The organism is Halomonas sp. LMYGS-3 (assembly GCF_059509875.1).
Genome location: NZ_JCAKFQ010000017.1, coordinates 1 through 55,081, shown reverse-complemented (window position 1 = coordinate 55,081; position 55,081 = coordinate 1). Strand labels below are relative to the sequence as shown.

The window sequence follows — 55,081 nt, the reverse complement described above, 5'->3', positions numbered from 1 at the left end:
GTCGCATCACCGTCGCCATATCCAGTAGCGCCCACCCATCGGGCCGGGGCGCTCGTTGATGATCGGCTGTTCATCGGCGGGAAGCTGGATGATCGGATGGGGCAGGCGCGGGTGCTCCCCGATTTCCAGCAGCCGGCGGATGCGCTCGCTGGTCGGCGGGTGGGTGCGTAGCCAGTCGAGCCAGGCGGGGTTGTTGCGGCCGTATATCGCCGTCAGCCAACTGCCGTGGTAGCGCTCCAGGATGTCCAGGGCCGAGGCGAGGCCGTGAGGGTCGCCGGTGAGGGCGGCAGCTTCCAGGTCGGCGGTGTATTCGCGGTTGCGCGAGAGCGCGAGCTGGAGCAGGGTGCTGAGGGTCGGGGCCAGTGCCACCAGCAGCAGCGGCAGCCAGGGGAAGGCCAGCTCCCCCGCCATGACCAGCGGCAGCATCAGCAGCAGGCTGACCTGCACCACGGTCGTGATCCAGAGGGTGAGGCGGGTCATGGCGGCCGCCAGCGACATCACCCGGGTGTCGTCGTGTTGCAGATGGCTCACCTCGTGGGCGAGCACGCCGGCCAGCTGGCGCAGGTCGAGCGTCCTGAGCAGGCCGTCGGTGATGGCGATGCCGCCGTCGCGGCGGGTGCCGACGGCGAAGGCGTTGAGGTCGCGCGTCGGGGAGTAGTAGAGCTGGGGCGCCATCTCCAGTCCGGCGCGTAGATAGAGGACATCGAGGACTCGGTAGAGTTGCGGGGCATGATGACGGCGCAGCAGGCCGGCGTTGGCGCTGGCCAGGATCATCCGCGCCGGCATCCAGCTGCTGAGATATACGGCCACCATCACCGCCACGAAGCCCATGATCACGCCGGCGGTACCGGCGAGGAAGTAGCCCGGCACGGACATGACCAGTGCCAGGCTGGCCATGATCAGCAGGGTCTGCAGGCCATTCTTGAGGCGGCTGCGCCAGAGCTGTTGCGGTCTGAGTGGCATGATGATCTCTCTTTGCCGGCCACGATGATGGGTGTCGAGTCGTTCCCGATTGCCCCACGATATCCATATTTCTGGGCGGCGGCATCGCTTCCGGTGTCCGATCCAGGCGTCGCCTTGCCGTGTCGTGGGCTCGGCGGCGACATCCTTCGACGGGGCACCGTCCTGACCGAGGGGGCCAACCACGAGAACCGGGCCATCGCCCTGGCGTGGTGGGAACGGCATCGCCACCTCTGGGAGCCCTGACCCGCTGCCTGGGGCGGGAGAGTAGGCCGGTACCGCCGGCCTCGGCTACGCTCAAGTCGTTCCCCTCGACTCACCGGAGAAGGAGTGCCCCCATGAGCACCCTCATCAACGATCGCGACCTGGCCTCCTCCAGGGACTGCCCGGTCATCGATGGCAAGCGCCAGGTGCAGCATGTCGCGCCGCGTACCGCCGACGTCGGCGGCATTCCTGTCAATCGGCTGCTGCCCTCGCGGCAGCGCCGTCTGGTGGGCGCCTGGTGCTTCCTCGACCATGCCGGCCCCGCGGTCTTCAAGGGCGATACCTCGGGGCTGCGCGTAGGTCCCCACCCTCATATCGGCCTGCAGACCTTCACCTGGATGATCGAGGGGGAGGTGCTGCATCGTGACAGCCTCGGCCATGAGCAGGTGATCCGTCCCGGTCAGGTCAACCTGATGACGGCGGGGCGGGGCATCAGTCATACCGAGGAGTCGGTGCCCGGCGAGACCCAACTGCATGCGGCCCAGCTGTGGATCGCCCTGCCGGCGGCCGACCGCCACACCGATCCACGCTTCGACCACTACCCGACACTGCCCCGTTGGCAGGAAAAGGGGGTCGAGCTGACCCTGCTCACCGGCGAGTTCGCCGGCCGGCGGGCCCCGACGCTCGCCTTCTCGCCGCTGGTGGGCCTGGAACTGACCGGCCGGGAGGCATCCACCCTGCAACTGCCGCTGGATGAGGCGTTCGAGTATGGCCTGTTGCCCCTCGAGGGCGAACTCGAGATCGAGGGCGACCGCTTCGCGCCCAACGAGCTGGCCTACCTGGGACGTGGCCGCACCGGCGTCGAGCTGGCACTGCCCGCGGGGGGGCGGATCATCCTGATCGGTGGCGAACCGCTGGACGAGGAGATCCTGATCTGGTGGAACTTCGTCGGCCACAGCAAGGCGGAGATCGCCGAGGCGCAGCGCGACTGGGAGGCGGGCCGCGAGCGCTTCGGCAAGATTCCACGGTTCGCTGGCGAGCGGCTCATGCCGCCGCCGCTGCCCTGGAAGGTCTAGACCGTGAGCGCTACCGGATCCCAATATGACTGGCCTCGCCTCAAGGTCTACTACGACGCCGTCTGTCCCATCTGCCGACGGGATCGGGCGCGCTACGAGCGTTGGGCCGGTGACGCGGCACGCTCGGTGGAGTGGGTCGACGTCACCGCCAACGAGGCTACCCTGCGGGCCGCCGGGGTCGACCCCAGCGAGGCGCTGCTGTCGCTCCACGTGGAAGACCATCGGGGACGGGTCGTGCAGGGCATCGATGCCTACATCCTGCTGATGCGACGGGTGCCCCGACTCCGGCCCTTGGCCTGGGTGATCGGCTTGCCGGGCCTCAAGCAGGTACTGGCGTGGGCCTACCGACGCTGGGTGCGATGGCGGCTCGCCCGGGAAGGGCGGCTCCCGTGACCGGGGCCGCCCTTCCCGGGGCGGCCCTATAGCTTGCTGACGATCAGGGCGGCGTTCACCCCGCCGAAGCCGAAGCCGTTGCACAGGACGTGCCGGGTGACCTGGTCGCGCGCGGTCCCGGGCACGAAGTCCAGGTCCTGCATGTCGTCGTCGGCGTTTTCCAGGTTCAGGGTCGGGGGGAGGCGATCATGCATCACCGCCAGGCCCGAGAAGAGGCTCTCGATCCCGCCGGCGGCACCCAGCAGATGGCCGGTGGCCGACTTGGTGGAGGAGATCGGGATACCCGCGAGCCTGTCTCCGAACACGCTCCGGAGCGAGGCGACCTCGGCGCGATCGCCCACCGGCGTCGAGGTGGCATGGGCATTGATGTAGCCGATCTCCTCGGGCGACAGCTGCGCCATGCGCAGGGCGGCGCGGATGGCCGCGGCGGCGCCGGCACCGTCTTCCGGTCCGGCGGTGATGTGGTAGGCGTCGGCGCTGGTGCCGTACCCGCTGAGGATCGCGAGCGGCGTTGCACCACGCGCCTCGGCGTGGGCCAGGGTCTCGATCACCAGCAGACCCGCGCCCTCGCCGATCACGAAGCCGTTGCGTGCCCGATCGAAGGGCCGCGAGGCGCGGGTGGGCTCATCCCGTTCGGTGGAGAGTGCCTTCAGCGCATGGAAGCCGGCCAGCGAGAGCGGGTCGACACAAGCCTCGGCGCCGCCCACCAGGGCGACATCGGCCTCGCCGCTGCGCAACAGGCGCATGCCGTCGCCGATGGCCTGGAGGCCCGCCGCGCACGCCGTGACCGGGCAGCCCAGCGGCCCCCGGAAGCCGTACCGGATGGAGAGGTTGCCCGCCGCCATGTTGGCCAGGAAGGCCGGCACGGTGAAGGGGGAGAGGCGCCGGTAGCCGCGCTGCACCAGGGTGTCCTGCGCCTGGGTGATGGTGGGAAGGCCGCCGATTCCCGTGCCCACGATGGTCGCAGTGGCCTGCTGTCCGGCCTCGTCCTCGGGGAACCAGCCGGCCTGGGTCAGCGCCTGCTGGGCGGCGGCCAGGGCGTAGAGGCTGAACAGCTCCAGCTTGCGGCGCTCCTTGCTGTCGGCGACCCGGTCGAGGTCGAAGCCGGCCTCGGTGTCGTCGCCGATCGTGGGGACCAGCCCCGCGATCTTGATCGGCAGGTCGCCGGTGTCGAAGCGCGTGATCGGGCCGATGCCCGAATGCCCCTCGAGCAGGCGGTGCCATGCTGTCTTGACGCCGCATCCGAGGGGACTGATCATGCCCATGCCCGTGATGACGATCGGTGATTCCATGGTGTCTCCTGAAGGTCAAGGGTCGCGGCCAACCTAGCATCGGGCGGCATATGAACACCCTGGAGGAAAGTCGCGCGGCGCGGCTGGTCAAGGGGGCCCCTGTCAGTGAAGCACCTGACCGCCCTGGTGGCCAATTACTGGAACCTCCAGGAGCTGGAACGCAAGCACGAGCCGAGGCCGGAAGCGGTGCTGTTCAATGAGACAGACAATGACAACGCCGAGATAAGGGCCCTGTTCGAGGCCTCGTCACCGGGCGTTCAGGATGCGCCCCCTCGTCACCCGCGGATCTCGGCGATGACCTCGCCGGTCTCCTCGCTGAGCCCCGTCTCCTCGAAGCCGAGGCTGGCGTAGAAGTCCCGGGCGATCTGGTTGGTGGGCACATAGCAGATCGCGATCCGTTCGAAGGGGCCCTGTGCCCTGATCTCGTCCAGCACGCACTGCATGGCCCTGTGCCCGATGCCTCTTCCCTGATGGTGTCGGTCGACCATGAGACGGAAGATGTTGTAGGCAGGCGGCCGGTCGTCGTGGTCGAAGGATTCGTACATGAGAAAGCCGACCACTTCCCCATCGCAATAGATGGCGCGAGGCCGATAGGTCGGATGGAAGCTCGATTCGGCAATGGAGTACAGATTGTCGGCGACATAGTCACGCTGCGATGTCGCCACCTCCAGCGCGATGACGGCCTCGAAGTTCTCGCGGGTGACGTCCTTCAGTGCTATGTCCATCGTATGCTCCTCCCGTTGGGGGCATCACCCGCCGCATGGGCGGAGGCGTCGCGGCCGCTCAGCAGGGGCCCGGGGCACCGGACTTCCCCGGGATCGCGATCGTGCGGGTCACCTCACCCAACCGAGGGCTATGGACCTCCACCCGCACCTCGCCTTCGCCCTCGATCACCCAGCGCGCCCGCGCCTGGTGGCTGTTGCCGCGCGAGCGCTGGAACCAGGGCATATGGGCGGTGTCGCCCAGCCCGCGCCCCCAGCCGTCCAGGTGCCCCAGCACCTGGCGGGCCAGGCCGGGGTCATGCAGCCGGCAACCCGAGGCGCTGGCCCTGGCCTCCACGCCGCCATTCCAGGGCCGTTCGCGGGCGGCCTGTACCCCGTGACTGGGCAGGTAGCCGTGGTTGGCGACCGTCACCTCGAGCTCCCGGTAGCCGTCGCCCAGCGGCGTGCAGCGCACGGCCGCGATCGCCAGCCGCGGCATGAGGGAGGCGACCTGCAGCCAGTAGACGGTGAGACTGTCGCAGATCGCTGGCAGGATCTCCGGCGGTGGGTTCCAGATGCCGATGCAGGCATCCAGCCCGCCCACCTCCACCGGGCCGAGCTGGGAATGCTCCAGGGGCTGCCAGGCGTGGAACAGGCGTTGCCGGTTGTTGATGCGGTCCCACTCGGCCAGCCGCTCCATCTCGTCGCGGTCGAAGGCCGTGTAGTGGTCGATGAAGCGCTCGGGCCGGGGGCGGCCGAGCCGGTGGAAGAGGTCCCAGAGCTCGCAGACCTGTGCCACGCAGCCCCGTTGATGGTAGGCGAAGTCGGTGAGGTCGCCGTGCAGCGGGGTGTCCGGCTCGTAGGTGAACTCCTCGAAGCCGCTGACGGTGGGGTAGCCGACCAGCGACTGCCCCCAGGCGGCCAGTTGCCGGTAGAGCGCGAGGTCGTGCTGGTCCATGCAATTGTCATGGGCATCGGCGAGCGGTCGGATGAACACGCCGCCGAAGGTGTGCAGGTTCAGCCAGGCGTAGAGGTTCGGGTGGGCGAGGGCGAAATCGATGACGGCACGGGGCTCGGGTTCGGCGCCGGGGTAGTGGCCGGCACCGAGTTGGTCGGGTTCCGGCCGCCAGCCCCACGGGAAGTCGCGGTTGAAGTCCGGCGTATCGCGCAGCGCGTCGGGCTCGGGAATCGTCACGCCATCCCAGGGCTCGATCACGCCCTCGGGATAGAGTCGCCAGTAGGGGGGCGGATCCTCCACCCGGCGCGGCAGCATCAGGCCGGGGTGGTCGGGCGACTCGACGAAGTCGCCGGCCTCGTCGTGGCGGCGCAGGTAGCGGCAGCGGCCGTCGCCGTCCAGGTCGCGGGCGCGCCAGTGGGGGGCCACGGGATTGCCGGGCAGTCGCCTCGGGGCGGAGCGCACGAAGCCACCCTGCCGGAGCACCTGCTCGGCGCCGTCCGGCGAGATCCGCGGGCAGACGTAGAACAGCACCTCGCGGAGGAACTGGCGCTGGTGTTCGGGCCAACCGCCGGGCAGGCGCTCGGGCGCGAGGTGCAGCGCCAGGGCTGCCTCGGCCACGGCCAGGGCGACACTGGACCCGGCCAGTTCGGTCCCGTGCATGTTGCCATCCACCCAGACGCCGGGGCGCCAGCGCTCCGGCTCCGGGCCGATGGTCAGCACCCAGATGTCGCGTCCCTCAGGCGTGGTGCCGATGCTCTCCAGGTGGACCAGTTGCGGGTAGCTCTGCGCCCACTCCTCGAGCTGTCGCGTCAACGCCTCGTGGGACAGGTAGCGATGACGAAACGGGCCATCGAGTGCGTCCTGCGCCATGCCGGGGTCTCCACTTGCCTTGCTCCGCTGTCAGTATGGTTCACCCTGCGGAAGGTCGCGGGCCTTAGCCTCCGAGCCTGTCCAGCGTCGCGATCAGCCGGCCGCAGATGGCATCCAGCTTCTGCTGCTGGCCGTCGTTGGCCAGGCTGCCGTCGTCATCGAAGGCTTCCTTGGCCTTGGCCACGGCGAGCTGGTCCGGCAGCACCGTCACGCCGATATTGCTCAGCAACTGGCGGATCAGCGCCAGGCTGCGGATGCCACCGAGCCCGCCGGGGGAGGCGGAGACCACCGCGGCGATCCGGCCCTGGAACAGTTTGAGCCCGCTGTCGCCTTCATGGGGGCGGGTGAGCCAGTCGATGGTGTTCTTGAGCAGCGGGGTGATGAAGCCGTTGTACTCCGGCGAGGCGATCAGCAGCCCCTGGTGCTCGGCCAGCAGCCGGCGCAGCGCCAGGGCGTTCTCGGGCAGGCCGCTCTCGGCCTCCAGGTCGCCGTCGTAGAGCGGCATCGGGTAATCGCGCAGGTCGATGAAGGTGGGCTCGCCGCCCAGCGCCTCGATGCGGTCGGCGGCCAAGCGGGCCAGCTGCTTGTTGAAGGAGTCTTCCCGGGCGCTGCCGGCAAAGACCAGGATGGGAGGCGTGCGGTCGGTCATGTCTTCGGGCTCCATGGCAAGCTTGTCTCCTGTTCACGCTCGTCCCTAGCCAGGGTGGCCGTAATGGGGCTCGGGCGCCAGGTATCGCCCCCGCTCGATGACGACGGGCGGCGAGGCCTGGTGCCGGTGGCGCGAGGCGTATCGGGCGGCGTATTCTGAAGGAAACTGACACGACAGGAAATCGGAGCATGGATACCTACATGCGGGCCGCCCTGGAGGAGGCCCGCCAGGGGCTCGTCGAGGGCGGTATTCCCATCGGCTCGGTGCTGGTACACCAGGGCGTGATCATCGGCCGGGGACGCAACCGGCGGGTACAGCTGGGCAGCGCGGTGCTGCACGGCGAGATGGATGCGCTCGACAATGCCGGGCGCCAGCCGGCGTCGATCTATCGCGAGAGCACCCTCTACACCACGCTCTCGCCCTGTCCGATGTGCAGCGGGGCGATACTGCTCTACGGCATCCCCAGGGTGGTGATCGGCGAGAACCGCACCTTCCTTGGCGAGGAGGCGTTGCTGCGTGCCCGCGGCGTCGAGGTGGAAGTGCTCCAGGCACCCGAGTGCATCGCGTTGATGGCGGGCTTCATCCAGGAGTCGCCGGCGCTATGGAACGAGGATATCGGCGAATAACCCCGGTCCGGGCGGATCGCCTCCCCTGGCCGGTGTGGCTGCTGCTCGGGGCGTGGCTGGCCTGGCTGCTGCCGGCCCCGGTCATGGCCCAGGATGACTGGCTGCGCGATAGCTGGCGGGAGGTGATTGCCGGCTCCCCCTTCGATGAGCCCCTGCAGGTCGAGTCGGAAGCGCGCAGTTACTCGGTGAGCGGTAGCGTCCACGCCCGGGTCCATCAGCCCTTCGAGCGTCTCGCCGACGAGCTCTCCTCGCCCGCCGCCTGGTGCGAGATCCTCTTCCTGCATCTCAACGTCAAGGGGTGCCTTCTCGGGCCGGGGGGGAGCGCCGCGGGCACTGACCTGGCGCTCTTCGTGGGGCGCCAGGACCAGGTCGACCCGGCGGATGCCGAGCGCCTCGACCTGCGGTGGCGGGTCGTGACGCGCCAGCCGCGCTACCTGGATGTGGCGCTGGAGGGAGACGACGGACCCTACGGGACGCGCGCCTTTCACCTGCAGCTGCGGGCGGTGCCCGATGACGAGAACCACAGCCTGGTCCAGCTGCGCTATTCGTTGGTCTTCGGCATGCGGGCGCGGCTCGCCCTGCGTGGCTACTTCGCCTTCGGTGGGCGGGATCGGGTGGGGTTCACGCTGGAAGAAGGGGGCGCAGATGGTCAGCCTAGCCATGTGGGCGGCACCCGGGGCATGATCGAGCGTAACGTCATGCGCTTCTACCTGGCGCTGGAAGCACATCTCGATACCCGTGCGTTGCCCGAGGCCGAACGCTTCGAGGCCAGCCTGCGGCGCTGGTTCGACCTGACGATGCGCTACCCCCGCCAGCTCTTCGAGATCGATCGCGAGACCTATCTCGACCAGAAGCGGCGCGCGCACCAACGCCAGTCGATCTTGTCCAGGGGAGAGGCGCAGAGGATCCGATAACGGAGGCATGCACCGATGCGTCACGCAGCGACCGCCACGACGCTGTGGCTGACCGGGGATGTGATGACCGGGCGCGGCATCGACCAGATACTGCCTCACCCCGGCGACCCGCAACTCTTCGAGTCGTACATGACGTCGGCCATCGACTACGTCCGGCTGGCCGAACGCGCGACCGGTCCCATCCCCCGGCCCGTGGATTTCCCTTACATCTGGGGGGATGCCCTGGAGGAGCTGGAGCGCCTGGCGCCGGACCTGCGGCTGATCAACCTGGAGACGGCGGTCACCACCAGCGACGATGCCCAGCCCAAGGGCATCAACTACCGCATGCACCCGGCCAACCTGCCCGTGCTCGGTGCCGCCGGGGTGGAGGGCTGCGTGCTGGCCAACAACCATGTGCTCGACTGGGGGCCGGCTGGCCTGGTCGAGACCCTGGAAGTGCTCGAAGGCGCCGGATTGCGCACCGTGGGGGCCGGGCGCAGCCGCGCAGAGGCGCTGGCACCGGTGTCCTTCGATGTGCCGGGTGGTCGAGTATGGCTGCTGGCCCTGGGGGCACCCAGCAGCGGTATCCCCAGGGCCTGGGCGGCCACCGACGAGCGGCCCGGCATCCACCTGTTGCCCGAGCCCCCGCCCGAGGCCGTCGGTGCCATTGCGGCCGAGATCGCCAGGCGTCGGAAGCCGAAGGACCTCGCCGTGGTCTCGTTGCACTGGGGCGGCAACTGGGGGTATGCGATCCCCGAAGAACACCGCGACTTCGCCCACCGGCTCGTCGACGAGGCCGGCGCCGATCTCGTCTGGGGACACTCCTCGCATCATCCGCTGGGCATCGAGGTGTATCGCGGCAAGCTGATCCTCTACGGCTGCGGCGACCTGATCAACGACTATGAAGGCATCTCCGGGCACGAGGGCTTCCGCAGTGACCTGGTGCTGCTCTACTTGCCGACCCTGGGGCTGGCCGATGGCCGTCTGGCGCGGCTGGTCCTGGTACCCCTGCGGCTGCGTCACTTTCGCCTGGAGCGGGCGACGCCCGACGAGGCGCAGTGGCTGTGCCGGATGCTGCATCGGGAAGGGCGGCGGTTCGGCACCGGGGTACGACTCGACAGGCACGGGCGGCTGGTCCTCGAGTGGCGTTGATATCCCGGTGGCGAGGGGGAGACCCTGGCGCCGGGCCCGCCGTTCATGGCAGCCTTTCTCGATCCCCGCCGGGGAGCCCTTCACCGGGGCCCTGGGCCAGTACGGGCACCTGGCCTGGCGGGGTGCCCGCGCACTGTGCAGCGAAAAGGAGATCAAGATGAGCTTTCAGGGTGAGCAGTATCCCGGCGTGCAGGCAGCGACCCACGATTCCGAGGGCTTTCGCCTCAACCACACCATGCTGCGGATCAAGGAGCCGGAGAGGGCGCTGGCCTTCTATACGCGGGTGTTCGGCCTGCGCGTGCTGCGCCGGCTGGACTTCGAGGAGATGCAGTTCTCGCTCTATTTCCTGGCCCGGCCGGAAGCCGGCGAGAGCGTGCCCGAAGCGACCGGCGAGCGCACCGTGTGGACCTTCGGCCAGCGCGGCGTGCTGGAGCTGACCCACAACTGGGGCACCGAGGAGCAGGCGGACTTCGCCTACCATGACGGCAACGCCGAGCCCCAGGGCTTCGGCCATATCTGCTTCTCGGTACCCGATCTCGAGGCGGCCGAGGCGTGGTTCGACGCCAACGACGTCGAGTTCGTCAAGCGTGCCGACCAGGGCAAGATGAAGAACGTCACCTTCGTCAAGGACCGCGATGGCTACTGGATCGAGGTGGTCCAGGCCGACCGACTCGCCGCCCTGGGCGACTGACTCCGCCTGCCCGAGCCCGGCATCGTGATCCGAGAATACGATTTCGTGCCACCGGCGAGACTGGCCGGCCCCGTTCCCTGCGTTCGCCGGGTCAGTCCGGGGGTGGCCCGACGAAGGCACCGCGGTGAAAGCCCGCCGCCGCCTCGACCTCGGCGATGCCCCGCTGGCCGGGTTCCGGCGGCTCGTCGCCGGCCAGCACCTGAAGCACCGACCTGACACCGCGTGACAGCGAGATCAGGTTGTAGCCGCCCTCCAGCACGAAGACCAGGCGTCCCTGGCAGTGCCGGCGGGCCAGGGTCTTGAGGATGCCGGTCATGGCGGCGAAGCCGTCATAGGAGACCTCCAGAGCCAGGTCATGGCTGTGCGGATCGAAACCGGTCGAGACCAGGATCAGGTCGGGCTGGAACCACTCGGCCGCCGGTACCAGGATCTCGCGAAAGGCCTTGAGGTAGGCGGCGTCGCCGGCGTCGGCGGGGAGGGGAACATTGACGTTGGTGCCATCCCCCAGGCCCATGCCGATCTCCTCGAGGCTCCCCGTGCCGGGATAGAAGGGGGCGGCGCGGTGCAGGTCGAAGAACAGCACATGCGGGTCGGCCCAGAAGATATCCTGGGTGCCGTTGCCGTGGTGGGCATCCCAGTCGACGATCATCACTCGCCTACAGCCGAGTGCCGTGCGGGCATGAGCGGCGGCCACCGCCACGTTGTTGAACAGGCAGAAGCCGCGGGCGCGCACCGGCTCGGCGTGGTGGCCGGGGGGTCTCACCAGCGCGAAACTGCTCTCGGCTCTTCCCTCGACGACGGCCTCGACGGCGGCGATCGCCGTGCCGGCGGCCACCTCGGCGGCGTCGACGCTACCGGGCGACACGGCCGTGGTGTCCACATCCAGCCAGGCGCTCTGGCCGCGAAGCTCGAAGACATGGTCCAGGTAGGAACTGGTGTGCACGCGCCCCAGCTGCTCCCGCGTCGCCGCCTTGCCCGACTCGAAGGTCACGCCGGGAACCGGCTCGAGTTCCAGCAGATGCCGGATGGCGGTGAGCCTGGCGGGGTGTTCCGGATACTTCCAGGGGACGCCCAGCCCCGACAACAGCGAGCGGATACGATCGTCCATGCGACCCGGCAGGAAAGGCACTTCGATATCTGGCTCATGGGCCAGCATCCGCTCGTCATAGAAGACAATCACGCTGTTCTCGTCGGCCACAATGCAAGCTCCATGGGTGTGCAGCAAAAAGGCGATTCAGGCGAATTGCCTGGCTACAGCATAGACGGGGCAGGGTAGTCGGGGGAACGGGTGTCGTCGAACTCACTCGGTGGCCAGACACTCCGGCAGGCTGTCGCGCAGCGAACGGGGGACGATGCCCAGATCATTGAAGGTGCCGATGCCGTCGCCGACGAGGTTGTCCCGCTGCATGAGGATCACCTGGTCGCGGGTCAAGGGCGGGTCGGGCAGGACCGAGGCCAACGCCGCCAGCGTCCGCCAGGCGACAAAGGGCACCGGCAGCAGCGGCCGGTCGCGTTTCAGGTGGGCCAGCACCAGTTCGAGGATCTCGCGGTAGCGCATCACGTCCGGCCCGCCGAGCTCGAACAGGCGTCGCTCGGGGAGCGGTTCGCCGAGCAGCCGGATCAGGGCCCGGGCGACGTCCACCACATGCACCGGCTGCAGCCGGGTCTCGCCCCGGCCGAACAGCGGGATCAGCGGCAGGCGGGTGAGCCCGGCGAGGGTGGCGAGGAAGGCATCGCCCGGCCCGAACAGCACGCTGGGACGCACGATGATCGCCTTGGGCAGGGCATCGAGCACCGCGCTCTCGCCCCGGGCGCGGGCGCGCACGTAGGCCGAATTCGACGCGGTGGTGGCGCCGATGCCGGAGATCAGCACCAGGCGCTCGATATCGGCCCGTCGGGCCAGGCGCGCCAGCCGTGCCGCGCCCTCCACATGGATGGCCTCGAAGCTCGCCCGGCGGGACGGCACGTAGAGGCTCACGGCATTGACCACGGCGCTGGCCCCGGCGAGGGCGGCGGCGGTACTGCTTTCGTCGCGGATATCGGCGGTGGCGAGCTCGAGCCGGTCGCCCTCTTCCGCCCAGTCGGGCAGGGCAGGGCGGCGTGCGGCGATGCGTACGGCCTGGCCGGCATCCACCAGCTCGCGGACGATGGCGCGACCGAGGAAACCGGTGCCGCCGAAGACCGTGATCGGGCCCCGGGTCATGGCGCTGCCCCCCGTCAGCAGTATGCCTCGAGCCGCAGCCGCACGTAGTCGGCCGTCCAGTTGCCGTGGCTGTCGCACAGGCTGGGGGCCAGCCAGGCGAGGGCATCGTCCAGCACCGCCTCGCGGACGTCGTCGTCCAGGCCGTGCAGGAAGGGGTTGGCGAAGGTGGCCAGCCAGCCGGCCATGCCGGTGGGCAGCGGCGTGGGGCGCGGGATCAGCTCGATGGTCTCGACCGTGAAGCCGGCGGCCTCCAGGCAGGAGCGATACTCCTCGGTGGTGGGAAAGTACCAGGGAAAGCGGGCCTTGCCGCTGATGCCGCGGGTATGCAGCGCCGCGAGCAGGGCGGTGCAGATGGCGGCGACATTGCCGTGGCCGCCGAACTCGGCAACGAAGCGACCTCCCGGCTTCAGCGCCCGCCGGATTCCGGCAACCACTGCCTCGTGGTTGAGCATCCAGTGCAGGGCGGCGTTGCTGAAGACGGCGTCGAATTCGTGATCGAAGGGCAGGTGGTGGGCATCCACCTTTCGGGCATCCAGCCCCCGGGCCCGGGCGGCCTCTATCAGTTCGGGCGAGGCGTCCACACCGACCAGGGTGGCGCCGGAACGGGCCAGGACCTCGGTCAGGGCGCCGTCGCCGCAGCCCAGGTCGAGGATGCGCTGGCCGGGTCGTGGTGCCAGCTGTGCGGCCACGGCGCCACCCAGGGCCGGGACGAAGTCGGCGTGATGGGCAAAGTCAGTGGCGTTCCAGCGCTGACCGGGGGCGTTGTGCGGGATGTCGGTCATGGGCGGCTCCATGGCGGGGCGGGATGCGTGCCGTACTGACTTCAGGGTAACCCATTAGCGGTAGCCGGCCATCAACTCGCGGATCAGCGGCGTGTCCGCATCGCGGTGGGTGGGGAGTTCGAAGCGGGCACGGGCGATGGCGATGCGGCTGAGATCGGCGGTGATCAGCGTCTCGCTGTCGTCGGCCGCGGCGAGGGGCTCGCCACGCGGGCCGAGGATACGCGAGCCGCCCCAGAAGTGACTCTCGCCCTCGGGGCCGAAACGGTTGGCCATGATCACCGGAGTGCCGTAGGTCATGGCGTAGAAGCGTACGTTCAGGGCCCAGTTCTGCTCGTTGGAGAAGTCGTCGCTGACGATGCCCGAGGCCGAGTTGATCGGGGCACAAAGCACCGTGGGACGGGGCAGCAGGGCGGCGTGCACCAGCGCCGGGTTCCACAGATCGGCGCAGATCAGCTGGGTGGCCAACCAGCCGGGGCGTACCGGAGTATGGGTCAGCCGGCCGCCGTGGGTGAACCACTTGCCCTCCTCGAGCCCGCCATAGGTGGGCAGGTTGAGCTTGCGGTGCACCGCGACGATCTCGCCATCCTGCAGGATGGCCAGCGCGTTGTAGTATTCCCCGGGGCTCGACTCCTCGACGAAGCCGAGCACCGTCTGCATCTCGCCGCCGGCCAGCGCCAGTCGCCGGAGTCGCGGATCCTCCAGCGGCATGGCGACCTGCATCACCCGCCGGCCGAGGCCGTACCCCGTGAGCGAGAGCTCGGGGAACACCAGCAGCTCGACGCCCTGATCGTGGGCCTGGGCCATGAACTCGAGATGGCGCTCGAGGTTGTCATCCACCTCGCCGAGGCGGGCGTTGAGCTGGGCAGCGCCAACGCGCAGCCGGTCCTGATAGTGCATTCGCGCCTCCCGTTACGGCAGAAGGCCGCCGAATGGGCGGCCTTCCGTTGAGGGTTCCAGTATGCCAGCGGCGGCAACTGCCTCAAAGCAGGCCATGCTCCTGCAGGAAGTTCTCGGCGACCCGCTCGATGGTCTCGCGGTCGACGTCGACCCGGGCGTTGAGGGTGGCCATGGTATCGTCGTCGAGCAGCTCGGAGAGGGCATTCATCTGCTCTTCCAGCTCGGGGAACTGCTCGAGGGTATCCTGACGCACCACCGGGGTCAGGGCGTAGGCCGGGAAGAACTCTCGGTCGTCTTCCAGCACGTGGAAGTCGAAGGCCGGGATGCGGCCGTCGGTGGCGAACACCAGGCCGACGTCGACCTGGCCGTCGCGCAGTGCCTGATACACCAGGCCGGTATCCATGCGGCTGACATCACGGCGGCCGACCTGGAACTCATAGGCCTCCTGCAGCGGGCGCCAGCCGTCGTCTCGCGCGTAGAACTCGGCGTTCAGGCCGATGCTGAGCTCGACGCCGTCATTGATGGCCTGGGCGAGCTCGGAGAGCGACAGGATACCGCGCTCCTCGGCGTCGTCGGCGCGCATGGCCAGGGCATAGGTATTGTTGGCCGCGGAGGGGGCCAGCCACACCAGGCCCTTCTCGGCGTCGAGCTCCTTGACGCGCTGGTAGGTCTCGTCGGGGGCGAGGCGCTCGCTGACACCGTTGTAGGTGATCAACGAAGTCCCGGTGTACTCCCAGTAGAGGTCGATCTGGCCATTCTCCTGGGCCTGGCGCAGCACCGCCGAGCCCATACCGGCGCGGCTATCCACGTCATAGCCGAGCCCCTCCAGGTACTGGCTGGTCATGGCGGAGAGGATCTGCTGCTCGGTGAAGTTCTTGCCGCCCACCACGACGTCGGCGGCGTGGGCGGTGGTCATGGCGCCGGCCAGGGCCAGGCCGGAGAGGGTGATCATCAGGCGTTTCATGGGTCGTTCCTCTTGTTGCGTCGTGGCTATCGTGGTTGGTCGTGTTGCGATGCGGGACGTGAGTGGCTCAGGCCCGCGACGGGTTGACCCCGCGCGGCACCACGATGAAGGCGATGAAGGCGATCAGGGCATCGACGACGATCGCCAGCAGCGCCGTGGGAATGGCTCCGGCCAGCATCATCACCGGGTCATAGAGGTCGATGCCGGTGAAGATCAGCTCGCCCAGGCCGCCGGCGCCGATCAGGAAGGCCAACGGCACGGTGCCGACGTTGATGGTCAGCGCGGTGCGCATGCCGGCGAAGATCACGTAGAGCGCATTGGGCAGTTCGACCTTGAGCAGGCGCTGGGTGGGCGACATGCCGATGCCGGCGGCGGCCTCCATCAGCGCCGGCGAGACCCCCTTGAGCCCGGCGTAGGTGTTGCGGGCGATGGGCAGCAGGGTGGCGACGAACAGGCCGAACACCGCCGGCACCGTGCCGATGCCGAGAAAGCTCATGGAGAGCGCCAGCACCGCCAGGGTCGGGATGGTGGTCCCGACGTTGAGCACCTGCATCAGCGACTCCGCCCAGCGCGCCATGCTCGGCCGCGACAGCACGATGCCCAGGGGGATGGCGGTCAGTATCGCCAGGCTGCCGGAGACCGCGGTGAGCCAGAGGTGCTCTCCCGCCAGGTATTGCACGTCGGGGACGTAGAACAGGAAGTCGTCGATGACCCCGCTCGCGTGGCTCCAGACCCCGGCGAAGAAGATCGCCACCAGCAGCAGTGCGCGCAGGGCCCCTTTCATGGTCTGAACGGGCATTGGCTCACTCCTCGAGGGCGGCGCCGGGGGTTCGGCTTTCGCCCCTATGGGGGCGGAAGCGTGCGCCCAGATGGCGGGTCATGGCTCGCTGGGTGATCTGGCCGCAGACCCGGCCGTCGTCGTCGACGCAGGGCAGCCAGGTGGTGTCGTAGGCGAACATCAGCGAGGCGGCCTTGCGCAGGTCATCGTCCAGGCCGATCACCGCGGGGACACCCTGGAAGTGGTCGCGACAGTAGCCCTTGGTGGTGCGGGCCACCGAGCGGTTGACGATGCCGGCGGGCTGGCCACGGTCGTTCACCATCAGGATCGAGGTCTGGTAACCGAAGTCGTCGATCCTCGCGAGGGCCGTCTCCAGGGTGTCGGCCGGTGTCACCGTGCCGATGTCGTCGGTGACGATCTCGCGTACCTTGACCAGGTTGAGGCGCTTCAGCGCCCGGTCCTCGCCGAGGAACGACTCGACGAAGGCATTCTTCGGCGCGGCAAGCAGGTCGTCGGGGGTGGAACACTGCACCAGCTTGCCTTCGCGGAACACGGCCACGCGATCGCCCATCTTGATCGCCTCGTCGATGTCATGGCTGACGAACATGATGGTCTTGTTGAGTTCCTGCTGCATCTTGAGGAACTCGTCCTGGATCACTGCCCGGTTGATCGGATCGATGGCACCGAAGGGCTCGTCCATCAACATCACCGGCGGGTCGGCTGCGAGCGCTCGGGCCACGCCGATGCGCTGCTGCTGGCCCCCGGAGAGCTCGCTGGGGTAGCGCTTGAGGAAGGCATCCGGCTCCAGTGCGATCATCGCCATCAGCTCCCGGGCCCGCTCCCGGTACTTCGCCTTGTCCCAGCCCAGCAGCCGGGGCACGATCGTGATGTTCTCCTCGATGGTCATGTTGGGGAACAGGCCGATCTGCTGGATCACGTAGCCGATGTTGCGGCGCAGTGTCTGGGTATCCATGGCGGTGGTGTCCTCGCCGTCGATGAATACCTTGCCCGAGGTGGGGCGAAAGATGCGGTTGATCATCTTCAGCGTGGTGGTCTTGCCGCAGCCGGAGGGGCCGAGCAGGATGCAGATCTCGCCGGCGGGCACTTCCATGCTGATGTGGTCGGCGGCGACCACGGCACCCTTGGGCGTGTCGAAGACCTTGGTCAGGTTATCGAGTCGTATCATCCAGGTTTCCTTCTCATGGTCTCGGTCGTCCGGGCTCTGGGTCAGGTCGCGGTGGCGTCGCGCTCCATGCCCTTGGGTGTCAGGGTCTTCTGCACGGCCAGCAGGCCGTAGTCGACGATGATCGCCAGCAGGCTCACGGTCACGGCGCCGACGATCAGTTGGCGCGGATCGGACTGGGAGATGCCGCGGCTGATGAAGGTGCCGAGCCCCCCGGCACCGATATAGGCGGCGATCGCCATCACCCCGATGTTGAGCACCACGGCGGTGCGTACCCCGGCCATGATCACCGGCACGGCCAGCGGGATCTCCACCAGGCGCAGTCGCTGGTTGGGGCTCATGCCGATGCCGCGGGCCGCCTCGCGCAGGGCCGGGTTGACGTTGTTGATGGCGGTGTAGGTGTTGCGGATGATCGGCAGCTGCGAATAGAGCAGCACCGCGATCACCGCCGGCACATAGCCGATACCGTGGCCGATCAGTGACAGGACCGGAATCATGATGCCGAACAGCGCGATCGACGGGATGGTGACGATGATCGAGGCCAGGTAGAGCACCGCCCGGGCCAGGCGTTCGTTACGGGTGATGGCGATGCCGATGGGCACTCCCGTGAGGGTGGCGATGCCCACCGCCACGCCCACCAGCGCGATATGCTCGACGGTGCGCATGGCCAGCAGGTCGAGGTTGTCCAGTGCGTACTGAATCAGTTCCAAATCGGGTCTCCTCTCGGCTTGGCCCGCGGAAGCCGGGTTCCGCGAGATGCACGGGGTCATGGCGAGGCCCTTTGTCATGGAGTCTAGCCATCACACCATCGGCCGCGGCGGCAACGTGTCCACGGTGGGGCAGCGGAAGGTGGCGGGGGCGACGACCTGCCCCGCTCGGATGACACAAGCTTAGCAGAGCCCTGTATCTATTTGTTTTGGCAATGGATGACGATGTGCAATGAGTAGAATTGATGGTCCTGATCCATGGCGGAGGGGAGCAGCGATCGTGGCAGCGAATGAGAATGATTGCTGTTTTTGATGAGAACGGCGCTGATCGTGCCGGCATCCTGCCGTTTGTGCATGGGAAGTGGCAGAAGGGGTTCACATCGAAATCATACAGGACTAAAATGGTCCCCAATCGATCGCGGGGCCGTCTCGGGCCCGCACCCCTGAGGAGTCAGGCATGCTCAAGCTTTCACGGCTGACCGACTATGCCGCGGTGGTGATGGCGCAGATCGCGCGCCACCCCGAGCAGCCGCATGCGGCGGCGGAGCTCGCCGAGGCGGTGCAGCTGCCGCACCCCACGGTCTCGAAGACCCTGAAGATGCTGGTCAAGGCGGGGTTGCTCGAGTCGCACCGCGGCGCCCAGGGAGGCTACTCCCTGGCGCGGCCGGCCTCACGGATCACCGCCATCGACATCATCACCGCCATCGAGGGGCCGGTGGCGATGACCGAGTGCAGCCACGCCGAGGGCGACTGCGAGCTGGTTGCCACCTGCGGCGTGGCCGACAACTGGCAGCGTGTCTCGCTGGGGGTGCGCACCCTGCTCGACAGCGTGACCCTGGCCCATCTGGCCGATACCACGCCGATCAAGCTGCCGGTGCAGCTACCCATACAGAGCGTGAGCCTGGCCGCCGACACGGCCTGAGCCCACCGAACCGGATTCATTACCCGAGGCGAGCACGGCTCGCCGACCCAACCGCCCGGGAGGGGAAGCATCATGGCAAGTCAGGAAATGGAACAGCTCGTCCGTCGCGACTACAAGGAAGGGTTCGTGACCGACATCGAGAGCGACACGGTACCGCCCGGTCTCGACGAGAGCACCATCGCCTTCATCTCGAACAAGAAGGGCGAGCCGGAGTGGATGCTCGAGTGGCGCCTCAAGGCCTACCATCAGTGGCTGAAGATGACGCCGCCCTCCTGGGCGCACCTCGACTATCCGGCCATCGACTACCAGGCGATCTCCTACTACAGCGCGCCGAAGCGCCCGGAAGACCGTCCCCAGAGCCTCGACGAGGTCGACCCCAAGCTGCTCGAGACCTACGAGAAGCTGGGCATTCCGCTGCATGAGCGCGCGGCACTCGCCGGCGTGGCGGTGGACGCGGTGTTCGACTCCGTCTCGGTGGCCACCACCTTCAAGGAGAAGCTGCACGAGGCGGGGGTGATCTTCTGCTCGATCTCCGAGGCGATCCGCGAGTACCCGGAGCTGGTCAAGCAGTACCTGGGCACGGTGGTGCCCCAGGGCGACAACTACTTCGCGGCGCTCAACTCGGCGGTGTTCACCGACGGCTCCTTCGTGTTCGTGCCCGAGGGCGTGACCTGCCCGATGGAGCTCTCGACCTACTTCCGCATCAACGCCGCCAACACCGGCCAGTTCGAGCGCACCCTGATCATCTGCGAGAGCCGCGCCCAGGTGTCGTACCTGGAGGGCTGCACCGCGCCGATGCGCGACGAGAACCAGCTCCACGCCGCGGTGGTCGAGCTGGTGGCCCTGGAGGATGCCTACATCAAGTACTCCACGGTGCAGAACTGGTACCCCGGTGATGAGGACGGCAAGGGCGGCATCTACAACTTCGTCACCAAGCGTGGCGATTGCCGCGGCGATCGTTCGCGGATCAGCTGGACCCAGGTCGAGACCGGCTCCGCCATCACCTGGAAGTACCCCTCCTGCGTGCTGCGCGGCCGCGACAGCATCGGCGAGTTCTACTCCGTGGCGGTGACCAACGGTCGCCAGCAGGCCGATACCGGCACCAAGATGATCCATATCGGCGAGGGGACCCGTTCCTACATCGTCTCCAAGGGCATCTCGGCCGGGCGTGCCAACCAGTCCTATCGCGGCCTGGTCAAGGTGGGGCCACGGGCGAAGAACGCGCGCAACTTCACCCAGTGCGACTCGTTGCTGATCGGCGACCAGTGCGGTGCGCACACCTTCCCCTACCAGGAGATCGGCAACAGCACCGCTACCGTCGAGCACGAGGCGACCACCTCGAAGATCGGCGAGGACCAGCTGTTCTACTGCCAGAGCCGCGGCATCTCCGAGGAGGATGCGGTCAGCATGATCGTCAACGGCTTCTGCAAGGACGTCTTTCAGGAGCTGCCGATGGAGTTCGCGGTGGAAGCCGAGGCGCTCCTGAACGTCACCCTGGAAGGCGCCGTCGGCTGATCGCCGGCCGTCGAATCGATGAACTTTCCGACGCCGCCGGGGGCGGCGCGAACCGAATCAAAGGTATTCAAGATGCTCGAAGTCAAGGATCTGCACGTCACGGTCGAGGGTTCCGAAATCCTCAAGGGCCTCAACCTGACCGTCAACGCCGGGGAAGTCCACGCCATCATGGGCCCCAACGGGGCCGGCAAGTCGACCCTGTCCGCGGTGATCGCCGGCAAGGACGGCTACGAGGTGACCGCCGGCTCGATCACCTTCGAGGGCCGGGACGTGCTGGAGATGGAGATCGAGGAGCGCGCCCAGGCCGGGCTGCTGCTGGGCTTCCAGTACCCGGTGGAGATCCCCGGGGTCAAGAACATCTACCTGCTCAAGGCGGCGCTCAACGCCCAGCGCGAGGCGCGCGGTGAGAGCGAGATCCCGGCCCCGGAGTTCATGAAGCTGGTCAAGGAAAAGCTGGGCTTCATGAAGATGGACGCCAGCTTCCTGCAGCGCGCCGTCAACGAGGGCTTCTCCGGCGGCGAGAAGAAGCGCAACGAGATCCTGCAGATGCTGGTGCTGCAGCCGAAGCTCGCCATGCTCGACGAGATCGACTCCGGTCTCGACATCGACGCCATGCGCGTGGTCGCCGAGGGGATCAACTCCCTGCGTGCCGAGGATCGCGGCATCCTGCTGGTGACCCACTACCAGCGCCTGCTCGATTTCGTGGTGCCGGACCGGGTCCACGTGCTGGTCGACGGCCGTATCGTCAAGAGCGGCGACGCCGCGCTGGCCCACGAACTCGAGGCTCGGGGGTATGACTGGGTCGCGGAGGAGTCTGCCGCATGAATGATGTGCAAAGCGATGTTCAGCGCTTCCTCGACCGCCTGGCCGAACGCTCGGCCACCCGTGGGCAGGAGCCGACCTGGATCGCCGCCCGGCGCCAGGCCGGGGCTGCGCGCTTCGAGGCCATGGGCTTTCCCCATCGCCGCGTCGAGGCGTGGAAGTATACCGACGTGCGCGCCATCGCCCGGGGCGACTTCGCCCTGGCCACCGACGGCGAGTTCTCGCCGGCCTCGGCGGCGGCGCTGACGCTGCCCATCGAGGCGCACCGCCTGACCTTCGTCGACGGCGTCTTCTCGGCGGCGCTGTCGCAGCTCGATGAGCTGCCGGCCGGCGTGCAGCTGCTGCCGCTGTCCCGGGCCCTGGAGGAGAACCATGAGGCGGTGGGCGGCCCGTTGGGGCGCCTGACCGGCGTGGAGTTCTCCCCCTTCGCGGCACTCAACACCGCCTTCATGGAGGAGGGTGCCGTGCTGCGCCTGGCGCCGGGCACGGTGGTCGAGAAGCCGATCATCCTGCAGTTCCTCTCCCGCGCCAATGCGGCGCCGGTGATGTGCCATCCCCGGGTGCTGATCGAGGCCGGCGGGCGCAGCCAGGCGACAGTGATCGAACACCACGTCGGCGAGGACGAGATGGGCGACGAGAAGGCGACCGGCAACTTCACCAACCTGGTGGAGGAGATCCTGCTGGATCGCGGTGCCATCCTGACCCACTACAAGCTGCAGGAGGCGCCGCTGATCGACCTGCACGTCGCCAGCATCCACGTGGAGCAGGGCCGCGACAGCCGCTACACCTCGTTCAATCTCAACCTGGGCGGCGGCCTGGTGCGCACCGATCTGGTGACAGACCTCAACGGCGAGGGGGCGGAGGCCCACTACAACGGCCTGTTCTACGGCCAGGGGCGACAGCATGTGGACAACCACACCCTGGTCAACCACAACGCGCCGCACACCTTCTCCAACGAGAACTACAAGGGCATCCTCGACGATCGTGCCCATGGCGTGTTCAACGGCAAGGTGATCGTCAAGCGCGACAGCCAGAAGATCGAGGCGTACCAGAACAACGCCAACCTGCTGCTCTCCGACCGCGCCGAGATCGACACCAAGCCCGAACTCGAGATCTACGCCGACGACGTCAAGTGCTCCCACGGCGCGACCACCGGCCAGCTCGACGAGGAGGCGATCTACGCCCTGCGCACCCGCGGCATCGACGAGCAGACCGCCCGCGGCCTGCTGACCCTGGCCTTCGCCGGCGAGGTGATGGAGCAGGTGGATCTCGATGCCGTGTCCGAACGGGTCGAGCTGGCCGTGGCCGGCAGGTTGCCGGAGCGCTTCAACCTGGCCGGCCTGGTGGAAGCCGCCGTGGCACTCGGCGAAGAATGAGGGGAGGAATCCGTCATGACTGACCTGGCCACCAGCACCGCACTCGATGCACCGGCCCTCGACGTGGCCGCGGTACGCGCGGACTTCCCGATCCTGGCGCGCCAGGTTCACGGCAGGCCGCTGGTCTATCTCGACAATGCCGCCACCAGCCAGACCCCGCGGCAGGTGATCGAGGTGTTCGACGACTACTACGGTCGCTACAACGCCAATATCCACCGCGGGCTGCACACCCTGGCCGACGAGGCCACCGCCGCCTTCGAGGGCACCCGCGAGACGGTGCGGGCTTTTCTCAACGCCGCCGAGAGCCGCGAGATCGTCTTCACCCGCGGCACCACCGAGGCGATCAACCTGGTGGCCAATGCCTGGGGACGTGCCAACCTGGCGCCGGGCGACGAGGTGCTGGTGTCGCTGCTCGAGCACCACTCCAATATCGTGCCGTGGCAGCTGCTGGCCAGCCAGCTCGGCATCGTGGTCAAGGTGATCCCGGTGGACGCACGCGGGGTGCTCGATCTCGACGCCTACCGCGGGCTGTTCACCGAGCGCACCCGGCTGGTGGCGGTGAACCACGTCTCCAACGCCTTCGGCACCGTCAACCCGGTGCGCGAGATGGCCGAGATCGCCCATGCACATGGCGCGCGGATCCTGGTCGACGGCGCCCAGGCGGCGCCCCACCAGACGATCGACGTGCGCGACATCGATGCCGACTTCTATGCCTTCTCGGGCCACAAGGTCTACGGGCCCACCGGGGCGGGCGTGCTCTACGGCAAGGCCGAGCTGCTCGAGGCGATGCCGCCCTGGCAGGGGGGCGGCGAGATGATCCGGAGCGTCTCCTTCGAGATGCCCACCACCTTCGCCGCCATTCCCCACAAGTTCGAGGCGGGCACCCCGGCCATCGCCGAGGTGATCGCCCTGGGGGTGGCACTGAAGTGGGTCGACGCCGTGGGGCTCGACGCCATCGGTGCCTGGGAGCAGCGGCTGCTGACCCACGCCACCGAGCGCGTCTTGCGCATCGACGGCCTGCGCATCCTCGGCACCGCGCCGGGCAAGGCCGGGGTGCTGTCGTTCGTGGTCGACGGGGCCCATTCCCAGGACATCGGCCTATTGATCGACCAGCTCGGCGTGGCGATCCGTACCGGCCACCACTGTGCCCAGCCGTTGCTGACGCACTTCGGCGTCGACGCCACCTGCCGGGCCTCGTTCGCCGCCTACAACACCCTGGAAGAGGTCGATGTCTTCGCCGAGGCGCTCGAACGCGTCATCGGCATGGTCCGCTGAGGAGCCCCATGAGCAATATCGAGCAGATTGCTACCCTCGAGAAGGGCCAGACGCTGCCGCTGCAGCGCGACGTGGAGGCGATCTCCATCCCCTTCGGCAAGACCGTGACACTGGCCGAGGACAGTCTCGTCAGCGTGATGCAGGCCAAGGGCAGCTCGGTCAGTGTCGGTTTCGAGGGGCGGCTCTACCTGATCGAGGGAGCCAACCTGGATGCCCTGGGGCTCGAGGCCCTCCCCCGGCCGACCCTGTCCGAGGAGGCCAGCGAAGACGAGATCGAGCAGTTCGTCTGGGATCAGCTGCGCACCTGCTTCGACCCGGAGATCCCGGTCAACATCGTCGACCTGGGGCTGGTCTATGGCTGTCGCATCGAGCGGCTGATCAGCGGCGAGCGCCTCGTCACCATTCGCATGACCCTGACCGCACCGGGCTGCGGCATGGGCGATGTCATCGCCGCCGACGCCCGCAACAAGATTCTTGGTGCCCCGCAGATCAGCAAGGTCCACACAGAGATCGTCTTCGATCCCCCCTGGAGCCGTGAGATGATGAGCGACGAGGCGAAACTCGAGTTGGGGATGTTCTGACGCCTCTCGGCTTCTTCCCGTCGGGGGGATGGATGCACGCGCTGCTGTGGAAGTTCGTCAAGGTGTTGCTGATGTCGCTGGGAGCGCTGCTGCTACTGGCGAGCCTGCTGTTCGTGGGGGGCAACCTCTGGGTGCTCGGCAAGACCCAGGCGCGCATCGTGCACGAGTTGCCGCTGTGTGGGGCCGAGCGGGTCGGCATCGTCTTCGGCACCTCCCACTGGACCCGTAGCGGGGTGCGTAACCCGCACTTCGATGCCCGCATGAGCGCCTCGGCGCGGCTGGTCCGCCTCGGCCGGGTCGACCACCTGCTGCTCTCCGGCGACAACCGCACCCGCTTCTACAACGAGCCCGTGACCATGTGGCGCGACCTGCGCGGTCGCCATGTCCGCGACGAGAACATGACCCTCGACTATGCGGGCTTCAGTACCTTCGACACCCTGGCCCGGGCGCGTGACGTGTTCGGCGTGGAGAGCGCCTTGCTGATCACTCAGTCGTGGCACCTGCCGCGGGCGCTGTACATCGCCGACACCCTGGGGCTGGAGGTGACCGGGTGCGCGGTGCCGTCACGTCCGGTGGGTGGCGTGTGGCGTCTGCAGGCACGGGAGTGGATCGCGCGGGTGGCGACCCTGGGAGACCTGTACGTCTGGGGGCGCGAGCCCTATTTTCTCGGCCCGCTGGAGCCGCTGGAGATCGCTCCCCGTACCTGGGAGGCGTGGGTGCTGGACGAGAGGGAGGGGCCCGCCAACGAGGACAGTCAGCGGCGCTGACGCTGCTTCTGCAGGGCGTAGAGCTCGCGGATCAATGCCCGGCAGCCCTTCCAGCACTCCTCGATCACCGGCTCGATGGGCTCGGGCAGGGGGTGGGTGAAGAGGGTGGAGAGCGCCTGCATCAGCACCCGCTCCTGTTCGAGCAGCTCGCCGATCAGCACCTGACTGTCGTTGCCGACGAAGCTCTTCAGCCGACTCCACAGCCACATGTAGTCGTCACGCTCGACATCGGCATCCCGGGGCAGCAGGGAGAGGTGCCTGCGGGCCAGCTCCTGCAACTCGCGCATCGACTTCGTCCTGGCCTCGTAGTGGGGCTTGAGGGCATCGCGCAGGGACGGGCGCAGGCGTTCCAGATTGTCCTGAAAGTAGTCGATGCTGTCGGCCAGCGCCTCGAGGACGCTGTCCATCGCCACTTGGCGATTGTCGAGAAACATGAGCGGTCACCTCCTCCGGTGACAGCGATTGTGGCGGGGGAAACACTGTTTTGCTACCCCCGGGAGTGAATAATTTCCCCTTTTTACAAGTTCCGGCGCTTTTCTCGCAATTAACCCTTGGGTTTAGGGGGCACCTTGCGTGGCAGGCTCGCATTCTTCTCGATGTGCTCGATGATCAGGCCGGCGATGTCCTTGCCGGTGGTGCTCTCGATGCCCTGCAGGCCCGGCGAGGAGTTCACCTCCATGATCACCGGCCCGTGGTTGGAACGCAGCAGGTCGACGCCCGCTACCCGCAGCCCCATGGCCTTGGCGGCACGGATCGCCGTGGAGCGCTCTTCCGGGGTGATGCGGATCGCGCTCGCGGTGCCGCCGCGATGCAGGTTGGAACGGAACTCGCCATCGGCCGCCTGGCGCTTCATCGACGCCACTACCTTGTCGCCGATCACTAAGCAGCGGATATCGGCCCCCTTGGCTTCCTTGATGTACTCCTGGACCATGATGTTGGCCTTCATGCCCATGAAGGCCTGGACCACGCTCTCGGCCGCCTGGTTGGTCTCGGCCAGCACCACGCCGATGCCCTGGGTGCCCTCGAGCAGCTTGATCACCAGTGGAGCTCCCTTGACCATGGTGATCAGGTCGGGGATGTCGTCCGGCGAATGGGCGAAGCCGGTGATCGGCAGGCCCAGCCCCTTGCGCGAGAGCAACTGCAGCGAACGCAGCTTGTCGCGGGAGCGGGTGATGGACACCGAGTCGTTGAGCACATAGGTGCCCATCATCTCGAACTGACGCAGCACCGCGCAGCCGTAGAAGGTCACCGAGGAGCCGATGCGCGGGATCACCGCATCGAACGGCTCGATCTCCTGGCCCTTGTAGTGGATCGAGGGGCGGTGCGAGGCGATGTTCATGTAGCAGCGCAGGGTGTCTACCACGCGGGCGGTATGGCCCCGTTGCTCGGCCGCTTCCACCAGTCGGCGGGTGGAGTAGAGGTTGCGATTGCGTGACAGCAGCGCGATATGCATGCAGGACTCCGGGTCGATTGCCGGGTGGGAATCAGGGTTCGCCGTGCAGGAAGGCGGCACCGGGAGCCACCAGCAGGCGGCGCAAGGCGCGGCGTCCCAGCAGCATGGGGTGGCGCATGTTGCGGCGGTCGGCGAGGCTGAGTTCCACCGCGAACTCGAGCTCGCCCAGGCGCATCGGGGTTCGGATCACGTAGCGCCATTCGGCCTGGCCGTTGGAGCTGGTCACCCGGCGTCGGTCGTGGAGGTGCAGGCGATGCACGTGGGCCGGAGTCCCGGGGCCGCCGCCACGGGTGGTGAAACTGACCCAGAGGTGGCCGTCCTCTTCGAAGGATTCGATGTCCTCGGCATGCAGCGACGAGGTGCGGGCACCGGTGTCGGCCTTGGCACACAGGGTCAGGTGCAATTCCGGCAGGGTGACCATCTCGCGACGACCGATCACCGCCTTGGGCGTGTAGGGTAGTTCTTTCATCGTCTCGCTCCCAGGTCTCTGCGCTCAGCGTGTCAGGCCGGCCAGTCGGCGACCGATGGCGCTCTGTGCGTCGGCCTCGCGCAGCGTCATCAGCACCGGCAGGCGCAGCCGCGGCACCAGCGCCAGGTCGCGCACCAGGGCGGTGAAGTCGATCTCCGGCTGCTCCGCCAGGCGCGTGAGGAAGCGCGGCAGCCGCTCGCCGTCTTCCAGGTGCATCCAGCCGCGACCGGCGATCGCCGCCAGCAGATCGGGGCCGCAGGCGCCGGGATCGTCGAGCAGGGCATCGAACCAGGGGCCGGCAATCTCCGTCGAGGCGCCGCCCATGGCGCGTGCGCAGGCACAGAAGCCTTCGATGTCGCCAGCACCTGCGGCGGCCTCACCTCGGTGGCGAAGTGCCTCGGCGAGAGCGTCGTCGAGGGTCACATGTTCGAGACAGTAGCACAGCGAGGTGAGCACTTCGTCGGGTAGCTCGGGGAGGCGGAGGGCGAGGGCGCGGCTCGCCTCGTCGTCCATGCGCACGACGAAGTCGGCCAGGCCCTGCAGCCCCAGGAACTGCCAGTCGACCCGCTGCTGGCCACTCAGGAAGGCCTCCACCGGCGCCAGGTGCTGGCTGGCCGGCAGGCCCAGGTCAAGGCTGGCCCGGGCGTGCAGTACGGCCTGGAAGGGCAGGGCGGGAGTGAAGGCAAGCGGATTGTCCTGCATCAGGTTGTCCACCGCGGCACCCTCCTCGCGGCCCACGGCCGAGACGCTGCGGCCCAGGGTCTCGAGCAGGCGCTGGACGAAGGCGTCCCGTGGTGCCGGCACCAGTCTGCCCTGTTCGTCGAGGGGCAGGGCCAGGAACCAGATCAGCGGGTCACGGACGTCGCCCAGGCGAAACACCAGCCCGAGGCGTGCCTCGCCCCGCCAGGGGGCCGGCCAGGCGAGCTCACCGGCCTCGAAGGCGGCCAGCGTCGCCAGCGGACAGGGCTCGACGCGCCGCCCCAGGTGGTAGAGGTGCACCTCGGCGCCGCTGCGGACGAAGAAATCGTGAAGGCTGTGAATCGGTTGCATGCTCCCTCCTCTCGGACCGTGCACTCTACATCGGCGCCTGCTTCCTGTCAGCCCGCAGCGAGACGGGAATCGAGGGCCCTTGGTCAATTCCTGACCAGCGATGGCGAAGGCCCGGATTACCGGGGCGTGACACACCTTTCCAACGATTATCCACAGGGACGTTCAGGGATTCTGTGCATGAACCTCCTGCCCCTGTGGGCAATGTCAGGCATCACCAGGGGCCATTGGCCGTTGCCCGGGATTTCCTGCGCAAGGTCCTGGCCGGTCAACCGCTCGCCGGGACGCTCTGAACCCGGTTGGCTCTCACCGGATCGACGCGGGATAATGAGGGAAACGACAGACTGGAGGCATACCCATGACCGTTCACGAGGAACTCGATCAGGCGCTGCGCGAACTCGAGGCCACCATGAAGGCCTCCAACCTGTGGAACATGGAGTGCCCGACCCCCGAGGCCTTCGAGAGCGAGCAGCCCTTCTGCGTCGACACCATGGCGCTGCCCCAGTGGCTGCGCTTCGTGTTCATCGTTCGCCTGGAGGCTCTGGTGGAGGAGTCGGCGCCGCTGCCGGCGAAATGCGAGGTGGCGCCGGCGGTGGATGCCTACCTGGTGCAGCAGGGGGCCCGGACCAGCGAGCGGCTGCTGATGCGCAAGGTGGTCGAGGAGATCGACCGTCTCGTCACCGATAATTAGCCGCCCGGAGCCGACCCACCATGCCCTACTACTTCGCCTACGGCAGCAACATGAACCCGGCGCGGGTCGTGGCGCGTATCGGCACCACCCGTCGTGTCCTCGCCGGGGTCCTGCACGATCACGCGCTGCGTTTCGACAAGGCCTCCCGGATCGCCGGCATCGCCCATGCCAACGTGGCACCCGTGCCGGGTGAGCGGGTCGAGGGGGCACTGTTCGAGCTCGAGCGCCCCGAGCAGATCCGGCTGATGGATCCCTTCGAGGGCTATCCCCGCGAGTACGATCGTCATCGCCTGCCAGTGGTCACCCGTGAGGGGGCCATCGAGGCCTGGGTCTATATCGCCGCTCCGGGCACTACCGCGAGGTCCCTCAAGCCGGCTCGTGAATACCTCGCGCACCTGCTGGCGGGCGAGCCCTTCCTGACCCCCGATTACCATCGACGCCTGGCGGCGGTGGAGGCCGTGGCCGACCTCGACGACCACGCTCTGGGGCAGTTGGGGCTGTCGCGCCATACGCCCCGCTGAGGTCGCTCCGCCACGCGGAAGCGCGACGTTCCTGGCGAGCAGTGGAAATGTCGCCGGCATATGCAACGACGCCGGGCACGGGGCCCGGCGTCGAGATGGTGCAGCGGGGGGGCCGCGATCAGAAGCGGAAGGTCACGCCGCCGCCGATGGTCATCGGGTCCACCTTGGCGGTGCCGACACGCTCGCCGTCCACCGACAGACGGGAGTCGACGTCGGCGTAGTTGGCGAAGCCGTTGAGCATGAAGTTCTCGGTGACGGCGAGGTCGATACCGACCTGGCCCACCGCGCCGTAGCTGCGGCGGGCATCGATGCCCTCCGGCTCGCCGGAGAAGCGGGTGTAGTTGAGGCCGGCGCCGACGTAGGGCTGGACGCGGGAGTCGAGGCCGCCCAGCGGGTAGTAGTTGACCAGCAGGTTGACCGGCATGCGGTCGACGGAGCCGGCATCGGCACCGCCAGCACTCAGGTCGTGTTCCACCTTCTCGGAGCCGTTGAGCTCGATGCCGATGTTGTCGTGGAACAGGTAGCCGGCACCATAGGTGAAGCCGCGCTCACCGCTGCTGATGTCGAGCTCGGCAGGACCGATATTGCCGTTGTCGGAGCGGGTGTCGGACTTGCCGATGCCGCCGCGGACGAAGATATCGCCGGCGCTGTAGGCCAGGGCAGCCTGGCTGGCGAAGGCGCAGCCGGCGGCGATGGCGACGGCAGAGATCAATTTGGTCTTGCTCATGAGGGGATTCCTCCATTTTCTCGAGCCAGAAACATCTCACCGGTCAGTCCGGCGGGCATTGGACGCTCCCATTATAAGAAACAGTGTTTCTAAAAGTCTTGTAAAAAATTGTTATGGCCGTGGTGCTCCTGATATAGCGGCTGTATCACCGATGTCCTCGCTCAGGGCGGCGGCGACAGGATAACGGGGTGTTGCAAAGTTTGTACAAATATTATCGCACTGCAGCAGGTACGACTCGCCAGTTCGGCCGGAATCGTCTTGACTAGGAGGGGAGGGCTTGGCGAGCCGGGAGGGGCGAGCATGCGCATCGCGATATCACCGCAAGGGAACGGCTGGACCCTGGGGGCGCTACTGCTGGCGGCGGCGCTGGCCGTCTGGCTGCTGCTGCAGCCGTCGTTGATCCAGGGGCTGGCGTGGCCACTGCGACTGCCGGCGGTCCTGCTGGGGGCCTGGGCGCTGGGGGCGGGGTTCATCGGGCCGCTGGAACCGCCGTCGCGCCGGCGCTGGCTGCGGCGCGCCGTCTCGCCGCCCTGGAACCTGGCGGCGCTGGGGAGCTTCGCCCTGCTGCTGGCGGTGCGATCCCTGACCGCCTGAGGGGCCCGATAACGCATGAGGCCGCCCGGTGGGCGGCCTCGTTCTAACCGGTTTGTGCGCTCATTCAGCGATGGATTTGCTGATATTCACCGGCATCTGCGGTAACACTGCTCACCACCAGGATGGCAATGAAGGAAGCGATGAAGCCAGGAATGATCTCGTACACACCGGGACCCCCCATGAACTCTCCGTTCCAGCCCAGTGAAATCCAGATCATCACGGTGACGGCACCCACAACCATGCCCGCGATTGCGCCAGCACCGTTCGTGCGCGACCACATCAGCGACAGGATGATTAGCGGGCCGAATGCCGCACCAAAGCCTGCCCAGGCGTTACTGACCAGCCCCAGGACCTGAGAATCCGGATCAGACGCGATGACGGCTGCAACCAAACCCACCAGGACGACACTGATCCGGCCTACGCCGACGGTCTCCTTCTCCGTAGCCTCTTTACGCAGGAACAGGCGATAGAAGTCCTCCGTCAGTGATGAAGACGACACCAGAAGCTGGCTGGAAATGGTGCTCATGATCGCAGCAAGCAGGGCAGCATAGAGGAAGCCGGTGATCAGCGGATGGAACAGCAGATCCGCCAGGATGATAAAGATCGTTTCCGGATCCTGGACATCCATACCATTGCGGATCGCATAGGCCCGGCCGAACACACCCAGAGAGATCGCACCGATCAGGGAGATGAGCATCCAGCTCATACCGATGTTACGGGCCACAGGGACATCCTTCAGCGTCCGGATAGCCATGAAGCGCACGATGATGTGCGGCTGCCCGAAATAACCCAGCCCCCAGGTCACCGCAGACAGCCAGCCGATAAAGGTCAGTCCCTCCGTCCACGATAGTAGCGTGGGATCGACTTCATTCAGGGTCTGTGATGCCTGGGCGAAACCGCCACCACCTTCGCCAAAGAGCACAACCGCCGGCATGATCACCAGGGCCAGCATCATGATGCAGCCTTGCACGAAGTCCGTCATGCTCACGGCCAGGAAGCCGCCGACAACCGTATAGGCAAGTACCACGCCGAGTGTGATGACGATGCCCGCAGCGTAGTCGCTCAGGCCACCAATGTTGATAACTCCGGAAAACGCGCTTTCGAACAACTTGCCGCCTGCCACCAGGCCTGACGCCGTGTAAACCGCGAAAAAGACGACTATGACGATAGCGGATACCGTTCTCAGTGACATGGCCCGAGTCGGGAACCGGTTTGCCAGGAATTCTGGAATGGTTATCGCATTACCATAGTGTACCGTCTGTTCGCGAAGGCGTGGTGCGACCAGAGTCCAGTTGAAGAACGCACCCACGAGCAGACCGATACCGATCCAGGCCTGACCCAAGCCAGATGCAAACAGTGCCCCAGGCAAACCCAGCAGCAACCAGCCGCTCATGTCCGAAGCACCGGCCGACAGGGCCGCCACTTGCGGGCTGAGGGCTCGGCCACCCAGCATGTAATCTTCAGACGTAGACGTAGATTTGCGCATGGCATAAAAGCCGATGGCGATCATGAGCGCAAAGTAAGCAAAAAGACTGATCCAAACACCAATAGCCATAAAAACTTCTCCAGATTATTAGGCCGGACGTAGCTCCGACAGGTTGTTGGCACGCATGGAGTCCAGAACGCCGATGGCGAGCATCACGATCAGGTAGAGCGCGAACGTGAAGCCGATGGTGGCGTTGTTATCAACCATGGGGGAGGTTCCTTCAGCCTTGTTGTCGTTGATGACGAGTGGGGGTCACTCGTCTCCCAGCGCGAGCAGTGAGGCGTTGCCGCCCAGGGCGGCGGTGTTGACGGTCACCGTCTTCTCCGTGGCGAAGCGCAGCAGGTAGTGCGGTCCGCCCGCCTTGGGGCCGGTGCCGGAGAGGCCCTGGCCACCGAACGGCTGCACGCCGACGACGGCACCGATGATATTGCGATTGACGTAGACGTTTCCTACGCGAATCTTTTGCGCAATCATCTCGGCAAAGGATTCATTGCGGCTGTGCACGCCGAAGGTTAGACCATAGCCCCGATCGTTGATCGATGCGATCACCTTGTCGATCTCGCTGGCCCTGTAGCGGACGATGTGCAGCACGGGGCCGAACTGCTCCCGTTCGAGGGCGGCGATACCGTCGATACGGAATGCCGTGGGCGCGATGAAGGTGCCGTGGGCGGTGTGGGCCGGATCGAGCCGGGTCTCGGCCACCAGGCGGCCTTCGCCCTTGAGCGTCTCGATATGCGTCATGAGGCCCTTGCGTGCGTCCTCGTCGATCACCGGGCCGACGTCGGTGCCCAGGTCGCGGGGATCACCCACGTGCAGCTCGGCCATGGCGCCGTCGAGGATCTCGATCACGCGGTCGGCCACGTCCTCCTGCAGGTAGAGCACGCGCAGTGCCGAGCAGCGCTGGCCGGCGCTCTGGAAGGCCGACTGGATCACATCGGCCACCACCTGTTCCGGCAGGGCGGTGGAGTCGACGATCATGGCGTTCATGCCGCCTGTCTCGGCGATCAGGGTCGGTAGTGGGGCGTTTTCCCTCGCCGCCAGGGCCCGGTTGATGATCTGGGCGGTGTCGGTGCCGCCGGTGAACACCACGCCGGTGATGCGCGGATCACTGGTCAGCACGCTGCCCACGGTGGGGCCGTCGCCGGGCAGCAACTGGACCACGTCGCGTGGCATGCCGGCCTCGTGGAGCAGTTCGATCACGCGGTGGGCGACGATGGAGGTCTGCTCGGCGGGCTTGGCCAGCACGGTGTTGCCTGCCACCGCGGCGGCCACCACCTGGCCGCAGAAGATCGCCACCGGGAAATTCCACGGGCTGATGGCGGCGAACACCCCCTTGCCCGAGAGCATCAGCTCGTTGGATTCGCCGGTGGGGCCGGGCAGCACGGTCGGTTCGGCGAATTGTTGCTCGGCGCGCATGGCGTAGTAGTGACAGAAGTCCACGGCCTCGCGGATCTCGTCGACGCCATCGGTCAGCAGCTTGCCGCCTTCGCGAGAGCAGAGCGTCATCAGCTCGGCGAGATGCTCTTCCATCAGGTCGGCGAAGCGGCGAATGACGGCGGCACGCTCGGCGACCGGCGTGTCGTTCCAGCGCGGGAATGCGGCCCAGGCGGCCTCCAGGGCGCTGGCGGCCTGATCCCGGGTGGTCCACTGCACGCTGCCGACGCGTTGGCGGCGGTCGTAGGGGCTGGTGATCTCGTGGGTGTTCGCCGGGTCGGGGGCGACCTCGAAGGCGAGCAGCGGGCCAGCCTGGTAGGTCTTGTCCATGAAGCCCGCCATGGCGTCCATCAACGGCTGGTACTGGCTGCGGATGTTCAGGTTCACTCCTCGTGAGTTGCGGCGCTTGTCGCCATAGATCTCGGCCGGCAGCGGGATGCGCGGGTTGGCCAGGCGGGCGTACTGCTTCAGGGTCTCCACCGGGTGCTCGCACAGCGATTCGACCGGCACCTTGGGGTCCACCAGCTGGTGCACGAACGACGAGTTGGCGCCGTTCTCCAGCAGGCGACGCACCAGGTAGGGGAGCAGGTCCTTGTGAGCCCCGACCGGGGCATAGATGCGGCAGTAGGTGCCCGAAGGGGCGCGCTTCAGGGCGGCGTCGTAGAGCGCCTCGCCCATGCCGTGAAGGCGCTGGAACTCGAAGGCGCGGGAGGCCTCGTTGGCCTGCTCGAGGATGGCGCTGATGGTGTGGGCATTGTGGGTGGCGAACTGCGGGAAGATCCGGCCACGGGTCGCGTCGGAGAGCAGGAAGCGGGCGCAGACCAGGTAGGCCACGTCGGTGCTCGCCTTGCGCGTGAAGACCGGGTAGCCCGCGACGCCGAGCTGCTGCGACTCCTTGATCTCGCTGTCCCAGTAAGCGCCCTTGACCAGGCGCAGCGGAATCTCGTCGCCCTGGCGGTCGGCCAGGCGATTGAGGTAGTGCAGCACCGGCAAGGCGCGCTTGGAGTAGGCCTGCACCACCAGACCGAAGTGGCCCCAGCCGCGGCAGGTGTCGCTCTCGTAGATGGCGCGGAACACCTCCAGGGAGAGCTCCAGCCGGTCGACCTCCTCGGCGTCGACGGTCAGCGCCACGTCACGCTGCCGGGCCATGGCCGCCAGGCGGCGGACGCTGTCGACCAGCTCGCGCAGTACCTGGTCGCGGCGGCCGAACTCGTAGCGCGGGTGCAGGGCGGAGAGCTTGATGGAGACCGACGGGGCCGGCGTCTTGTCACCCAGCGTCTGGCGGGGCCCGCCGACCCGCTCGATGGCGTGGGCGTAATCGTCGAAGTAGCGCTGGGCGTCGGTCCGGGTGCGGGCGGCTTCGCCGAGCATGTCGTAGGAGTAGGTGTAGCCCTTGTCGAACAGTGGCTTGGAGCGCTTGAGCGCCTCATCGATGTCGCGACCGAGCACGAACTGCTTGCCCATCACCTTCATCGCCTCGACCATGGCGCGGCGGATCACCGGTTCGCCCATGCGGTTGACCAGCTTGTTGATGAAGCCGCTGGGCTTGCCGTCGCGAGGCTTGTCCAGGGTCACCACGCGGCCGGTCATCAGCAGGCCCCAGGTGGAGGCATTGACCAGCCAGGAGTCGCTCTGGCCGAGGTGCGCCTTCCAGTCGGCCGGCCCCAGCTTGTCCTCGATCAAGGCATCGGCGGTGGCCTTGTCGGGAATGCGCAACATCGCCTCGGCGAGGCACATCAGCATCAGTCCCTCGTGGGTATCGAGACTGTACTGCTGCAGCAGCTCGTCGATGGTGTCGACGGCGGTCTCCATCTCGCGCACCTCGCGCACCAGCTCGGCGGTCTTGCCGGCGATGCGGCGGAAGTCGTCGGGGGTGGCGCTGAGGGTATCGATCAGTTCTGCGACAAAGGCCTCTTCGTCGACCACGTAGTGGTCGCTGATGCGGGCGAAGAGGGTGTCGAGGTCCTGCTGCCAGGTAGTGGGATCCAGCATGTTGTTGGAATCGAGCATTATAAAAAGGTCCCCTGGTGGAGTCGTCAGACGAGATGAGCCGGATTACCGGCAGGCGCGCCCGCTCCGTGGACACGGCTTTACCCTGACTGTAGGAGGCGACGAGGGCGGCCGCTTGTCGATTCCACGGGGATTCTTGTCGATTCTGCGGTTATCGGGATGCGCGCGGCAGAAAGTGCGACCTTGGTCTAGTGCTCGGTGAGCGCCATGGCCCGGGACGACCCTCTCCGTCGCAGTTTGCTGGGCGACTGGCCGAAGGCTTCGCGACAGGCGTTGGAGAGCGCGCTCTGGTTGGCGAAACCAGTGAGGGCGGCGACCTCGGAGAGCGGCAGTTGGCTGTCGGTCAGTAGGCGCCGTGCCGACTCGAGGCGCTTGCGCCGCACGTACTGCCAGGGGCTGAGCCCGGTCTGCTGGCGGAAGCAGTGGCGGAAGTGGGCTTCGCTCAGGCAGGCCTCGGCCGCCAGGTCCCCGACGCTCAGCCGGCTCGCCAGGTGGTGCTCGATGAAACGGTCGAGCCGCCGCAGGTCCAGCCGGCGACGCTCGGGCCCGGCATCGCCGGCCAGGCGGGCGTGCAGGCAGCCAAGCAGGGTGGCGGCCAGGCGATCGCCCTGGGTGGCGGTCGCCGAGGCCGGCGAAGCGGCCAGTTCGTGGAGCAGGAAGTCGAGATAACGCCTGAGCGGGTCATCCAGGGTGAAGAAGCGCGGGGCATCGAAGAGTCGCGCCAGCTCGTGGTGGAAGCCGGTCAGCGAGGGTGCCTGGGTGGACAAGTCGAGGATCAACTGGTGGTTGTCGCCGGTACCGGCGTAGTAGTGCACATGGTTGGCCGGCACGATGCAGCCCGACAGCGCCGTGATCGAACCGCCCAACCCCTCGATCTCGAATTCCGCCTGGCCACGCAACCCGATCACGATCTGGTGAAAGTCGTGGTCGTGGTGCTGTGTGGCGGTATCGAGGGGAATCTGGCGGATGGCGCTGGGCATGGCGGTTCCCGTCCCGGACGGTGTCGGCATGAGCCTGCATTCTAGCCCAACAGGGGGCGAGAGCCTATCGGGCTGGAGCGGGGGCGCGGACAGGCTGCAGTGGTCATTTCCCGTTACGCCGTCGCTCCTGCAGCTCGGCATGAGCGGCCAGGTGCTTGCGCAGCGCGGCGAGTTCCTCGCGCCCGGCGCTGTCGAGCAGCGGGCGGCCCCGCGCCTTGCGCCAGTGGCGGCCGTGCTCGTCCATCAGCCGCCGGGCCCGCCGGCGCACACCGTCCAGGTAGTCGTCATGGCGAATCGGATAATCGATGATGGCGTTCCATTCGCTCTCGTCGACCCGGTCCTCCAGCGCCTTGTCGAACAGCTCGAGCAGCTGGCGGGGTTCGGTGCGATAGCGGGGCGTGCCCGCGAACAGCAGGATGGCGATCATGCCGCCGAAGACCAGCAGGCAGACGCCGAAGACGAGCAGAAACAGGGCCATGGTGTGACTCTTTGCCGGGCGGCCACGCAGTCCCGGGCAGCCGCATTGTCGGGGCCTGAGCGTGATTCAGGGCATGTCGAGCTGGAGGATCTCGCGGGCCTGTCGCCAGGTGGCCACGGGACGCCCGTGATGATCGCACATCTCGGCCACGCGCTCGACCAGGGCCGCATTGGAAGGGGCCAGGGTGTCCTTGTCCAGACGCACATTGTCCTCCAGCCCGCTCTTTGCTGTTCTCAGTATGGTGCGACTGACGTCAGGCGCGAGTATGAAGGGATGTGCCGGTCGGCCGGCACGCTCCGTGAGGGGGGTATGCGCGTGAAGGTAGGGGATTATACCTTTTTTTCACATCGACATGCACGACCCCATCGGTCATGAGGTATGCCGAAAAGTCATCATAAATCAGATAGTTGGGGTAATGAAGGCAAGCCGTGGAGTGATCGGAAGGGGCGCTGGAGCGGGTGAAGGGAATCGAACCCTCGTCTTAAGCTTGGGAAGCTTCTGCTCTACCATTGAGCTACACCCGCAAGGCGGATTCGATAGTAAATCCAATGGGTTAGCCATTGCAAGCGGTCTCGTGTCTTTTCCTCGGCGTGGCGGCTAAGTCCTTGTTTTATGGGTTGGTTGGCCGAAGGTCCAAGGCGTCTCGTACGGCGCGCCTGGATGCCGTCAAGATTTTTTCCCGACGAAGCGAACTTTTCTTTCTTGTGCTGTCATAACAGGCACAGACAGCAGCATGCGATAGCAGTCGCTAACACTGTTGCTCTGGCTCGCAGTTTCGATCGATTCTTGCCGCCCCGGACACGGGGCGGCTTTTTTTATGGCTGCGACTCGAGGCCGCGACGGGGTGGCGGGCGACAGGCCGACGCCACCCGGGGGGTGCCCGGGTGGCGTCGGTGGCGGGAGGGTTCAGCTGTGGCGCATGCGCAGGAGGGCGCTGAGCACGTCGCGACGGGTGACGATGCCGACCAGGCGGCCCTGCTCGACCACCGGAAAGACCTTGGGTTTGGCCCCCAGCATCTCCTGGGCCAGGTCGGTGATGCTCTTGTTGGGTGGCACGGAGAGGACCTCGTTGCGCATCAGCTCCCTGACCAGCGGCGGCTCATCATTGAGATAGGAGCTTTCCAGTACCTTGCCCATCACGTCCTGTTCCGAGATGAAGCCGATCAGGTGATCGCGTTCGTCGACGACGGGAACCCCGGGGAGGCGGTGCAGTGCCAGGCCTTCGGCCAAGGTGGACACCGAGGTCTTGCCGGTGACCCGGTAGCAGTCACGGGACATGATCTCGCGAACGATGGTGGGGGCCTTGTTGGGCATGGTGTTTCTCCTTGTACCGGCGATGATTGCCTATTGCTACGAAGCCGTGTCGGTTCCCGGGTCATTCCCTCCCGGGGGAGCCTGATTGCCTGCAGCGCCTTACTGGTCCGTAGGGATTCGAGTTCAGCATAGCCGACTCGCGGGGTTGCCAAGGGCGCTGGGCACGCGCCTTTGCCAACGGTTCGTGACGCTCGTACGTCCCGGGGGCGCGCCGGCGCCATGAGGCAGGATATCCCGGAACCCATGGGGTGGCATCCGCTCCAAGGGGGGACGGATCCTGTCACGGCCGGGAGTGACCACGACCGAGTCGAGTGCAAGCGAATGATGGAGGCGCACCATGGATGCCCGTGAGTATCTGGCCAAGAAGGGGCTGAGCGGAAAACGCGACGAGGAGCGACCCAACACCCTGGAGGAGAAGGCCTGGTCGCGTGCTCGGGAAGCCGGCGAACACCGCCCCCGGGCCGGAACCCCTCATGACTGGGAGGAATGGGAGCGCTTCCACGAGGAACTGGCCGAAGGGGCCGAGGAACTCGAGCAGAAGATCGATCATGAGGCTCATCGCCGTGCGCTCGAGCATGGCTCGTGCGATGGTGGTGTGCAGTATTTCACTCCCGCCGCCGGTGATGGCGCGCGAATCGACCCGGCAACGGACGCCGCAAGCCACGACACGCCGCCGGCGCCAGCCGAACCGCGTGCGGCCCTGTTGGCGCTGGCGCTGCTGATGCCGCCCCTGGCGGTGGGGCTCTCCCGCGGCGGCAGGAAGCGGACGGCGTTGAACCTGGTGCTTACCCTGTTCGGCTGGCTGCCTGGTGTCGGGCATGCCTTCTGGTGGCTGAGGCGGCGGGAGCGCCGATGAGTCGCTAACGCCCCGTGGTTGTGATCGTTTCTTCTTTTCCTGATCGAAAGTGAAAGCCTGCCGGCCATGCCGTGCGGCGGCGTCCTTGCGTGGGGGTTTTCTCCACGCCTTTCCTGTCTTGTTGATTGATTAATCGGGGAAAAACCATGCCTTACCGGTCCGTTTTAGACCAAGGTCTAGGGGCCGGAGAGGCGCTGAAGCATTGCCGTGTGATGTTCGCTGGGCTAGTCTCGGTATCGAAAACGAACATTAATGTTCGAAAGTGTTGCAAATCGAACAACGACAACGAGGGCAACATGTCCCTGATCCTTGAGAACATCGATCATGTGGTCAATGGCACCACACACATCGAAGGCATCGACCTGGAGCTGGCTCCGGGCTCCTTCAATGTCCTGCTGGGCCGCACGCTGGCCGGAAAGACCACGCTCATGAGGCTGATGGCCGGGCTCGAACCGCCGACCCGTGGGCGGATCCTGATGAACGGAGAAAACGTGACGGGGGTGTCGGTCCGTCGGCGCAACGTCTCCATGGTCTACCAGCAGTTCATCAACTATCCCAGCCTCACCGTCTTCGACAACATTGCCTCGCCACTGAAGCTGGCGCGGGTGCCCAGGGACGAGATCCGACGGCGGGTTCACGAGACCGCCGAGATGCTGCACATCGAGCATCTCCTGGATCGTTTTCCCCAGGAACTCTCCGGCGGTCAGCAGCAACGTACCGCCATGGGGCGGGCCCTGGTCAAGGATGCCGACCTGATCCTGTTCGATGAGCCCCTGGTGAACCTCGACTACAAGCTGCGCGAGGAATTCCGCCAGGAACTTCGCGAGCTGTTCAGGATGCGCAATTGCATCGCGGTCTATGCCACCACCGAGCCCAACGAGGCCTTGGCACTGGGGGGACATACTGCGGTGCTGCACGAGGGGCGGCTGTTGCAGTATGGCAGGACAGAGGATGTCTACCATCGCCCCAGGAATATCCTGACCGCTGAGATGTTCTCCGAGCCACCGATCAACGTGGTACCCGGGCTGGTGTCGGGGGCGGAAGTGACCTTCGACAAGAGCGTCCACTTCCGGCTCAACGATGACCTGCGCTCCCTGCCCCCCGGTCAGTACAACTTTGGCGTGCGCGCCTCCCACGTCGGCCTCGAACCCCAGTCGGCCGACGATCTCGAACTCCAGGTCGGTATCGACCTGGCGGAAATCAGCGGCTCCGAAACCTTCCTGCATGTGAGCAACGAGCTGTTCCATCTGGTGCTGCACCTGGCCGGTGTTCATGAGTTCGCCGTGGATGAACAGATCAAGGTCTATTTCCCGACCCACAAGCTCTATGCCTTCGACCAAAACGGGGCAGTGGTGCATATTCCGCCACGCCTGGGGAGACTCTGAGATGGCAGAAATCACGCTCAAGGGGCTGGCGCATACCTATGTGCCCGATCCGCAATCGCCATCGGATTATGCCATACGGGAAATGAACCATGTCTGGCACCAGGGCGGTGCCTATGCCCTGCTGGGACCCTCAGGCTGCGGAAAGTCCACCCTGCTCAATATCATCTCGGGGCTGTTGGCTCCGTCGAATGGCGACGTCATCTTCGACTCCAGTATCGTAAACGAACTGCCGCCAGAAGAACGCAACATTGCCCAGGTTTTTCAGTTCCCCGTGATCTACGACACCATGACGGTCTTCGACAACCTCGCCTTTCCGCTGCGCAATATCAAGACGCCCGAGGTGAAGGTGAGGGAGCGGGTGGCGGAAGTCGCCGATATCCTCGACCTGGTGCCGCTGCTGAAGCGAAAGGCCAAGAATCTGACCGCCGACGAGAAACAAAAGGTATCGATGGGTAGGGGGCTGGTGCGCGATGATGTCTCGGCCATCCTGTTCGATGAGCCTTTGACCGTCATCGATCCCCAGCTCAAGTGGAAGCTGCGTCGAAAACTCAAGGAGATCCACGAGAGATTCAATATCACCATGATCTACGTCACACACGATCAGCTGGAGGCCTCGACCTTTGCCGAGAAGATTGCGGTGATGTACGAGGGGCAGGTCGTACAGTTCGGCACCCCGCGCGAACTCTTCGAGAAACCGGCCCACACCTTCGTGGGCTACTTTATCGGTAGTCCCGGCATGAACTTTCTCGATATGACGGTGGAGGAGTCGGGATTGTTATTCGACGATATTCCGGTGCCCGTCGATCCACGGCTCCTGGAGGCGGCTCGCCGCTCCGGGTCGAAGAACATCAAGTTAGGCATCAGACCGGAATTTATCGAAGTGCATGATTCACCTGGGCACGACACCTTGCCGGTTAAGGTTGAGGATGTTCAAGATCTTGGTACCTATTCTATCCTCTCTTTTCGGCTAGGAGAGGTCTCGATGAAGGCACGGTTGGGTGAGGATAAGTCGCTGTCGACGGAGTATGCCCATGTGAGGCTTCCCGAAGCGTCGACGCATCTGTATATCGATGAGCGGCGCGTGGAGGTGGGCAATGAATAAGGTATATAACAACCGTGCATGGTTGCTGATATTGCCCATGCTCATCCTGGTAGCATTCTCTGCCATCATTCCCCTGATGACGGTGGTTAACTATTCGGTTCAGGATGTCTTCGATGCCAATACGCGATTCTTTACGGGCACCGAGTGGTTCGCGACTATGCTCAACGACTCGGCGCTACAGGCGGCACTGCTACGCCAGTTTGCCTTCTCGATGACGATCCTGGCGATCGAGGTGCCGCTGGGTATCGGCATCGCGTTACTGATGCCAAAGCGAGGCTGGCAGGCCTCGGCGGTGTTGATACTCATCACCCTGCCGTTGCTGATTCCCTGGAACGTGGTCGGCAGTATCTGGCAGATCTTCACCCGCGGTGATATCGGCCTGATGGGGTGGGGGATCCGTGAACTCGGCTATGCCTACAACATCACGCGGAATCCGGTCGATGCCTGGGCGACCATCATCCTGATGGATGTCTGGCACTGGACCCCGCTGATCGCCCTGTTGTGCTACAGCGGCCTGCGCTCCATCCCTGAAGCCTACTACCAGGCAGCACGCATCGATCGTGCCTCCAGATGGGCGGTCTTCCGCTACATCCAGCTGCCGAAACTGACCAACGTGCTGGTCATCGGGGTACTGCTGCGTTTCATGCACTCCTTCATGATCTATGCCGAACCCTTCGTGCTTACCGGTGGAGGTCCCGGGAGCTCGACTACCTTCCTGAGCCAGTCGCTGACCACCATGGCGATCGGCCAACAGGACCTGGGGCCGTCGGCTGCCTTTTCCCTTATCTATTTCCTGATCATTCTGCTGGTGAGCTGGGTGTTCTACACCGCCATCATGAACATGCAGAAAGACGATTCTGCAGGAGGGCATTGACATGACGCATGATGCCACGACTCATCACGACGTTGCGCCAGGCGATGCCACCCGAGGAGCGTCTTCCGCCAGGACGGTCTCGGTGGGGGAGGCAACGGCCACGACGGCAGCGGAACAGCCTCGTCTCGAGCGCGCCAAGGCCAGGAGCAAGGGAAGGTCGGTGGGGCGCTCACGCTTCCTGCTGGCCCTGTATCTGATCCTCATGGTGCTGCCGATCTACTGGTTGATCAACATGTCACTCCAGAGCAATTCGGAGATCCTGGGTGCACTGTCCTTCTGGCCGAGGGAGCTCACCTTCGATAACTATATCGGCATCTTCACGGACTCAAACTGGTACATGGGATACGTGAACTCCATTGCCTATGTGACGATGAATATGTTGATAAGCATTTCGGTGGCACTGCCGGCGGCGTATGCCTTCAGTCGCTTCAAGTTCATCGGTGACAAGCATCTGTTCTTCTGGCTGCTGACCAACCTGATGGCGCCACCGGCCGTGTTTCTTCTGCCCTATTTCCAGCTCTACTATTCAGTTGGACTGTTCGATACGCACATCGCCGTGGCGCTGGCGCATTGCCTGTTCAATATCCCGCTGGCCGTCTGGATTCTCGAGGGGTTCATGAGCAGCGTGCCCAAGGAGGTCGACGAGACCGCTTATATCGATGGTTATAGCTTTCCTGCCTTCTTCGTCAAGATCTTCATTCCGATGATTCGCTCGGGAATCGGTGTGACCCTGTTCTTCCTGTTCATGTTCTCCTGGGTGGAGCTGTTGCTGTCACGAACGCTGACGGCCACCAATGCCCAACCCATAGCGTCCATCATGACGCGGACGTCGACGGCATCGGGTATCGACTGGGGGACGCTGGCCGCCGCGGGTGTGCTGACCATCCTGCCGGGTATCGTCGTGGTCTATTTCGTGCGCAACCATATTGCCAAGGGCTTTGCCCTCGGTCGTACCTGAGCGGAGGAATCTTTCATGTCCTGGATGGTATGGACCGTACCCACAGCGATTTTCTTCTCGACCATCGCTGCGATTCTGACGGGAATGACGGCCTGGGAAGTCGTTTCACCTTCGGTAGAACGTAAGGGGTTTCTGCCCATCGCCACGACGCGGGGGGACCGGCTGTTCATCGGTCTGCTCTCTGCGGCCTATATCCACCTGGTGGTGGTGGGGTTCACCGATATCACTATCTGGTTGGCTCTGGCGGCATCCGCTGTGTGGATGCTGATCCTGATGCGCTGGGGTTGAGCCATGATCGCAAGGACGCGGCAAATGCCCGGGACGGCCTTCAAGACGAAGAGGTCAATATGAAGAACAACAGGATGACACTGACGCTGCTCGCCAGCAGCTGCTTGCTGGCGACGGCCCCCCTTCACGCCGATAGCCACGAGGCGCGGGCGATCGCGGAGCGCCTCGTGGATGAACACTTCCAGAACTCCACGCTGACCCGCGAGGAGCAGATCGAAGAACTGCTGTGGTTCGCCGAGGCGGCCGAATCCTTTCGTGGCATGCAGATCAACACCGTCGCCGAGGGACTGACCACCCACGTCTACGAGCGCGACGTGCTGGCCGAGGCCTTTGCCGAGTTGACGGGCATCGAGGTCACTCACAACATCATCGGTGAGGGGGATGTCGTCGACAACATGCAGACCCAGATGCAGTCGAGACGCAACATCTACGATGGCTACGTCAACGACTCGGATGCCATCGGTACCCATATCCGCTACGGCACCACCATCAACCTTTCCGAGGCCATGGAGAACGAGTGGGCGGACTATACACTGCCGACCCTGGACCTGGACGACTTCATCGGCCTGCAATATACCACCGGCCCGGATGGCAATATCTATCAGTTGCCGGCCCAGCAGTTCGCGAACCTCTACTGGTTCCGCCACGACTGGTTCCAGCGCGAGGACCTGCAGGAGCAGTTCCGTGATATCTACGGCTACGATCTGGGGGTGCCGACCAACTGGACCGCCTACGAGGACATCGCCGAGTTCTTCACCGAGCACGTCGGCGAGCTCGACGGCGTACGCGTCTACGGCCACATGGACTATGGCCGTCGCGACCCGTCGTTGGGCTGGCGTTTCCACGACTCCTGGCTCTCCATGGCGGGGATGGGCAGCCCGGGCGTGCCGTTCGGCAACCCGGTCGACGACTGGGGCATCCGGGTCGACGAGGAGAGTCGGCCGGTGGGGGCCAGCGTCCGTCGCGGCGGCGCCACCAACTCACCGGCCTCGGTGTTTGCCGTGACCAAGATGGTCGAGTGGCTGGACAAGTACGCACCGCCCGAGGCACAGGGCATGACCTTCGGCGAGGCCGGGCCGGTTCCCGCCCAGGGCAATATCGCCCAGCAGATGTTCTGGTACACCGCCTTCACCGCCGACATGGTCGATCCCAGCGTGGCGGTCACTGACGACGAGGGCAGTCCCAAGTGGCGCATGGCGCCGTCGCCGGTGGGGCCCTACTGGGAAGAGGGCATGAAGGTCGGTTATCAGGACGTGGGTTCCTGGACCTTCTTCGACTCCACCCCCGAGGACCGTCGCACCGCGGCCTGGCTGTTTGCCCAGTTCACCACCGCCAAGACGGTGTCGCTGGAGAAGTTGATGCATGGCCTCACGCCGATCCGCGAGTCGGACATCTTCTCCGACCAGATGACGGAACTGGCACCCAAGCTGGGCGGCCTGGTCGAGTTCTACCGCAGCCCCAACGAGTCCAACTGGACGCCGACCGGTACCAACGTGCCCGACTACCCGCGCATGGCGCCGCTGTGGTGGCAGAACCTGGCTCCGGCCGTGGGCGGGGAAGTCACCCCCCAGGAGGCGCTCGACAATCTGGCCGGGGCGCTCGACAACATCATGATGCGCCTGGCCCGTGCCAATGTGTTCGCGACCTACGCGCCGGTGCTCAACGGGGAGCGCGACCCCGAGTATTGGTTGTCGCAGCCCGGTGCGCCCAAGGCTCGCCTCGACGACGAGATGCCCCAGGGGACCACGGTGTCGTACGACCAGATGATGGAGGAGTGGATGGCTGCCGGTACGCGTTGAGAGGGGAGGCCGTCGGGGGAGCGCCCGACGGCATCGCCCCCGCCCGGCAACCGTGCCTCGGCCGTCCGGGGGTAGTCCGCCCCGTTCGGTGCCGGGCGGGGCCCCCTTCTGCAGAAAGGTCCGCACATGCAACTGCGCAGCAGCAATTTCGACAAGCTGGACGACGAGATCTTCGATGCCCTGATCATCGGCGGCGGCATCAATGGCGCCGCGGCGGCGGCCGCCCTGGCGGGCAAGGGCGTCAGGGTGGCACTGGTCGAACGCGGCGATTTCGCGGGGAGCACCAGCATGCACTCCTCCAACCTGGTCTGGGGCGGCATCAAGTACATGGAGAGCCGCGACTTCGCCCTGGTCCGCAAGCTCTGCAAGAGCCGCAACCACCTGATCCGGAGTTACCCTTCCACGGTGCAGGAGATCCGCTTCCTGACCACCATCTCCCGGGGCTTCCGCTATCATCCCCGCTATCTCTGGGCCGGCTGTTGGCTCTACTGGCTGATCGGTAACGGCTTCACCCGCATTCCGCGCTTCCTGACGCCGGCGTCGATCCAGCAGAGCGAAGGCATCATCGATATCGGCGATGCCGTGGGTGGCTTCGAGTACTCCGACGCCTACCTGCACGACAACGATGCCCGCTTTGTCTTCAACTTCGTGCGTGGCGCGCTCAACCATGGCGCCGTGGCGGTGAACTACGCCGAGTCGCTCGGGGGCCGGCGCGAGAGCGGCCACTGGATCACCCGAGTACGGGACGTCACCGACGGCCGCACGCGGGAGGTGCGTTCCCGGGTGCTGATCAATGCGGCCGGCCCCTGGGTCGACGCGCACAACGCGCTGACGGGCCAGCGGACCGACCACCGCCATGTCTACTCCAAGGGGGTTCACCTGATCGTTCCCCGTTTGACCGACCACCGGCGCGTGCTGGCCTTTTTCGCCGACGACGGCCGGCTGTTCTTCGTCATTCCCATGGGGCAGAGGAGCTGCATCGGTACCACCGACACCCGCGTGGAAACGCCCGAGATCGATGTCACCCGGGACGACGTCCGCTTCGTGCTCGACAACATCAACAAGCGTCTCGACCTGGACAAGCCGCTCGATACCGACGACATCATCGCCACTCGCTGCGGCGTTCGCCCCCTGGCCGTGCGTGCCAGCGGGGAAGGGGGCCGCGATTTCCTCCAGCTGTCGCGCAAGCATGCCATCGACATCAATGCGGACGATGCGCACCTCAGCATCTTCGGCGGCAAGCTCACCGATTGCCTCAATGTCGGCGAGGAGATCGTCGACGCCGTCAGCCGCCTGGGCATCACCGTGCCGCATCCGCGGCATCGCTGGTACGGCGAGGCGCCCGACGCGGTGCGCCGGGAATTCCTGCACCAGGCCGGCCTGATGCGGCTCGATGCCATGACGTCGTCCCAGGCGTCGGAGCCCCTGTCGACCCGGCTGTGGCGGCGCTACGGCATCCATGCCCTGGACATGCTCGAGGAGATTCGCGAGGACCCGCGTCAGGCCGAGGTGCTCATCGAGGGCACCGAGTACCTGCGTTGCGAGCTGCGCCAGGCCCAGCGTCGCGAGATGGTAACCCGGCTCGAGGACTTCCTCAGGCGACGCTCCAAGATCGCGCTGGTCGTGCCCGAGGAAACGCTGCGTCGCTCCCCGGGGCTGAAGGAGGCCTGCGACATCCTGTTCGGTGATCATGCCGAGGAGCGCTTCACGGAGTACTTCCGAGGCGCTCGGGTCGGCCAGGCGGCGAGCCTGGCCGGCCGGGATGCCGACACGCCGACCCACTCCGAGTCGCTGAAGTGGTGAGCACCGGTGGCAAGCGACGCGGGGGCGGGTGATGGTCGCCTGCCTTGATGCCTCGACCGCGACGGGCATAATCCCCGTCAACCATTTCTATGCCAGGAGTTGACCGTGGGCTATCTCGTCGGTGTCACCGTGCTGTGGGCCTTCTCGTTCTCGCTGATCGGTGTCTATCTCGCCGGCCAGGTCGATAGCTACTTTGCGGTCCTGACGCGTATCGCCCTGGCAGCGCTGGTGTTCCTGCCGTTCCTGCGCCCCGCGCGGCTGCGCGGCCGTCAGCGCCTGGCGCTGATGGGGCTGGGCGCCGTCCAGCTCGGCGTGATGTACATCTTCTTCTACCAGTCCTTCCTGCTGCTTACGGTGCCGGAGGTGCTGCTCTTCACCATCTTCACCCCGCTCTATGTCGCCCTGCTCGACGACGCCCTGTTCGGACGCTTCACCCCCTTCCACCTCGTCACCGCGGCGCTGGCGGTGGCCGGGGCGGCGGTGATCCGCTACCAGGGCGTCGACAGCGGCTTCTGGCTGGGCTTTCTCGTCGTGCAGGGAGCCAACCTCTGCTTTGCCCTGGGGCAGGTGGGGTACCGTCGGCTCTCCGCCGAGTTGCCGGAGTCGCTGCCCCGGCACAGCATCTTCGCCTGGTTCTACCTCGGCGCCCTGGCCGTGGCCGTGCCGGCCTTCGTCCTGCTGGGCAATGCGAGCGCGCTTCCCACCACCGGGGTGCAGTGGGGGGTACTCGCCTGGCTGGGACTGGTGGCCTCGGGGCTGGGCTATTTCCTGTGGAACCTCGGCGCCACCCGGGTGGATGCCGGGGCGCTGGCGATCATGAACAACGCCCTGATCCCCGCCGGCCTGCTGGTCAACCTGGCGATCTGGAACCGCGACGCCGACCTGCCGCGCCTGGCGCTGGGCGGGGCAATCATCGTCGGCTCGCTCGCCCTCAACGAGTGGTGGCTGCGCCGGCGCGCGACCGCCGCGGCCTGAGGCCGTTTGCCCGCCTCGTGGCCAGCCCCCATAATGAGCGGCCGCGAAGCGAGAGGCGTGCGAATGGAATCCATCAAGAGCGACGGTTTCAAGAGCGACGGTTTCAAGAGCGACGGTTTCAAGAACATCGGCCTGATCGGTCGCCTGGGCAGCGCCAGGGTGGTCGATACCCTCAAGCGGTTGATCCGCTTCCTCGACGAGGGCGGCTACCACGTCATCATCGAGGATCGTACCGCCACGGTACTGCTCGATCACGGCCATCCCGAGGCCAGCCGGCGCATGCTCGGCGAGCTCTGCGACCTGGTGATCGTGGTCGGCGGCGACGGCAGCCTGCTGGGCGCCGCCCGCACCCTCTGTCATAGCGGCACCCTGGTGCTCGGCGTCAATCGCGGGCGCCTGGGCTTTCTCACCGATATCTCTCCCGATGAGCTCGAGGCGCGGGTCGGCGGGGTGCTCGAGGGGCGCTACGAGGTAGAGGAGCGCTTCCTGCTCGATGCCGAGCTGTACCGCGACGGCGTGCTGTCGGGCAGCGGCGATGCGCTCAACGAGGTGGTGATCCATCCCGGCAAGGCCGTGCGCATGATCGAGTTCGAGCTGTTCATCGACGGCCAGTTCGTCTACAGCCAGCGCAGCGACGGCCTGATCGTGGCCACACCCACCGGCTCCACCGCCTACTCGCTCTCCGGTGGCGGGCCCATCATGCATCCCAAGCTCGATGTGGTGACCCTGGTGCCGATGTTTCCCCACACCCTGTCGAGCCGTCCCATCGTCATCGATGCCGCCAGCGAGATCCGCGTGCACATCGGCGAGACCAACCAGACCTATCCCCACATCAGTTGTGACGGTCAGACCCGTGCGGTGGCCAAGCCCGACGATGTACTGGTAATCCGTCGCAAGCCGCAGCGGGTGCAACTGGTGCATCCCCTCGGTCACAATTTCTACGAGGTCCTGCGCAGCAAGCTGGGCTGGAGCAACCGCCTGGGGGACTGACGTGAAGACACGGGCCAGGATCGAAGGCTACGACCTGATCGGCGACGTGCACGGCTGCGGCGCCACGCTGGCGGCCCTGCTCGAGAAGCTCGGCTATCATCAGCGCGGCGGGGTCTATCGCCATCCACGCCGCCGGGCGATCTTCCTCGGCGACCTGATCGATCGCGGGCCGCGCATCCGCCTGGCGGTGACCATCGCCCGGCGCATGGTGGAGGAAGGCGAGGCCTTCATCGTCATGGGCAATCATGAGTACAACGCCCTGGCCTATTGCCATCGGGCGCCGGTCGGGCTGGGCCGGGAGTGGCTGCGCGAGCATACGCCGCGCCATAATCGCATCATCAAGGAGACCCTCGAGCAGTTCCACGATCACCCCCAGGAGTGGGAGGAGGCACTGGCCTGGTTCCTCGATATACCGCTCTGCCTCGAGCGCGATGGCCTGCGGGTGGTCCACGCCTGCTGGGATCAGACGCTGATCGATACCCTGCGGTACGACCACCCCGACGGATGCATCGACGAGGATTTCCTGGCGGAGTCGGTGACCCCCGGGACCCGGGCCTTCCGTATCCTCGACCGGCTCACCCGTGGCATCCATATCCCGTTGCCCGAGGGGGTGGAGATCCACTCCGGCGATGGCTTCACCCGGCACAGCTTCCGCGCCCACTTCTGGGCCCGCGAGCCACAGACCTGGGGCGACGTGGTGTTCCAGCCAGACAACCTGCCGGACGACCTGGAGCACCGCGAGCTGACCGCCGAGGAGCGGGCGCGGCTCAGTTACTACGGACCCGAGCAGCCGCCACTGTTCATCGGCCACTACTGGTGCGAGGGGATTCCGGCGCTGCCGGCCGCTAACATCGCCTGCCTGGACTACAGCGCGGTCAAGTTCGGTCGCCTGGTGGCCTATCGCTGGAGCGGCGAGCGTCGGCTGGATGCCAACCACTTCGTGTGGGTCCGCGTCCCCCGGGAGGAACAGGCCCGACCGCAGCCATGGGAGATCGACTTCGATTGATACAATTCTTTACTCGAAATTTCCGGCGACGGAGTGAACTCGCGGACGCCCGGCCTATCAGAGTAGGTGTTCCCTTGAATGATCCCTTGCTCTTGTCCGGCGGCCCCCTCCGCCGGACTTTTTCTGTGCGCGTCCCCGGCGTGCTGCAACCCCAGGACCATAACCACTGGAGCCGCCATGTACCGGGTAATCCTGCTGCCCCGTGATGCCGATACCCGCGAGCTGCGCCGCGCGTTGTGGGCCCACCGCATCGGCCACCGCGTCACCGAGGAAGACGACGGGCAGGTACTGTGGCTGGTCGATCCGTCTCAGCACGAGGCGATGCTGCATCTGCTCGAGCGCTGGCAGCGCGGCGAGTCGCTGATGCCGGAGCATCGTCGTGCCGCGCGTATGGGGGGCGGGGAACTGATGGGGCCCTTCCGCCAGGCGCCGGTGACCGCCGGTGCGCTGGGACTCTGCCTGCTGGTGTTCGCCATGATGGGCGTGCTCGGGGACATCGTCATCGCGGCGCTGGCCATCGTGCCGCTCGGCGTGGTCAACGGCAGCCTGGCCTTCGGTAGCCTGACAGAGGCCCTCGCCGCCGGGCAGGTATGGCGATTGCTGTCGCCGGCGTTCCTGCACTTCGGCTGGATGCACCTGATCTTCAACATGCTGTGGCTGTGGTACTTCGGCCGACAGGTAGAGGTGCTGCAGGGCAGCGGACGCATGCTGACGATCCTGCTCGCTGCGGGGGTCGGGGCCAACCTGGCCCAGTACGCCACCGGCACGGTGCTGTTCGGCGGCATGTCCGGGGTCGACTTCGCGCTGCTCGGCTACGTGTGGCTGATGTCGCGACGGGCGCCGCACAGCGGCTTCTTCGTGCCGCAGATGCTGGTCGTCTTCATGCTCGGCTGGATGCTCTTCACCATGACCGACATGGCCGCCGCCGTGGGCTTCGGCAATGTCGCCAACGAGGCCCATCTGGGTGGGCTGGTCGTGGGCCTGACGCTGGGCTGGTATCATTCCGGCAGAGCCCGCCGCAAGCAGTGAGAGACGATCCCGATGAGCGATATGACCTTCGAGCGCATGATCCAGCAGATGACCCCGGCCATCTACGACGGCCTCAAACAGGCCGTGTCCCTGCGCAAGTGGCCGGACGGCCGCCGGCTGACCGCCGAGCAGACCGAGCTCTGCCTCGAGGCGGTGATCCGCTACGAAGCCGAGAAGGGGGTTCCCGAGGAGCAGCGGGTCGGCTATCTCCAGCGGCGCACCTGCGGCGGGCCCAGCAGCGGTGCCCGCAGTGGGGACCGAAGTGGGGAGAGTGTACCGCCGGAACTGGCGGGTCTGGCCCGGGATGCGAGCCGTGACTGAGACGCTCCTGATCGACACCATCGCGCCGCTGCAGGGCTGCCTGACCAAGATGGCCATCACCCCTGGTGCCGCGGGCGAGGCGGTGCGCTATACCCTGCGAGCCGGCGAGCATCGCCTCGACCTCAACGCGCGGCTCGGCCGGCCGCTCGCGCTCGAGTGGACCGGTGCCATCGCCTGCACCCACTGTGGCCGGGCGACGAAGAAGAGCTTCGCCCAAGGCTACTGCTACCCCTGTTTCAGGAAGCTCGCCCAGTGCGATACCTGTATCGTCAAACCCGAACTCTGCCACTACTTCGAGGGCACCTGCCGCGAGCCGGAGTGGGGCGAGCGTCACTGCTTCCAGCCCCACGTGGTCTACCTGGCCAATGCCTCGGGGCTCAAGGTGGGCATCACCCGCGGCAGCCAGGTACCGACCCGCTGGCTCGACCAGGGGGCGGTGCAGGCGCTGCCGATCCTCGAGGTCGACACTCGTCAGCAGGCCGGTTTCGTCGAGGTGCTGTTCAAGGAGGAGGTCGCCGACCGCACCAACTGGCGCGCCATGCTCAAGGGGGATATCGCGCCCATGGACCTGGCTGCCGAGCGCGACCGCCTGCTGGCGCGCCTGGACGGCGGGCTCGCCAACCTGCGCGAGCGCTTCGGCGGTGATGCCATCCGCACCCTCGACGCGACACCGGTCGCCTTCGACTACCCGGTGCTCGAATACCCCGCCAAGGTGGTCTCCCATAACCTCGACAAGAGCCCCGAGGTGACCGGCACCCTGCTGGGCCTCAAGGGGCAGTACCTGATCCTCGACAGCGGGGTGATCAACCTGCGCAAGTACACCGGCTACGAGGTGGTGGTGAGCGGAGACTGACCCTGCCGGTTCGGGGCTCCTGGAACGCCTGACGCCTCCATGGCTTCCTGCATTATGCTCATGTGGTAGGGATTCGGCGCTGGGGGTGGTCATGAACAAGATGCGTGCAATGCGGCTCCATGCGGCGGGGGAGCCGCTGCGGCTGGAGTGGATTCCCCGGCCTGAGCCTCGACCGGGCGAGGTACAGCTGCGCGTGCTGGCCTGCGGGGTGTGTCGCACCGACCTGCACGTGGTGGACGGCGAGCTCGCCGAGCCCCGGCTGCCGCTGGTGCCCGGCCACGAGATCGTCGGCGAGATCACGGTGCTGGGCGAGGGCATCGACGCCTTCGCGCTCGGCGACCGGGTGGGCGTGCCCTGGCTGGGCTGGACCTGCGGCGAGTGCGAAGCCTGCCGCCGGGGCGAGGAGAACCTCTGCGAGCACGCCGAGTTCACCGGCTACACTCGTGACGGCGGCTATGCGGAGTACGCCGTGGCCGACGCCCGCTACTGCTTCCCCGTGCATGACGAGGATGCCCAGGCGACCGCACCGCTGCTCTGCGCGGGGCTGATCGGCTACCGCACCTGGCGGCTGGCCGGCGGCGAGGAGAACCGGCGGCTCGGTATCTATGGCTTCGGGGCCGCCGCCCATATCCTCGCCCAGCTGGCGCTGGCCCGCGGCCAGCGGGTCTTCGCCTTCACCCGCCCCGGCGACGACGAGGCCCAGGCCTTCGCCCGTCGTCTCGGTGCCGAGTGGGCCGGGGGCAGCGACGAGGCGCCGCCCGAGACGCTGGACGCCGCCCTGCTGTTCGCCCCGGTGGGCGATCTTGTTCCCGCCGCGCTCTCCCATGTGCGTCCCGGCGGCGTGGTGGTCTCGGGCGGCATCCACATGTCCGACATCCCGAGCTTCCCCTATCGCCTGCTGTGGGAGGAGCGTTCGGTGAAGTCGGTGGCCAACCTCACTCGCCGCGACGGCGAGGAGTTCCTGGCGCTGGCCCCCGGGGTGCCGATCCGCACCGAGACCCGCGCCTATCCGCTGGCGGAGGCCAACCGGGCACTCGACGACCTGCGCGAGGGGCGGCTCTCCGGCGCCGCGGTGCTGATTCCCTGAGTCACGCTCCCGCCTCCGTCATGGCGGTGCAGGCGCTCAGGATATCGCGCGCGGCAATACATCGATGTTTCCCTCAGTTGAAGAGATCGCCCTGGGCCCGGGGCGGGCGGAACGCCATGGTGTTCAGCCGCATGGCCTCGCCGGCTGCGGGATCGTTGAGGCCGAGGCGTCGGCAGGCCCGGCGGAAGCGCTGCTCGAGCAGGTCGACGAAGACGCCCTGACCGCGCATGCGGTGACCGAAACGCGGGTCGTAGTCCCGCCCGCCGCGGCACTGGCGCATCAGGCTCATCACCTTGCCGGCCCGTTTCGGGTAGTGGGCCTCGAGCCATGCCGCGAACAGCGGCGCCACCTCCCGGGGCAGGCGCAGCAGCGTCCAGCCGGCCCGGTCGGCACCGGCCTCTCGCGCGGCACCGAGCAGCCGCTCCAGCTCGTGGTCCGTCAGGCCGGGAATCACCGGCGCCACCAGGGTCCCCACCGGCACGCCGGCGTCGTGGAGCTGACGGATCACCTTGAGCCGCGCCTGGGGCGAGGCGGCGCGGGGCTCGAGCGAGCGCTTGAGCTCGCGGTCCAGGCTGGTCAGGCTGATCATCACCCGCACCAGGCGGTGGCGGGCAAGGTCGCGTAGCAGGTCGAGGTCGCGCAGCACCAGTGCGCTCTTGGTGACGACCGAGACCGGATGGCGGCATTCGAGCAGCAGCTCCAGGATGGCGCGGGTGGTGCGCCGTTCGGCCTCCAGCGGCTGGTAGCAGTCGGTGTTGCCGGAGAGGGCGATCGGCCGGCAGACGTAGCCGGGCTTGGCCAGCTCTTCCTCCAGCCGGTCGACCAGGCCGGTGCGGGCGATCAGCCTGGTCTCGAAGTCCAGCCCCGGCGAGAGATCCCAGTAGGCATGGCTGGGGCGGGCATAGCAGTAGATGCAGCCGTGCTCGCAGCCGCGGTAGGGGTTGAGCGAGCGATCGAAGGGCAGGTCGGGCGAGGTGTTCCACGACAGGGCGCTGCGGGTGCGCTCGTCGCGGACCTCGGTGGCCAACCGCTCGGGTACCTCTTCCTGCCACCAGCCGTCGTCGACGGCCTCGCTGACGGTGGGGGCGAAGCGGTTGGGCGGATCGAAGGTGGCGCCACGCCCCTTGCGGGCCATGGCACGGTGGCGATGGTTCGGGTTCATGGCGGTACTCGTTTACTGGATATATGACGCTATGTTGGTATCTGCTGTTGGCGTGCTTCAAAAATACTGTATAAACTACTGTATATCCAGTTTCCCCTGGAGTACACCATGAAGCGCGCAGACCTCAAAACTCTCGAGCAGACCCTGGCTCG

General features: G+C 66.5%; 56 protein-coding genes and 1 tRNA gene. 31 read left to right on the top strand and 26 right to left on the bottom strand.

Annotation, left to right across the window (positions count from 1 at the left end):
- Positions 1-6 precede the first annotated feature (6 nt).
- Positions 7-963 carry a zinc metalloprotease HtpX gene (locus AC5W54_RS15380; RefSeq protein ID WP_495962965.1) on the bottom strand — a complete coding sequence of 319 codons (957 nt, stop codon included), beginning with the start codon at positions 961-963 and terminating at the stop codon, positions 7-9.
- A gap of 335 nt (positions 964-1,298) precedes the next feature.
- Here AC5W54_RS15380 and AC5W54_RS15375 point away from each other — a divergent pair, with 335 nt between their 5' ends.
- Positions 1,299-2,240, top strand: coding sequence for a pirin family protein (locus AC5W54_RS15375; RefSeq protein WP_495962964.1), 942 nt, complete (start codon positions 1,299-1,301; stop codon positions 2,238-2,240).
- A gap of 3 nt (positions 2,241-2,243) precedes the next feature.
- Complete coding sequence (locus tag AC5W54_RS15370; RefSeq protein ID WP_495962963.1) at positions 2,244-2,633, top strand: thiol-disulfide oxidoreductase DCC family protein; 390 nt, start codon at positions 2,244-2,246, stop codon at positions 2,631-2,633.
- Between the two features lie 26 nt (positions 2,634-2,659).
- Here AC5W54_RS15370 and fabF read toward each other — a convergent pair whose 3' ends face one another.
- The 4 genes from fabF to AC5W54_RS15350 all read right to left on the bottom strand — a co-directional run bounded on the left by fabF (position 2,660) and on the right by AC5W54_RS15350 (position 7,118).
- Positions 2,660-3,925 (bottom strand): beta-ketoacyl-ACP synthase II, encoded by a 1,266-nt coding sequence (gene fabF / locus AC5W54_RS15365; protein WP_495962962.1) that lies wholly within the window; start codon positions 3,923-3,925, stop codon positions 2,660-2,662.
- A gap of 275 nt (positions 3,926-4,200) precedes the next feature.
- A complete protein-coding gene (locus tag AC5W54_RS15360; protein WP_495962961.1) occupies positions 4,201-4,650 on the bottom strand; it encodes a GNAT family N-acetyltransferase in 450 nt (149 codons plus the stop codon).
- Between the two features lie 58 nt (positions 4,651-4,708).
- On the bottom strand, positions 4,709-6,454 hold the full coding sequence (locus tag AC5W54_RS15355) for a M14 family metallopeptidase (protein ID WP_495962960.1): 1,746 nt from the start codon (positions 6,452-6,454) through the stop codon (positions 4,709-4,711).
- Positions 6,455-6,518: 64 nt separating this feature from the next.
- Positions 6,519-7,118, bottom strand: a complete 600-nt coding sequence (locus AC5W54_RS15350; protein ID WP_495962959.1) for an NADPH-dependent FMN reductase — start codon at positions 7,116-7,118, stop codon at positions 6,519-6,521.
- Between the two features lie 173 nt (positions 7,119-7,291).
- Here AC5W54_RS15350 and AC5W54_RS15345 point away from each other — a divergent pair, with 173 nt between their 5' ends.
- The 4 genes from AC5W54_RS15345 to gloA all read left to right on the top strand — a co-directional run bounded on the left by AC5W54_RS15345 (position 7,292) and on the right by gloA (position 10,465).
- A complete protein-coding gene (locus AC5W54_RS15345) occupies positions 7,292-7,729 on the top strand; it encodes a nucleoside deaminase (RefSeq protein WP_495962958.1) in 438 nt (145 codons plus the stop codon).
- Positions 7,705-8,643 carry a hypothetical protein gene (locus AC5W54_RS15340; protein ID WP_495962957.1) on the top strand — a complete coding sequence of 313 codons (939 nt, stop codon included), beginning with the start codon at positions 7,705-7,707 and terminating at the stop codon, positions 8,641-8,643. Before AC5W54_RS15345 ends, AC5W54_RS15340 begins: the two co-directional genes overlap by 25 nt.
- 15 nt (positions 8,644-8,658) lie before the next feature.
- The gene (locus AC5W54_RS15335; RefSeq protein ID WP_495962956.1) at positions 8,659-9,774 is read left to right on the top strand and encodes a CapA family protein; all 1,116 of its coding nucleotides are present in this window, start codon (positions 8,659-8,661) and stop codon (positions 9,772-9,774) included.
- A gap of 157 nt (positions 9,775-9,931) precedes the next feature.
- On the top strand, positions 9,932-10,465 hold the full coding sequence (gloA, locus tag AC5W54_RS15330) for a lactoylglutathione lyase (RefSeq protein WP_495962955.1): 534 nt from the start codon (positions 9,932-9,934) through the stop codon (positions 10,463-10,465).
- A gap of 91 nt (positions 10,466-10,556) precedes the next feature.
- Here gloA and AC5W54_RS15325 read toward each other — a convergent pair whose 3' ends face one another.
- The 8 genes from AC5W54_RS15325 to AC5W54_RS15290 form a co-directional block, all read right to left on the bottom strand.
- The gene (locus AC5W54_RS15325) at positions 10,557-11,663 is read right to left on the bottom strand and encodes a histone deacetylase family protein (protein ID WP_495962954.1); all 1,107 of its coding nucleotides are present in this window, start codon (positions 11,661-11,663) and stop codon (positions 10,557-10,559) included.
- 102 nt (positions 11,664-11,765) lie between these two features.
- On the bottom strand, positions 11,766-12,668 hold the full coding sequence (locus AC5W54_RS15320) for a complex I NDUFA9 subunit family protein (protein ID WP_495962953.1): 903 nt from the start codon (positions 12,666-12,668) through the stop codon (positions 11,766-11,768).
- A gap of 14 nt (positions 12,669-12,682) precedes the next feature.
- Complete coding sequence (locus tag AC5W54_RS15315) at positions 12,683-13,450, bottom strand: class I SAM-dependent methyltransferase (RefSeq protein ID WP_495962952.1); 768 nt, start codon at positions 13,448-13,450, stop codon at positions 12,683-12,685.
- Between the two features lie 54 nt (positions 13,451-13,504).
- Entirely contained in the window at positions 13,505-14,347 is an 843-nt protein-coding gene (locus AC5W54_RS15310; RefSeq protein ID WP_495962951.1) for a nitrilase-related carbon-nitrogen hydrolase, read from the bottom strand.
- 82 nt (positions 14,348-14,429) lie between these two features.
- Positions 14,430-15,311, bottom strand: a complete 882-nt coding sequence (locus tag AC5W54_RS15305) for a glycine betaine ABC transporter substrate-binding protein (RefSeq protein WP_495962950.1) — start codon at positions 15,309-15,311, stop codon at positions 14,430-14,432.
- A gap of 67 nt (positions 15,312-15,378) precedes the next feature.
- Positions 15,379-16,110 carry an ABC transporter permease gene (locus tag AC5W54_RS15300; RefSeq protein ID WP_495962949.1) on the bottom strand — a complete coding sequence of 244 codons (732 nt, stop codon included), beginning with the start codon at positions 16,108-16,110 and terminating at the stop codon, positions 15,379-15,381.
- A gap of 4 nt (positions 16,111-16,114) precedes the next feature.
- Positions 16,115-17,275, bottom strand: coding sequence for an ABC transporter ATP-binding protein (locus AC5W54_RS15295; protein WP_495962948.1), 1,161 nt, complete (start codon positions 17,273-17,275; stop codon positions 16,115-16,117).
- Positions 17,276-17,316: 41 nt separating this feature from the next.
- The gene (locus AC5W54_RS15290) at positions 17,317-17,982 is read right to left on the bottom strand and encodes an ABC transporter permease (RefSeq protein ID WP_495962947.1); all 666 of its coding nucleotides are present in this window, start codon (positions 17,980-17,982) and stop codon (positions 17,317-17,319) included.
- Positions 17,983-18,436: 454 nt separating this feature from the next.
- Here AC5W54_RS15290 and AC5W54_RS15285 point away from each other — a divergent pair, with 454 nt between their 5' ends.
- From AC5W54_RS15285 to AC5W54_RS15255, 7 genes are all read left to right on the top strand, one after another.
- Complete coding sequence (locus tag AC5W54_RS15285; protein ID WP_495962946.1) at positions 18,437-18,901, top strand: SUF system Fe-S cluster assembly regulator; 465 nt, start codon at positions 18,437-18,439, stop codon at positions 18,899-18,901.
- A gap of 72 nt (positions 18,902-18,973) precedes the next feature.
- Positions 18,974-20,416 (top strand): Fe-S cluster assembly protein SufB, encoded by a 1,443-nt coding sequence (sufB, locus tag AC5W54_RS15280; RefSeq protein WP_495962945.1) that lies wholly within the window; start codon positions 18,974-18,976, stop codon positions 20,414-20,416.
- A gap of 72 nt (positions 20,417-20,488) precedes the next feature.
- On the top strand, positions 20,489-21,241 hold the full coding sequence (gene sufC, locus AC5W54_RS15275; RefSeq protein ID WP_495962944.1) for a Fe-S cluster assembly ATPase SufC: 753 nt from the start codon (positions 20,489-20,491) through the stop codon (positions 21,239-21,241).
- Positions 21,238-22,614: a Fe-S cluster assembly protein SufD gene (gene sufD / locus AC5W54_RS15270; RefSeq protein ID WP_495962943.1), complete on the top strand. Its 1,377-nt coding sequence runs from the start codon at positions 21,238-21,240 to the stop codon at positions 22,612-22,614. Before sufC ends, sufD begins: the two co-directional genes overlap by 4 nt.
- 15 nt (positions 22,615-22,629) lie before the next feature.
- A complete protein-coding gene (locus AC5W54_RS15265; RefSeq protein ID WP_495962942.1) occupies positions 22,630-23,889 on the top strand; it encodes a SufS family cysteine desulfurase in 1,260 nt (419 codons plus the stop codon).
- A gap of 8 nt (positions 23,890-23,897) precedes the next feature.
- The gene (sufT, locus tag AC5W54_RS15260; protein ID WP_495962941.1) at positions 23,898-24,470 is read left to right on the top strand and encodes a putative Fe-S cluster assembly protein SufT; all 573 of its coding nucleotides are present in this window, start codon (positions 23,898-23,900) and stop codon (positions 24,468-24,470) included.
- 32 nt (positions 24,471-24,502) lie between these two features.
- The gene (locus AC5W54_RS15255; protein WP_495962940.1) at positions 24,503-25,237 is read left to right on the top strand and encodes a SanA/YdcF family protein; all 735 of its coding nucleotides are present in this window, start codon (positions 24,503-24,505) and stop codon (positions 25,235-25,237) included.
- Here AC5W54_RS15255 and AC5W54_RS15250 read toward each other — a convergent pair.
- The 4 genes from AC5W54_RS15250 to AC5W54_RS15235 form a co-directional block, all read right to left on the bottom strand.
- Positions 25,225-25,671 carry a hypothetical protein gene (locus AC5W54_RS15250; protein ID WP_495962939.1) on the bottom strand — a complete coding sequence of 149 codons (447 nt, stop codon included), beginning with the start codon at positions 25,669-25,671 and terminating at the stop codon, positions 25,225-25,227. The two genes, AC5W54_RS15255 and AC5W54_RS15250, sit on opposite strands and share 13 nt — an antisense overlap.
- Before the next feature lie 110 nt (positions 25,672-25,781).
- Complete coding sequence (gene rimK, locus AC5W54_RS15245) at positions 25,782-26,690, bottom strand: 30S ribosomal protein S6--L-glutamate ligase (RefSeq protein ID WP_495962938.1); 909 nt, start codon at positions 26,688-26,690, stop codon at positions 25,782-25,784.
- Between the two features lie 31 nt (positions 26,691-26,721).
- Entirely contained in the window at positions 26,722-27,159 is a 438-nt protein-coding gene (locus AC5W54_RS15240) for an ATP-dependent zinc protease family protein (protein ID WP_495962937.1), read from the bottom strand.
- A gap of 24 nt (positions 27,160-27,183) precedes the next feature.
- On the bottom strand, positions 27,184-28,209 hold the full coding sequence (locus AC5W54_RS15235) for a DUF3549 family protein (protein WP_495962936.1): 1,026 nt from the start codon (positions 28,207-28,209) through the stop codon (positions 27,184-27,186).
- Positions 28,210-28,564: 355 nt separating this feature from the next.
- On the opposite strand from AC5W54_RS15235, the gene AC5W54_RS15230 reads away from it, so the two are divergent.
- Together AC5W54_RS15230 and AC5W54_RS15225 are read left to right on the top strand one after the other, a co-directional pair.
- Positions 28,565-28,897 (top strand): YqcC family protein, encoded by a 333-nt coding sequence (locus tag AC5W54_RS15230; protein ID WP_495962935.1) that lies wholly within the window; start codon positions 28,565-28,567, stop codon positions 28,895-28,897.
- Between the two features lie 20 nt (positions 28,898-28,917).
- Positions 28,918-29,418, top strand: a complete 501-nt coding sequence (locus AC5W54_RS15225; RefSeq protein ID WP_495962934.1) for a gamma-glutamylcyclotransferase family protein — start codon at positions 28,918-28,920, stop codon at positions 29,416-29,418.
- A gap of 118 nt (positions 29,419-29,536) precedes the next feature.
- Here the strand turns inward: AC5W54_RS15225 and AC5W54_RS15220 are convergent, their stop codons facing one another.
- The gene (locus AC5W54_RS15220; protein WP_495962933.1) at positions 29,537-30,145 is read right to left on the bottom strand and encodes an OmpW/AlkL family protein; all 609 of its coding nucleotides are present in this window, start codon (positions 30,143-30,145) and stop codon (positions 29,537-29,539) included.
- Positions 30,146-30,445: 300 nt separating this feature from the next.
- On the opposite strand from AC5W54_RS15220, the gene AC5W54_RS15215 reads away from it, so the two are divergent.
- Positions 30,446-30,739, top strand: a complete 294-nt coding sequence (locus tag AC5W54_RS15215) for a hypothetical protein (protein ID WP_495962932.1) — start codon at positions 30,446-30,448, stop codon at positions 30,737-30,739.
- Between the two features lie 64 nt (positions 30,740-30,803).
- Here AC5W54_RS15215 and putP read toward each other — a convergent pair whose 3' ends face one another.
- The 7 genes from putP to AC5W54_RS15180 form a co-directional block, all read right to left on the bottom strand.
- A complete protein-coding gene (gene putP / locus AC5W54_RS15210) occupies positions 30,804-32,294 on the bottom strand; it encodes a sodium/proline symporter PutP (protein WP_495962931.1) in 1,491 nt (496 codons plus the stop codon).
- 183 nt (positions 32,295-32,477) lie between these two features.
- On the bottom strand, positions 32,478-35,669 hold the full coding sequence (gene putA, locus AC5W54_RS15205) for a bifunctional proline dehydrogenase/L-glutamate gamma-semialdehyde dehydrogenase PutA (protein ID WP_495962930.1): 3,192 nt from the start codon (positions 35,667-35,669) through the stop codon (positions 32,478-32,480).
- Positions 35,670-35,857: 188 nt separating this feature from the next.
- A complete protein-coding gene (locus tag AC5W54_RS15200; protein WP_495962929.1) occupies positions 35,858-36,649 on the bottom strand; it encodes a helix-turn-helix domain-containing protein in 792 nt (263 codons plus the stop codon).
- Positions 36,650-36,752: 103 nt separating this feature from the next.
- Positions 36,753-37,127 (bottom strand): hypothetical protein, encoded by a 375-nt coding sequence (locus AC5W54_RS15195; protein WP_495962928.1) that lies wholly within the window; start codon positions 37,125-37,127, stop codon positions 36,753-36,755.
- A 66-nt stretch (positions 37,128-37,193) separates the two neighbouring features.
- Positions 37,194-37,343: a 3-keto-5-aminohexanoate cleavage protein gene (locus AC5W54_RS15190; RefSeq protein ID WP_495963000.1), complete on the bottom strand. Its 150-nt coding sequence runs from the start codon at positions 37,341-37,343 to the stop codon at positions 37,194-37,196.
- Between the two features lie 234 nt (positions 37,344-37,577).
- Positions 37,578-37,651, bottom strand: a tRNA-Gly gene (locus AC5W54_RS15185).
- 382 nt (positions 37,652-38,033) lie between these two features.
- A complete protein-coding gene (locus AC5W54_RS15180) occupies positions 38,034-38,441 on the bottom strand; it encodes a CBS domain-containing protein (protein ID WP_495962927.1) in 408 nt (135 codons plus the stop codon).
- 337 nt (positions 38,442-38,778) lie between these two features.
- On the opposite strand from AC5W54_RS15180, the gene AC5W54_RS15175 reads away from it, so the two are divergent.
- From AC5W54_RS15175 to AC5W54_RS15105, 15 genes are all read left to right on the top strand, one after another.
- Entirely contained in the window at positions 38,779-39,297 is a 519-nt protein-coding gene (locus tag AC5W54_RS15175) for a YqaE/Pmp3 family membrane protein (protein WP_495962926.1), read from the top strand.
- Positions 39,298-39,593: 296 nt separating this feature from the next.
- On the top strand, positions 39,594-40,682 hold the full coding sequence (locus tag AC5W54_RS15170) for an ABC transporter ATP-binding protein (RefSeq protein WP_495962925.1): 1,089 nt from the start codon (positions 39,594-39,596) through the stop codon (positions 40,680-40,682).
- Between the two features lies 1 nt (position 40,683).
- The gene (locus AC5W54_RS15165) at positions 40,684-41,784 is read left to right on the top strand and encodes an ABC transporter ATP-binding protein (protein ID WP_495962924.1); all 1,101 of its coding nucleotides are present in this window, start codon (positions 40,684-40,686) and stop codon (positions 41,782-41,784) included.
- Positions 41,777-42,658, top strand: coding sequence for a carbohydrate ABC transporter permease (locus AC5W54_RS15160; protein WP_495962999.1), 882 nt, complete (start codon positions 41,777-41,779; stop codon positions 42,656-42,658). Before AC5W54_RS15165 ends, AC5W54_RS15160 begins: the two co-directional genes overlap by 8 nt.
- A 202-nt stretch (positions 42,659-42,860) precedes the next feature.
- On the top strand, positions 42,861-43,616 hold the full coding sequence (locus AC5W54_RS15155) for a carbohydrate ABC transporter permease (protein ID WP_495962998.1): 756 nt from the start codon (positions 42,861-42,863) through the stop codon (positions 43,614-43,616).
- A 15-nt stretch (positions 43,617-43,631) separates the two neighbouring features.
- Positions 43,632-43,904, top strand: coding sequence for a DUF2160 domain-containing protein (locus AC5W54_RS15150; RefSeq protein ID WP_495962923.1), 273 nt, complete (start codon positions 43,632-43,634; stop codon positions 43,902-43,904).
- Positions 43,905-43,963: 59 nt separating this feature from the next.
- Positions 43,964-45,703, top strand: coding sequence for an ABC transporter substrate-binding protein (locus tag AC5W54_RS15145; protein ID WP_495962922.1), 1,740 nt, complete (start codon positions 43,964-43,966; stop codon positions 45,701-45,703).
- A 126-nt stretch (positions 45,704-45,829) separates the two neighbouring features.
- Positions 45,830-47,506, top strand: a complete 1,677-nt coding sequence (locus AC5W54_RS15140; RefSeq protein WP_495962921.1) for a glycerol-3-phosphate dehydrogenase/oxidase — start codon at positions 45,830-45,832, stop codon at positions 47,504-47,506.
- Between the two features lie 105 nt (positions 47,507-47,611).
- Entirely contained in the window at positions 47,612-48,481 is an 870-nt protein-coding gene (locus AC5W54_RS15135) for a carboxylate/amino acid/amine transporter (protein ID WP_495962920.1), read from the top strand.
- Between the two features lie 63 nt (positions 48,482-48,544).
- On the top strand, positions 48,545-49,471 hold the full coding sequence (locus AC5W54_RS15130) for an NAD(+) kinase (RefSeq protein ID WP_495962919.1): 927 nt from the start codon (positions 48,545-48,547) through the stop codon (positions 49,469-49,471).
- Positions 49,472-49,490: 19 nt separating this feature from the next.
- Positions 49,491-50,477, top strand: coding sequence for a metallophosphoesterase (locus tag AC5W54_RS15125; protein ID WP_495962997.1), 987 nt, complete (start codon positions 49,491-49,493; stop codon positions 50,475-50,477).
- Between the two features lie 177 nt (positions 50,478-50,654).
- A complete protein-coding gene (locus tag AC5W54_RS15120; protein WP_495962918.1) occupies positions 50,655-51,506 on the top strand; it encodes a rhomboid family intramembrane serine protease in 852 nt (283 codons plus the stop codon).
- A gap of 12 nt (positions 51,507-51,518) precedes the next feature.
- Positions 51,519-51,827 carry a YeaC family protein gene (locus AC5W54_RS15115; RefSeq protein WP_495962917.1) on the top strand — a complete coding sequence of 103 codons (309 nt, stop codon included), beginning with the start codon at positions 51,519-51,521 and terminating at the stop codon, positions 51,825-51,827.
- Positions 51,811-52,680: a DUF2797 domain-containing protein gene (locus AC5W54_RS15110; RefSeq protein WP_495962916.1), complete on the top strand. Its 870-nt coding sequence runs from the start codon at positions 51,811-51,813 to the stop codon at positions 52,678-52,680. Before AC5W54_RS15115 ends, AC5W54_RS15110 begins: the two co-directional genes overlap by 17 nt.
- A gap of 91 nt (positions 52,681-52,771) precedes the next feature.
- Positions 52,772-53,767, top strand: coding sequence for a zinc-dependent alcohol dehydrogenase family protein (locus tag AC5W54_RS15105; protein ID WP_495962915.1), 996 nt, complete (start codon positions 52,772-52,774; stop codon positions 53,765-53,767).
- 73 nt (positions 53,768-53,840) lie between these two features.
- Here the strand turns inward: AC5W54_RS15105 and AC5W54_RS15100 are convergent, their stop codons facing one another.
- A complete protein-coding gene (locus AC5W54_RS15100; protein ID WP_495962914.1) occupies positions 53,841-54,929 on the bottom strand; it encodes a PA0069 family radical SAM protein in 1,089 nt (362 codons plus the stop codon).
- Positions 54,930-55,081: the final 152 nt, after the last annotated feature.

What these genes read in the sequence shown, in the direction of transcription:
- AC5W54_RS15380 (WP_495962965.1), bottom strand. Translation starts at nt 963, where the DNA reads ATGCCACTCAGACCGCAACAGCTCTGGCGCAGCCGCCTCAAGAATGGC.
- AC5W54_RS15375 (WP_495962964.1), top strand. Translation starts at nt 1,299, where the DNA reads ATGAGCACCCTCATCAACGATCGCGACCTGGCCTCCTCCAGGGACTGC.
- fabF (WP_495962962.1), bottom strand. Translation starts at nt 3,925, where the DNA reads ATGGAATCACCGATCGTCATCACGGGCATGGGCATGATCAGTCCCCTC.
- AC5W54_RS15360 (WP_495962961.1), bottom strand. Translation starts at nt 4,650, where the DNA reads ATGGACATAGCACTGAAGGACGTCACCCGCGAGAACTTCGAGGCCGTC.
- AC5W54_RS15355 (WP_495962960.1), bottom strand. Translation starts at nt 6,454, where the DNA reads ATGGCGCAGGACGCACTCGATGGCCCGTTTCGTCATCGCTACCTGTCC.
- AC5W54_RS15350 (WP_495962959.1), bottom strand. Translation starts at nt 7,118, where the DNA reads ATGGAGCCCGAAGACATGACCGACCGCACGCCTCCCATCCTGGTCTTT.
- AC5W54_RS15345 (WP_495962958.1), top strand. Translation starts at nt 7,292, where the DNA reads ATGGATACCTACATGCGGGCCGCCCTGGAGGAGGCCCGCCAGGGGCTC.
- AC5W54_RS15340 (WP_495962957.1), top strand. Translation starts at nt 7,705, where the DNA reads ATGGAACGAGGATATCGGCGAATAACCCCGGTCCGGGCGGATCGCCTC.
- AC5W54_RS15335 (WP_495962956.1), top strand. Translation starts at nt 8,659, where the DNA reads ATGCGTCACGCAGCGACCGCCACGACGCTGTGGCTGACCGGGGATGTG.
- gloA (WP_495962955.1), top strand. Translation starts at nt 9,932, where the DNA reads ATGAGCTTTCAGGGTGAGCAGTATCCCGGCGTGCAGGCAGCGACCCAC.
- AC5W54_RS15320 (WP_495962953.1), bottom strand. Translation starts at nt 12,668, where the DNA reads ATGACCCGGGGCCCGATCACGGTCTTCGGCGGCACCGGTTTCCTCGGT.
- AC5W54_RS15315 (WP_495962952.1), bottom strand. Translation starts at nt 13,450, where the DNA reads ATGACCGACATCCCGCACAACGCCCCCGGTCAGCGCTGGAACGCCACT.
- AC5W54_RS15310 (WP_495962951.1), bottom strand. Translation starts at nt 14,347, where the DNA reads ATGCACTATCAGGACCGGCTGCGCGTTGGCGCTGCCCAGCTCAACGCC.
- AC5W54_RS15305 (WP_495962950.1), bottom strand. Translation starts at nt 15,311, where the DNA reads ATGAAACGCCTGATGATCACCCTCTCCGGCCTGGCCCTGGCCGGCGCC.
- AC5W54_RS15300 (WP_495962949.1), bottom strand. Translation starts at nt 16,110, where the DNA reads ATGCCCGTTCAGACCATGAAAGGGGCCCTGCGCGCACTGCTGCTGGTG.
- AC5W54_RS15295 (WP_495962948.1), bottom strand. Translation starts at nt 17,275, where the DNA reads ATGATACGACTCGATAACCTGACCAAGGTCTTCGACACGCCCAAGGGT.
- AC5W54_RS15285 (WP_495962946.1), top strand. Translation starts at nt 18,437, where the DNA reads ATGCTCAAGCTTTCACGGCTGACCGACTATGCCGCGGTGGTGATGGCG.
- sufB (WP_495962945.1), top strand. Translation starts at nt 18,974, where the DNA reads ATGGCAAGTCAGGAAATGGAACAGCTCGTCCGTCGCGACTACAAGGAA.
- sufC (WP_495962944.1), top strand. Translation starts at nt 20,489, where the DNA reads ATGCTCGAAGTCAAGGATCTGCACGTCACGGTCGAGGGTTCCGAAATC.
- sufD (WP_495962943.1), top strand. Translation starts at nt 21,238, where the DNA reads ATGAATGATGTGCAAAGCGATGTTCAGCGCTTCCTCGACCGCCTGGCC.
- AC5W54_RS15265 (WP_495962942.1), top strand. Translation starts at nt 22,630, where the DNA reads ATGACTGACCTGGCCACCAGCACCGCACTCGATGCACCGGCCCTCGAC.
- sufT (WP_495962941.1), top strand. Translation starts at nt 23,898, where the DNA reads ATGAGCAATATCGAGCAGATTGCTACCCTCGAGAAGGGCCAGACGCTG.
- AC5W54_RS15255 (WP_495962940.1), top strand. Translation starts at nt 24,503, where the DNA reads ATGCACGCGCTGCTGTGGAAGTTCGTCAAGGTGTTGCTGATGTCGCTG.
- AC5W54_RS15250 (WP_495962939.1), bottom strand. Translation starts at nt 25,671, where the DNA reads ATGTTTCTCGACAATCGCCAAGTGGCGATGGACAGCGTCCTCGAGGCG.
- rimK (WP_495962938.1), bottom strand. Translation starts at nt 26,690, where the DNA reads ATGCATATCGCGCTGCTGTCACGCAATCGCAACCTCTACTCCACCCGC.
- AC5W54_RS15240 (WP_495962937.1), bottom strand. Translation starts at nt 27,159, where the DNA reads ATGAAAGAACTACCCTACACGCCCAAGGCGGTGATCGGTCGTCGCGAG.
- AC5W54_RS15235 (WP_495962936.1), bottom strand. Translation starts at nt 28,209, where the DNA reads ATGCAACCGATTCACAGCCTTCACGATTTCTTCGTCCGCAGCGGCGCC.
- AC5W54_RS15230 (WP_495962935.1), top strand. Translation starts at nt 28,565, where the DNA reads ATGACCGTTCACGAGGAACTCGATCAGGCGCTGCGCGAACTCGAGGCC.
- AC5W54_RS15225 (WP_495962934.1), top strand. Translation starts at nt 28,918, where the DNA reads ATGCCCTACTACTTCGCCTACGGCAGCAACATGAACCCGGCGCGGGTC.
- AC5W54_RS15220 (WP_495962933.1), bottom strand. Translation starts at nt 30,145, where the DNA reads ATGAGCAAGACCAAATTGATCTCTGCCGTCGCCATCGCCGCCGGCTGC.
- AC5W54_RS15215 (WP_495962932.1), top strand. Translation starts at nt 30,446, where the DNA reads ATGCGCATCGCGATATCACCGCAAGGGAACGGCTGGACCCTGGGGGCG.
- putP (WP_495962931.1), bottom strand. Translation starts at nt 32,294, where the DNA reads ATGGCTATTGGTGTTTGGATCAGTCTTTTTGCTTACTTTGCGCTCATG.
- putA (WP_495962930.1), bottom strand. Translation starts at nt 35,669, where the DNA reads ATGCTCGATTCCAACAACATGCTGGATCCCACTACCTGGCAGCAGGAC.
- AC5W54_RS15200 (WP_495962929.1), bottom strand. Translation starts at nt 36,649, where the DNA reads ATGCCCAGCGCCATCCGCCAGATTCCCCTCGATACCGCCACACAGCAC.
- AC5W54_RS15195 (WP_495962928.1), bottom strand. Translation starts at nt 37,127, where the DNA reads ATGGCCCTGTTTCTGCTCGTCTTCGGCGTCTGCCTGCTGGTCTTCGGC.
- AC5W54_RS15180 (WP_495962927.1), bottom strand. Translation starts at nt 38,441, where the DNA reads ATGCCCAACAAGGCCCCCACCATCGTTCGCGAGATCATGTCCCGTGAC.
- AC5W54_RS15175 (WP_495962926.1), top strand. Translation starts at nt 38,779, where the DNA reads ATGGATGCCCGTGAGTATCTGGCCAAGAAGGGGCTGAGCGGAAAACGC.
- AC5W54_RS15170 (WP_495962925.1), top strand. Translation starts at nt 39,594, where the DNA reads ATGTCCCTGATCCTTGAGAACATCGATCATGTGGTCAATGGCACCACA.
- AC5W54_RS15165 (WP_495962924.1), top strand. Translation starts at nt 40,684, where the DNA reads ATGGCAGAAATCACGCTCAAGGGGCTGGCGCATACCTATGTGCCCGAT.
- AC5W54_RS15160 (WP_495962999.1), top strand. Translation starts at nt 41,777, where the DNA reads ATGAATAAGGTATATAACAACCGTGCATGGTTGCTGATATTGCCCATG.
- AC5W54_RS15155 (WP_495962998.1), top strand. Translation starts at nt 42,861, where the DNA reads ATGGTGCTGCCGATCTACTGGTTGATCAACATGTCACTCCAGAGCAAT.
- AC5W54_RS15150 (WP_495962923.1), top strand. Translation starts at nt 43,632, where the DNA reads ATGTCCTGGATGGTATGGACCGTACCCACAGCGATTTTCTTCTCGACC.
- AC5W54_RS15145 (WP_495962922.1), top strand. Translation starts at nt 43,964, where the DNA reads ATGAAGAACAACAGGATGACACTGACGCTGCTCGCCAGCAGCTGCTTG.
- AC5W54_RS15140 (WP_495962921.1), top strand. Translation starts at nt 45,830, where the DNA reads ATGCAACTGCGCAGCAGCAATTTCGACAAGCTGGACGACGAGATCTTC.
- AC5W54_RS15130 (WP_495962919.1), top strand. Translation starts at nt 48,545, where the DNA reads ATGGAATCCATCAAGAGCGACGGTTTCAAGAGCGACGGTTTCAAGAGC.
- AC5W54_RS15120 (WP_495962918.1), top strand. Translation starts at nt 50,655, where the DNA reads ATGTACCGGGTAATCCTGCTGCCCCGTGATGCCGATACCCGCGAGCTG.
- AC5W54_RS15115 (WP_495962917.1), top strand. Translation starts at nt 51,519, where the DNA reads ATGAGCGATATGACCTTCGAGCGCATGATCCAGCAGATGACCCCGGCC.
- AC5W54_RS15110 (WP_495962916.1), top strand. Translation starts at nt 51,811, where the DNA reads ATGCGAGCCGTGACTGAGACGCTCCTGATCGACACCATCGCGCCGCTG.
- AC5W54_RS15105 (WP_495962915.1), top strand. Translation starts at nt 52,772, where the DNA reads ATGAACAAGATGCGTGCAATGCGGCTCCATGCGGCGGGGGAGCCGCTG.
- AC5W54_RS15100 (WP_495962914.1), bottom strand. Translation starts at nt 54,929, where the DNA reads ATGAACCCGAACCATCGCCACCGTGCCATGGCCCGCAAGGGGCGTGGC.